Below are 57,309 nucleotides of genomic sequence, written 5' to 3'. Positions count from 1 at the left end.
GAAGCCCCGCCACTTCCCGCCCGCGACCTCGGAGTTGAAGCGCTCGGCCAACGCGAGGTCCCGGGCCAGTCCGGCCTCGGCGGCCTCGGCGCGGCCGTTCGTCGCAGCGCGTCCCTGCCGCGCGTACAGCAGGTTCTGGAACTCCGCCTCCCGTAACCCGTACAGGTTCGCGGTGGCCGCCACCTCGTAGCCGACCAGCTCGAACCAGGCGTCCCGCAGGGCCGCCGGCAGTCGCCGCCCTACCCGGTCGGCCCGCTTCGCCAGCGCCCGCCACTGCTCCGTGACGCGTTCCAGCTCGCGGTGCCCGAAGAAGAACGGCGTCGCCCGGTCGTCGTAGACGATGGCCCGCTCGTCCTTCGCGGGGTCCTTCGTCCCGTCGAGGGTGATCCGGCGGTTCAGCAGCTCCGGCTTACGGCGGGCCTGGAGCTGCCCGTACGTGCCCAGCACCTCGGCGATCTCCGCGGCCGCCTGAGCCCCGAAATTCTGCCGCGCGAAACCCCGCTCCCACTCCTCCAGGTCCTTCACGCCCCAACGCTCTGGATTCCAGGCGTAGTTCAGGAAGAACTCGGTCGGCAGCTCGTTCCCCTTCAGGTCGCCGACGTTCACCACCCACAGACCGTGGTTGCCGTACGCGTCCGCCTGGTGCAGCTGCTCCCACAGGTTCGCGAGGTTCGCCGTGTCGACCCACTTGTAGTTCCGTCCGACACCGACGTAGTCGAAGTGGTAGTACAGCCCGTAGCCCCCGGGCCGTACGGGCTCCTCCGGGTCCGGATGCTTGCGGATGTTCCCCCAGTTGTCGTCCGTGAGGACGACGGTGACGTCCTCCGGTGCCCGCAGGCCCCGGTCCCAGTACCGCTGGACCTCCTTGTAGAGGGTCCACACCTGCGGGGTCTCCTCCACCGGGCGGCCGGTCACCTCCGCGATGATCCGCCGCTGGGCGTCGATGATCTCCCGCATCAGCTCGATGCCGTCACCGTCCGGCAGGCTCGTGTCGCCGTTGCCCCGCATCCCCAGCGTGACGACGCCCTCGAAGTCCTCGTCGACCATGCGCCGGATGCCGTCCCGCCAGTAGGCCCGGACGGCCTCGGCGTTCCGGCGGTACGACCACTCCCCGGTGCCCCCGTAGGGGTCCCGGCCGGGGGTCACCACATTCCCCGCGCTGTCGCGCACCGCGGGCACCGCGTGGCGGTTCCACTCCTCGATCCCCCGCATCATGGGCGCCTCATGCGACGTGCCCATGACAATCCCGTATTCCTTCGCCCGCGCGTGGTTCTCCGGGTCGTCCTCGGCGAAGGCCCGCCCCCACACCGCCGGCCAGACGTAGTTGCCCTTCAGGCGCAGCAGCACCTCGAAGACCTTCGCCCAGAAGTCCGCGGTGAAGCCCCCGGGGTGCCCCGGCGCCTTGCCCGGCCCGAAGTACGCCGGCGCCCACGTCCCCAGCGCCGGGTTCTCGTCGTTGATGAAGACACCGCGATACTTCACCGCCGGGGTGCCCTGCCCGAACCGGCCCGGCCGCACGTACACCGCGTCCCGGTGGACCGGCGGCACGTCGTCCCACCAGTACCAGGGCGAGACACCGAGGCCGTACGACACGTCGTACGCCCCGAAGATCGTGCCCCGCGGATCGCTGCCGGCGATGACGAAGGCCCGCCGCACCCCGGGCATGGGCCGCTCGACGACTGTCTGCAGAGAGGTCTCCCACCTCCCCCGCACCCCGTCGACGTCCAGCTTCCCGGCCTCGATCAGAGCATCGATCAGCGGACTCCGCCCGATGGTCCCCACCAGCACGACCTCGGCCGCCGTCTCCTCCCCCGGCCGCACCCCGGTCACCCGCTCGATGTCGTCCCGCAGGTCCCCCGCGACCCGTACGACTCCGGGGTGATCCTCGGGGCTGACCACCACCGGCGCCCCGACCAGCGCGAACGCCCCCGGCACGGGCGTGAAGGAGAGGTACGCGCCGGGATCGGTGACCTTCGGCCCGCCCCCTGCGGGCCCACTCCCCACGGGTGCCTCCTCCGCCCGTGCGACCCCCGGCAGAGCGGGCACCACGGCGAGCCCTGCACCCGCTCCCAGAACCGTTCTCCGACTGACGTCCGCGGACATGCCACACCCCTCGACCGGTCGTCCCGAAGGCTGAATTTGCTCAGCGCCATGACAAATGGTGGAGGGAGTGAAGCGAGGGGACAACGGGTCGTACGCGCCGAATAGTTTCGAAGTGCCGAAGCCCCGGGGCGGCCCGCACGGTCGACACCGTGCGGGCCACTCGGCCTACTTCACTTCAAGGACTCCTCAAGCCACTTCGCCCCTTCGTAGGGCACTTCCCTACAGGGCTTCGCCTTGCCCTTGACCACGTACATGACCCCGGCCGGGCTGACCGAGTCCTTGATCGGCTCCGGGTCCTCGAAGACCAGGGTGTCGCCAGGATGCAGGGTGTACGTCCACAGAGCGGTCGGATCCGTGACCTTCTCCGGACCCGGCGTCTCGCCGCGCGGCTTCGCGCAGACGTAGCCGCTCCTGGGCCTGTCGAAACTCGTCAGAACGCCCAGGTCGTGCAGTTGCTCCGCCAGCTCGCCCCGGTACTCCCAGGCCGCAAGGTCCTCACCGGTCACAGTGATGGTGCCGTCGTCGTTCCGCTCCACCGCGTACGCCTTCGACCCACCCGTCGACGACGGCAGCCCCACCACCACCCCCGCCGCCGCGGCGCACGCCGCGAGGGCGACCAGCGCCCGCCGGGTCGTGATCGTGCGGCGGATCACGGGCTCCGGCTCGGGCACGTCCTCGGCCCGCAGCGCGATCTCCCGCCGGAGCTCGTCCAGCAGCCGGTCCTCGAAGGTCTTCGTCGTCTTCGTGGTCATGCCTTTCCCCCTGCGTAGCTGAGCCCTGCCGGATGGTCACTTCCCGTGGTCACCGACCGCAGCGCCCGGCGGGCCCGGTGCAGCCGTACGCGTGCCGTGACCTTGCGTATCCCCAGTGCCGTGGCGGCCTCGCTGACGCTCAGCTGGTCGACGGCGACCAGCTCGACGACCGCGCGCTCCCCCTCGGGGAGCCCCCGCAGCGCGGCCAGTGCCCGACGCCCCGCCGCCTCGGCGTCGAGCTTGTCCTCCAGCCGCCCGATGTCGTCGGCCTCCAGCAGCCGCCGGCCGGCGATCCGGCTGCCGAGCACGTTCTGCCGCGCGCTGCGCCGTGCCTCCGCCGCCACCACGTTGCGCGCGATGCCGTAGAGCCAGGCCGTCTCGCTCCCGAGTTCGGGGCGGTACGCGCGGGCGGAGTCGATCACCGCGAGGAAGGTCTCGGCGGTGAGATCGGCGACGGTGTGCGGATCGGTGACCCGCCGGGCCATGAAACGGGTCACGGCGTCGACATGACGGCGATAGAAGACCTCGAAGGCCGCCGGATCGTACATGCCTCCCGGCGGACCGCCGGGGCCTCTGCTGTCCGGTGCCAAGGTGCGTACCTCCCGTGGTCGGTCGTGCTGTCACCAGTACTTGGACCGGAGCGGGAAAGGCGTTACAGGAAGGGACCGAGGGCCTCACCGGGAAGCCCGTCGGGGGAAACAGAAGAGGCCCGTACGACCGAAGTCGTACGGGCCTCTCCGGAGAACTACCGAGTCCTCGGACCCCACGGGGTCCTCAGACCTACCGGGTCAGTTCAGGATCACTTCGTGATCTTGATGACCTGGCCGGCGCCCACGGTCCGGCCACCCTCACGGATGGCGAACTTCAGGCCCTCTTCCATGGCGATGGGCTGAATGAGCTCAACCTTCATCTCCGTGTTGTCGCCGGGCATGACCATCTCGGTGCCCTCGGGGAGGGTCACGACGCCGGTCACGTCCGTCGTACGGAAGTAGAACTGCGGACGGTAGTTGTTGAAGAACGGCGTGTGGCGGCCACCCTCGTCCTTGGACAGGATGTAGGCCTGGGCCTCGAACTCGGTGTGCGGCGTGACCGAACCGGGCTTGATGATGACCTGGCCGCGCTCGACGTCCTCGCGCTTGATGCCACGGAGGAGCAGACCGACGTTCTCACCGGCCTGGCCCTCGTCGAGCAGCTTGCGGAACATCTCGATGCCGGTGACCGTGGTGGTGGTCTTCTCCTGCTTGATACCGACGATGTCGACGGTCTCGTTGACCTTGAGGACACCACGCTCGATACGGCCGGTGACGACGGTGCCACGACCGGTGATCGTGAAGACGTCCTCGATCGGCATCAGGAACGGCTTGTCGACGTCACGCTCGGGCTGCGGGATGTTCTCGTCCACGGCCTTCATCAGCTCGAGGACGGAGTTGCCCCACTCCTTGTCGCCCTCGAGCGCCTTGAGCGCCGAGACCTTGACGACCGGCAGGTCGTCGCCCGGGAACTCGTACTCGGAGAGCAGCTCACGGACCTCGAGCTCGACGAGCTCCAGGATCTCCTCGTCGTCCACCATGTCGGCCTTGTTCAGGGCGACGACGATGTACGGAACGCCGACCTGGCGGGCCAGGAGCACGTGCTCCTTGGTCTGCGGCATCGGGCCGTCGGTGGCGGCGACGACGAGGATGGCGCCGTCCATCTGCGCCGCACCCGTGATCATGTTCTTGATGTAGTCCGCGTGACCGGGGCAGTCGACGTGGGCGTAGTGACGGGTCTCCGTCTGGTACTCGACGTGCGCGATGGAGATGGTGATACCGCGCTGGCGCTCCTCGGGAGCCTTGTCGATCTGGTCGAACGCCGAGGCCTCGTTCAGGTCCGGGAACGCGTCGTGCAGCACCTTGGTAATGGCGGCCGTGAGGGTCGTCTTACCGTGGTCGATGTGACCGATGGTGCCGATGTTGACGTGCGGCTTAGTCCGCTCGAACTTCGCCTTCGCCACTGGGGTCCTCCTGGGAGTGGTTCTGGTACGCCTTACTTCATCGGCGCCAGGTGATCTTTGCTGGAAAGTCCGGGTCCTTGGGCAAACACCCGTGTTCGCGGGTGTTTGCCCCCTGAGGCTCCGGAGTCAAGCCTAAAGCGTGTGGACGCGGTGCGTGGAACGCGGTGCGTTACTCGCCCTTGGCCTTCGCGATGATCTCCTCGGCGACGTTCCGCGGAACCTCGGCGTAGGAGTCGAACTGCATCGAGTAGCTTGCGCGACCCGAGGTCTTGCTGCGGAGGTCTCCGACGTAGCCGAACATCTCCGAGAGGGGCACGAGGCCCTTCACGACGCGGGCACCGGCCCGCTCCTCCATGGCCTGGATCTGACCACGGCGGGAGTTGATGTCGCCGATGACCTCACCCATGTAGTCCTCGGGCGTGGTGACCTCGACGGCCATCATCGGCTCGAGGAGCACGGGGGACGCCTTGCGCGCGGCCTCCTTGAAGGCCTGCGAACCGGCGATCTTGAAGGCGAGCTCGGAGGAGTCGACCTCGTGGTAGCCACCGTCGAGAAGCGTGACGCGGACGCCCGTCATCTCGTAGCCCGCGAGGATGCCGAACTGCATGGCCTCCTGCGCACCGGCGTCCACCGAAGGGATGTACTCCTTCGGGATGCGGCCACCGGTGACCTTGTTCACGAACTCGTAGCTGGCGTCGCCGCCCTCGATCGGCTCGATCGCGATCTGCACCTTGGCGAACTGGCCGGTACCACCAGTCTGCTTCTTGTGCGTGTAGTCGACGCGCTCGACGGCCTTGCGGATCGTCTCGCGGTAGGCGACCTGCGGCTTGCCGACGTTGGCCTCGACCTTGAACTCACGGCGCATACGGTCGACCAGCACCTCGAGGTGCAGCTCGCCCATACCACCGATGATGGTCTGGCCCGTCTCCTCGTCCGAGTGGACCTGGAAGGAGGGGTCCTCCTCCGCGAGACGCTGGATGGCGACACCCAGCTTCTCCTGGTCACCCTTGGACTTGGGCTCGATGGCGACCTGGATGACCGGCGCCGGGAAGTCCATGGACTCCAGGATGACCGGCTGCTTGTCGTCGCTCAGCGTCTCACCGGTGGTGGTCTGCTTGAGGCCCATGACGGCGACGATGTCGCCGGCGCCCACCGACTCGATCTCCTCACGCTTGTTCGCGTGCATACGGTAGATCTTGCCGATGCGCTCCTTCTTGCCCTTGACGGAGTTCAGCACGGCGGTGCCGGACTCCAGGCGACCGGAGTAGATCCGGACGAAGGTGAGCTTGCCGAGGTGCGGGTCGCTCATGATCTTGAACGCCAGCGCCGACAGCGGCTCGTCGTCGGACGGCTTGCGCTTGACGACGACCTCGGGGTCCTTGACGTCGTGGCCCTCGATGGCCTCGACGTCGAGCGGGGTCGGCAGGTAGCGCACGACCGCGTCGAGCAGGGGCTGGACGCCCTTGTTCTTGAACGCGGTGCCACAGAACACCGGGGTGACCGTGACGCCCTTGGACTTGCCGGAGGCGATGGTGATGCGGCGGATCGCGGCGTACAGCTGCTCCTCGGTGGGCTCCTGGCCCTCCAGGAACAGCTCCATGATCTCGTCGTCGTTCTCCGCGACGGCCTCGACCAGCTTGCCGCGGTACTCCTCGGCAGCCTCGGTGTGCGTGGCCGGGATGTCGACGACGTCGTACATCTCGCCCTTGGCGGCCTCGGCGGACCACACGAGCGCCTTCATGCGGACCAGGTCCACAACGCCCTTGAAGTCCATCTCGGCACCGATCGGAAGCTGCATGACCAGCGGCACCGCGCCGAGGCGGTCCTTGATCATGTCGACGCAGCGGTGGAACTCCGCGCCGGTCCGGTCGAGCTTGTTGACGAAGCAGATGCGGGGCACGCCGTAGCGGTCGGCCTGACGCCACACGGTCTCGGACTGCGGCTCGACACCGGCGACACCGTCGAACACCGTGACGGCACCGTCGAGCACGCGGAGCGAACGCTCCACCTCGACCGTGAAGTCGACGTGCCCGGGGGTGTCGATGATGTTGATCGTGTAGTCGTTGTCCTCGAGCGGCCAGTGACAGGTGGTGGCAGCAGAGGTGATCGTGATGCCACGCTCCTGCTCCTGCTCCATCCAGTCCATGGTGGCAGCGCCGTCGTGGACCTCACCGATCTTGTAGCTGACGCCGGTGTAGAAGAGGATCCGCTCGGTGGTGGTCGTCTTGCCCGCGTCGATGTGGGCCATGATCCCGATGTTGCGGACCCTGGCCAGGTCAAGTGAAGTGGTAGCCATAAGGCTTCGGTCTTCTCTCGGTCTCGATGGGGGGAGCGACTACCAGCGGTAGTGCGCGAAGGCCTTGTTGGACTCGGCCATCTTGTGGGTGTCCTCGCGCTTCTTCACAGCGGCACCGAGGCCGTTGGACGCGTCGAGAAGCTCGTTGAGCAGACGCTCGGTCATGGTCTTCTCGCGACGGGCGCGGGAGTAACCGACCAGCCAGCGCAGCGCGAGCGTGTTGGCACGACCGGGCTTGACCTCGATCGGAACCTGGTACGTCGCACCACCGACACGGCGGGACTTGACCTCGAGGGTCGGCTTGATGTTCTCCAGGGCGCGCTTCAGCGTGATGACCGGGTCGTTGCTGGTCTTCTCGCGCAGGCCCTCCATGGCGCCGTACACGATGCGCTCGGCGGTGGAGCGCTTGCCGTTCAGCAGCACCTTGTTGATCAGCGACGTGACAAGAGGAGAACCGTAGACCGGGTCGATGATGACCGGGCGCTTCGGGGCGGGGCCCTTACGAGGCATTCTTACTTCTCCTTCTTGGCGCCGTAGCGGCTGCGGGCCTGCTTGCGGTTCTTGACACCCTGGGTGTCGAGCGAACCGCGGATGATCTTGTAGCGAACACCGGGCAGGTCCTTCACACGGCCGCCGCGCACGAGCACGATGGAGTGCTCCTGCAGGTTGTGTCCCTCACCCGGAATGTAAGCGGTGACCTCGATCCCGCTGGTCAGACGCACACGCGCGACCTTACGCAGGGCCGAGTTCGGCTTCTTCGGGGTGGTCGTGAACACACGCGTGCAGACACCACGACGCTGGGGCGAACCCTCGAGCGCGGGCGTCTTGTTCTTCTCGACCTTGTCCTGCCGGCCCTTACGGACCAGCTGCTGGATCGTAGGCACTACTTCTCCGGTTTCTGTGTGCCGAATGGTGAAGCTAACCTGGAACATTCGCCGACCCACGCGGTCGGGTGTGTCGAAACTGCAGACTCCCGCCGCAAGGCAGAAAGGGCGCAGAGTACGGCGGCCGCTTACGGCTCCCCCTGTGCGGTTGAAGGCACGCACGAGAGCCAGGGCACACCCCAGGCACAAGGTCTGAGCGTACCTACCTCATTCGCTACGGTCAAAACAAATGGGCGGGCGGTGGTTTGAGGAGGGGGGCGCCCGCACGGCGGAACCGGCGACCGGCGCAGTCCCGCGCCCCTCCCGAACTCCTGGACGCGGCCCCGGATCAGGGGTTCGCGGACGTCTCCAGAATGGCGATGAGGAGGAGGAAGAGGCCCCAGCCGGCCACGGAGAGCCAGCCGAGGATGATCCCGGCCAGCGCGAAGCCGTCGCCCCCCTCGCCCGTACGCCTGATCTCGGCGCGGGCGGTGTGGCCGAGAATGACCGCGGGAATGCCGGTGAGCCCCATCGTCATGGTGGTGAGCACCCCGCACACCATGGAGCCCACGGCCTTGCCGTTGGTCATCGGGGGCGGCAGGGGCGCCGGCATGAACGTCCGGGGCACCGGAGCGCCCATGACGGTCGGCTGCATCCCTGAGGGCCCCTGGGGCAGGTCGGCGACCAGAAGGGACAGCTCCCCCACTGTGCGCGCCCTGTAGGCCCTCTCGATACGCCTCTCGTACTCGTCCTGCGGAAGGCGGCCCTCGCTGAACCCGGCCTTCAGTACATCCACGGCACGCTCACGGTCGGCGTGTGCGGCGAGCATCGACGGAGCATTGCCCTGCGGCTGCTGCCACGGAATCGGCTGCCATGACGGGTTCGACACGAGAAACACTCCCCCGGACTGGTTGTTCCTCCATGATGCTCCAACGCCCGCCCCCGAGCACGGGTTCCCCGCCCCGGTTCTGTTGCGGTTCTGCCACACCGAACACCCGTACCCACGCCGAAGGGCGGCCACCCGAAGGTGACCGCCCCTCAACTCAAGCAACTACCACCGCTCGCCTACTGGTTGTACGGACCGTAGTCGTAGTCCTCCAGCGGAACGGCCTGGCCGGAGCCCGTGCCGAACGGCGAGTAGTCGATGTCGTCGTAGCCGACGGCCGAGTACATCGCGGCCTTGGCCTCCTCGGTCGGCTCGACCCGGATGTTGCGGTAGCGGGACAGACCCGTACCGGCCGGGATGAGCTTACCGATGATGACGTTCTCCTTGAGGCCGATGAGGCTGTCGGACTTGGCGTTGATCGCCGCGTCCGTCAGGACTCGGGTCGTCTCCTGGAAGGAGGCGGCCGACAGCCAGGATTCCGTCGCCAGCGAGGCCTTGGTGATACCCATCAGCTGCGGACGACCGGAGGCCGGGTGACCGCCCTCCTGGACCACACGACGGTTCTCGGTCTCGAACTTCGAGCGCTCGACCAGCTCACCGGGCAGCAGCTCGGCGTCGCCGGACTCGATGATCGTCACGCGGCGCAGCATCTGCCGGATGATGATCTCGATGTGCTTGTCGTGGATCGACACACCCTGCGAGTTGTAGACCTTCTGGACCTCGCCGACCAGGTGGACCTGGACGGCACGCTGACCCAGGATGCGCAGCACGTCGTGCGGGTTGGTGGCACCCACGGTGAGCTTCTGGCCCACCTCGACGTGCTCGCCCTCGCTCACCAGCAGACGGGCGCGCTTCGAGATCGGGAACGCCGTCTCGTCGCTGCCGTCGTCCGGCGTGATGACGATCTTCTTGGTCTTCTCGGTCTCCTCGATGCGGACGCGACCGGCCGCCTCGGAGATCGGCGCGACACCCTTGGGCGTACGGGCCTCGAACAGCTCGACGACACGCGGCAGACCCTGCGTGATGTCGTCACCGGCCACACCACCGGTGTGGAAGGTACGCATCGTCAGCTGGGTACCGGGCTCACCGATGGACTGGGCGGCGATGATGCCGACCGCCTCACCGATGTCGACCAGCTTGCCGGTGGCCAGGGAGCGGCCGTAGCACATGGCGCACGTGCCGACCTTGGACTCACAGGTCAGGATCGAGCGGGTCTTGACCTCCTCGACACCGTGGCGCACGAGCTGGTCGATGAGCACGTCGCCCAGGTCCACGTTGGCCGGCGCGATCACCTTGCCGTCGATGACGACATCCTCGGCGAGCATGCGGGCGTAGACGCTGGTCTCGACGTCCTCGGCCTTGCGCAGGATGCCGGCCTCGTCCTTCGAGGCGATCCGCAGCTTCAGACCGCGCTCGGTGCCGCAGTCCTCCTCGCGGATGATGACGTCCTGCGAGACGTCCACCAGACGACGGGTCAGGTAACCCGAGTCGGCGGTACGCAGGGCGGTGTCCGCCAGACCCTTACGGGCACCGTGCGTGGAGATGAAGTACTCGAGGACGGACAGGCCCTCGCGGAAGGACGCCTTGATGGGACGCGGGATGGTCTCGTTCTTGGCGTTCGACACCAGACCACGCATACCGGCGATCTGACGCATCTGCATCATGTTTCCGCGGGCACCCGAGTCGACCATCATGAAGATGGGGTTCGTCTTCGGGAAGTTCGCGTTCATCGCCTCGGCGACCTCGTTGGTCGCCTTGGTCCAGATCGCGATGAGCTCCTGCGTGCGCTCTTCCTTGGTGATCAGACCGCGCTCGTACTGCTTCTGGACCTTCTCGTCCTGCGCCTCGTACCCGCGGACGATCTCCTTCTTCGCCTCGGGAACGACGACGTCGGAGATGGCCACGGTGACACCGGAACGGGTCGCCCAGAAGAAGCCGGCCGCCTTCAGGTTGTCGAGCGTCGCCGCCACGATGACCTTGGGGTAGCGCTCGGCCAGGTCGTTGACGATCTCGGAGAGCTGCTTCTTGCCCACCGAGTAGTCGACGAACGGGTAGTCCTCGGGCAGCAGCTCGTTGAAGAGGGCACGGCCGAGCGTGGTCTTCAGACGGAAGCTGTCACCCTGCTGCCACTCCGGCTCGCCCTCCTCGCGCTCCGGCGGGGTCCAGCCGCGCGGCGGGATGGTGCCCACCGGGAAGCGGATGTCCACCGCGGACTGCAGCGCCAGCTCGCCGGCGTCGAACGCCATGATCGCCTCGGCCGTGGAGGCGAACGAACGCCCCTCGCCCTTGGTGTCACGCAGCTCGCCGTCGGTGGTGAGGAAGAACAGACCGAGGACCATGTCCTGGGTCGGCATCGTCACCGGACGGCCGTCGGCGGGCTTGAGGATGTTGTTCGAGGACAGCATCAGGATGCGGGCCTCGGCCTGCGCCTCCGCGGACAGCGGCAGGTGCACGGCCATCTGGTCACCGTCGAAGTCCGCGTTGAACGCGGTGCAGACGAGCGGGTGGATCTGGATGGCCTTGCCCTCGACCAGCTGCGGCTCGAAGGCCTGGATGCCGAGGCGGTGCAGGGTGGGCGCACGGTTCAGCAGCACCGGGTGCTCGGCGATGACCTCTTCGAGGACGTCGTACACGACGGTGCGGCCGCGCTCCACCATGCGCTTGGCGCTCTTGATGTTCTGCGCGTGGTTGAGGTCCACGAGCCGCTTCATCACGAACGGCTTGAACAGCTCCAGCGCCATCGCCTTCGGCAGACCGCACTGGTGCAGCTTCAGCTGCGGACCGACGACGATCACGGAACGCGCGGAGTAGTCCACACGCTTGCCGAGCAGGTTCTGACGGAAACGGCCCTGCTTGCCCTTCAGCATGTCGCTGAGGGACTTCAGGGGGCGGTTGCCGGGACCGGTGACCGGGCGACCACGACGGCCGTTGTCGAACAGCGCGTCGACGGCCTCCTGGAGCATGCGCTTCTCGTTGTTCACGATGATCTCGGGCGCGCCGAGGTCGAGAAGCCGCTTCAGTCGGTTGTTCCGGTTGATCACACGGCGGTACAGGTCGTTCAGGTCGGAGGTCGCGAAGCGGCCACCGTCCAGCTGCACCATCGGGCGGAGGTCCGGCGGGATGACCGGCACGCAGTCGAGCACCATGCCCTTGGGGCTGTTGCTGGTCTGCAGGAACGCGGAGACGACCTTGAGGCGCTTGAGCGCACGGGTCTTCTTCTGGCCCTTGCCGGTGCGGATGATCTCGCGGAGGCGCTCGGCCTCCTCGTCCAGGTCGAAGGACTCCAGGCGCTTCTGCAGCGCCGCGGCACCCATCGAGCCGTCGAAGTACGTGCCGAAGCGGTCACGCAGCTCGCGGTAGAGGAGCTCGTCGCCCTCCAGGTCCTGGACCTTGAGGTTCTTGAACCGGGTCCACACCTCGTCGAGACGGTCGATCTCGCGCTGCGTACGGTCGCGCAGCTGCTTCATCTCACGCTCGGCGCCCTCGCGCACCTTGCGGCGCACGTCGGCCTTGGCGCCCTCGGCCTCCAGCTCGGCCAGGTCGGTCTCGAGCTTCTTGGCGCGGGCCTCCAGGTCGGCGTCCCGGCGGTTCTCGACCTGCTGACGCTCGACGGAGACGTGGGCCTCCAGCGAGGGCAGGTCGCGGGTGCGGCGCTCCTCGTCGACGTACGTGATCATGTACGCCGCGAAGTAGATGACCTTCTCCAGGTCCTTCGGGGCGAGGTCGAGCAGGTAGCCCAGCCGCGACGGAACGCCCTTGAAGTACCAGATGTGGGTGACGGGAGCGGCCAGCTCGATGTGGCCCATCCGCTCACGGCGCACCTTGGCGCGAGTGACCTCGACACCACAGCGCTCACAGATGATGCCCTTGAAGCGGACACGCTTGTACTTGCCGCAGTAGCACTCCCAGTCCCGGGTCGGACCGAAGATCTTCTCGCAGAAGAGTCCGTCCTTTTCGGGCTTGAGCGTGCGGTAGTTGATCGTCTCGGGCTTCTTGACCTCGCCGTGGCTCCACTGACGGATGTCGTCAGCGGTGGCCAGACCGATCCGGAGCTCGTCGAAGAAGTTGACGTCGAGCACTATGCGTCAATCCCTCTCAGGGTTGTAAGTCATGGGGTCTGATACGGGGGTCCTGGGGCCGGCGGCCTTCATGCTTCTCGCGGTGAAGGCCGCCGAACTCCCGTCAGACCTCTTCGACGCTGCTCGGCTCGCGCCGGGACAGGTCGATGCCAAGCTCCTCCGCAGCGCGGAAGACGTCCTCGTCGGTGTCGCGCATCTCGATGGACATGCCGTCCGAGGACAGCACCTCCACGTTGAGGCACAGGGACTGCATCTCCTTGATGAGCACCTTGAAGGACTCGGGGATGCCGGGCTCGGGGATGTTCTCGCCCTTGACGATGGCCTCGTAGACCTTCACGCGGCCGGTCACGTCGTCGGACTTGATGGTCAGCAGCTCCTGGAGGGCGTACGCGGCGCCGTAAGCCTCCAGCGCCCACACCTCCATCTCACCGAAGCGCTGGCCACCGAACTGAGCCTTACCACCCAGCGGCTGCTGGGTGATCATCGAGTACGGGCCGGTCGACCGGGCGTGCAGCTTGTCGTCGACCAGGTGGTGGAGCTTGAGGATGTACATGTACCCGATGGAGATCGGGTCCGGGAACGGCTCACCGGAGCGGCCGTCGAACAGCCTCGCCTTACCGGTCGGCTGCACCATGCGCTCGCCGTCGCGGTTCGGGATGGTGTGCTGGAGCAGACCGGCCAGCTCGTCCTCGCGGGCACCGTCGAAGACCGGGGTCGCGACGTTGGTGCCGGGGGCGACCGAGTCGGCGCCGATGACCTGCAGTCGCTTCGCCCAGTCGTCGGCGAGACCGGAGACGTCCCAGCCGCGGCTGGCGAGCCAGCCGAGGTGGATCTCCAGGACCTGTCCCGGGTTCATTCGGGACGGCACACCGAGCGGGTTGAGGATGATGTCGACCGGGGTGCCGTCCTCCAGGAACGGCATGTCCTCGATCGGCAGGATCTTCGAGATGACGCCCTTGTTGCCGTGACGGCCGGCGAGCTTGTCACCGTCGGTGATCTTCCGCTTCTGCGCCACGTACACACGCACCAGCTGGTTGACACCGGGGGGAAGCTCGTCGCCCTCCTCGCGGTCGAAGACGCGGACGCCGATGACCTTGCCGATCTCGCCGTGCGGCACCTTCAGCGAGGTGTCACGGACCTCACGGGCCTTCTCACCGAAGATCGCGCGGAGCAGCCGCTCCTCGGGGGTCAGCTCGGTCTCACCCTTGGGCGTGACCTTGCCGACGAGGATGTCACCGGCGACGACCTCGGCACCGATCCGGATGATGCCGCGCTCGTCGAGGTCGGCGAGGACCTCCTCGGAGACGTTCGGGATGTCCCGGGTGATCTCCTCGGGGCCGAGCTTGGTGTCACGGGCGTCGACCTCGTGCTCCTCGATGTGGATCGAGGAGAGGACGTCGTCCTGCACGAGGCGCTGCGACAGGATGATCGCGTCCTCGTAGTTGTGACCCTCCCACGGCATGAAGGCCACGAGCAGGTTCTTGCCCAACGCCATCTCGCCGTTCTCGGTGGCCGGACCGTCGGCCAGGACCTGGCCCTCGATGATCCGGTCGCCCTCGTTGACGATGACCTTCTGGTTGACCGAGGTGCCCTGGTTGGAGCGGGCGAACTTGGCCAGGCGGTACGTGATGTACGTGCCGTCGTCGTTGGTGGTGGTGATGTAGTCGGCGGAGACCTCCTGGACCACACCCGCCTTCTCGGCCTTGACCACGTCGCCGGCGTCGACGGCGGAGCGGTACTCCATGCCGGTGCCGACGAGCGGGGACTCGCTCTTGATGAGCGGCACGGCCTGGCGCATCATGTTCGCGCCCATGAGGGCACGGTTGGCGTCGTCGTGCTCCAGGAAGGGGATCATGGCGGTCGCGACCGACACCATCTGGCGCGGCGAGACGTCCATGTAGTCGACGTCGTCACCGGGGACGTAGTCGACCTCGCCGCCACGACGGCGGACCAGGACGCGGTTCTCGGTGAAGCGCATGTCGTCGTCGAGCGTGGCGTTGGCCTGCGCGATGACGAACCGGTCCTCTTCGTCGGCCGTCAGGTAGTCGACCTCGTCGGTGACGACACCGTCGGTGACCCGGCGGTACGGCGTCTCCACGAAACCGAACGCGTTGACGCGGCCGTAGGAGGCGAGCGAACCGATCAGACCGATGTTCGGGCCTTCGGGCGTCTCGATGGGGCACATGCGCCCGTAGTGGGACGGGTGCACGTCACGGACCTCGAAGCCGGCCCGCTCACGGGACAGACCACCGGGACCCAGTGCCGAGAGACGACGCTTGTGCGTCAGACCCGACAGCGGGTTGTTCTGGTCCATGAACTGCGACAGCTGGCTGGTGCCGAAGAACTCCTTGATGGAGGCGACGACCGGCCGGATGTTGATCAGGGTCTGGGGCGTGATCGCCTCGACGTCCTGGGTCGTCATGCGCTCGCGGACGACACGCTCCATACGCGCCAGGCCCGTACGGACCTGGTTCTGGATGAGCTCGCCGACGCTGCGCAGACGACGGTTGCCGAAGTGGTCGATGTCGTCGGTCTCGACGACGATCGTCTGGCCGTTGTCGGCGGCCGTCTCGGTCTCGCCCGCGTGCAGCTTCACCAGGTACTTGATCGTCGAGATGACGTCCTCGACGGTCAGGACGCCCGCGTCGAGCGGAGCCTCCGCACCCAGCTTCTTGTTGACCTTGTAGCGGCCGACCTTCGCGAGGTCGTAGCGCTTGGGGTTGAAGTACAGGTTCTCAAGAAGCGTCTGCGCGGCCTCACGCGTGGGGGGCTCGCCCGGACGCAGCTTGCGGTAGATGTCGAGCAGCGCGTCGTCCTGACCCTGGGTGTGGTCCTTCTCCAGGGTGGCGCGCATGGACTCGTACTCGCCGAACTCCTCCAGGATCTGCTCGGTGGTCCAGCCGAGTGCCTTGAGGAGGACGGTCACGGACTGCTTGCGCTTGCGGTCGATACGCACACCGACCATGTCGCGCTTGTCGATCTCCATCTCCAGCCAGGCACCCCGGGACGGGATGATCTTGGCGGAGAAGATGTCCTTGTCGGACGTCTTGTCGATGGAGGAGTCGAAGTAGACACCCGGCGAACGGACCAGCTGCGACACGACGACACGCTCGGTGCCGTTGATGACGAAGGTGCCCTTGTGGGTCATGAGCGGGAAGTCGCCCATGAAGACCGTCTGGGACTTGATCTCGCCGGTCTCGTTGTTGGTGAACTCGGCGGTGACGAAGAGCGGGGCCGCGTACGTGAAGTCGCGGTCCTTGCACTCGTCGATGCTGTTCTTCGGCGGCTCGAAACGGTGGTCGCGGAACGTCAGCGACATCGACCCGGAGAAGTCCTCGATCGGGGAGATCTCCTCGAAGATCTCCTCCAGACCGGACTTGGTGGGGACGTCCTGTCCGTTCTCCAGAGCCTCCTCGACCCGACTCTGCCAGGCGGTGTTGCCGAGCAGCCAGTCAAAGCTCTCGGTCTGCAGCGCGAGCAGGTTGGGAACCTCGAGAGGCTCCTTGATCTTTGCAAAAGAGATGCGCAGCGGGGCAGTGCTGGCGGCGGGGTTCGTATTCGCGGTCGAGGCGTTGCGCGAGGCGGCCAAGAGGGGGTCCTTCCGAGGGCTCGGACTCACTACGCGCGTACCGGCCCCTCTTATGCGCAAAGAGAGCAGGCTGTTCCTGATCTGACCAGAAGGCCAGGTCGGGAATGGTCTGTTCGTCGATGCTCAAGCGAGGGCATGCCCCTGGTGACGGGCAGGGGACAGCTAACAGGCAGCGCAAAGGGTCAGTGTAGCCACTTGGCACACTGATGTCCAGTGCGGGTATTTTGAGACCCTCGTTGTTCTCGACACCTACGCAAGCCCACGCCCTCAACGCACGTTGATACTGCCCTCTTCGCCGTCGATCCATGCCTCGGAGTTCGGATCGGTGTGACGACGCGTCCTGAGAATTGCGCGCTGCGTGCAGTTCGTCAAGGCCCCTCATGCCCGATCCGGGTGCCGCGATCGTCACTCGCGGCTCGTCACCTGGGGTGGCGGAGGCACGACGAAGATCACCATACTCGTCGCCACCGACAGTGCAAGGCAGCCGTCCGACGACGTCCCGGAACGCCGAAAGGCGACCACCCAGTTGGGTGATCGCCCTTCGGTACGTTCGCGTTACAGCCTCGAACAAGTTTTCTATGCTTGTCTCGAAACCGTCGCGCACGGATCCTCGCGGATCCAGGAGAACCGGCGAACCGGTACGTCCTTACTTGACCTCGACGGAGGCGCCGGCGGCCTTGAGGGACTCGGCAGCCTTCTCGGCGGCCTCCTTGGCGACCTTCTCGAGAACGGGCTTCGGGGCGCCGTCCACGAGGTCCTTGGCCTCCTTCAGGCCCAGCGAGGTCAGCTCACGCACGACCTTGATGACCTGGATCTTCTTCTCGCCGGCGCCGGTGAGGACGACGTCGAACTCGTCCTGCTCCTCAGCGGCCTCGGCCGGGGCGCCGGGGACGGCGGGGCCGGCAACGGCGACGGCCGCGGCGGCGGTGACGTCGAACTTCTCCTCGAACGCCTTCACGAACTCGGAGAGCTGGATGAGGGTCATGCCCTCGAACTCGGCGAGCAGTTCGTCCTGGGTGAGAGCCACGATGGCTTCCTTCCACTTATTCGGCTGGTGCCGGGATGTACATGTCTGGCGGGCGTACGACGGCCCGCTACGACCGTTTTCCGAGGCGGACTGCCTCAGGCGGCGGTCATTTCGCGAGCCGAGTTACTCGGCACCGCCCTGCTCTTCTTGCTTGGCACGGAGCGCGTCCACGGTGCGGACGAGCTTCGAGGGAAGCGCCTGGAAGAGCTGCGCAGCCTGGGACTGCTTGCCCTTGAAGGCACCCGCCAGCTTGGAGAGCAGAACCTCGCGGGACTCGAGGTCCGCGAGCTTCTTGATCTCGTCGGCGGACAGCGCCTTGCCGTCAAGGACACCGCCCTTGATGACGAGGTTCGGGTTGTCCTTGGCGAAGTCACGAAGACCCTTCGCCGACGTCACCGGGTCACCGGTGATGAAGGCGACCGCCGTCGGACCGTTGAACAGGTCGTCGAGCGTCGAGATCCCGGCCTCGTTGGCCGCAATCTTGGTCAGCGTGTTCTTCACCACGGCGTACTGGGCGTCTTCACCGAGCGAACGACGCAGCGTCTTGAGCTGCGCCACGGTGAGACCCCGGTACTCGGTCAGCACGGCGGCGTTCGAGCTACGGAACTGCTCCGTGAGCTCGGCCACCGCGGCAGCCTTGTCGGGCCTTGCCATAGAGCGTCGGCCTCCTTCCGGGTGATGAGGACCGCTCAGAAGGGGCTGGCGAAAACGAAACGCCCCGGCGCAGGCGCACGGGGCGTGGCTCTACCGGACGAATCCCGTACGGGACGGAACCGGACCAGGAGCAACTTCCACAGTCACCTGCGCGGGTCGTCCGCGGTTCAGCGGATCCTTCGGCCACCGTGTCCTCTCACGAGCACACGGCAACGACCAGCGGTCTTTGGCTTCTCCGGAAGAGTACGGGACCGTGTCCCGGTCGGGCAAATCCGCTCCCGGAGGCCGCCACTCAGCCCTCTGTGGCCCCGTCCACCCGCTCGGCGAGATCGACCGTGTCCTCGGCCGCCGGGGGCTCGACGGTCACCGGCCGGTCGACGTCCAGGAGGGTGACGGTCAGGTCGAGCGGGCCTCCGTCGACCATGCGCCCGTCCTGCAGCGCGTAGGTCTCGCCCCTGAGCCGGTACCGCTTGGCCCGGCCGTCGTCGTCGACCCAGAGGTCCACGGTGAGCGTCTCCTCGATGCCCAGCATCATGAACTGGTCCAGACTGCTCGTCCGCAGCTCCCGGGTCGCCTTGTCCCGGGCGGCCGTCCGGGCGGCCCGCAGGCTCTTGGTGGTGACCGTGCCCCGGTAGTGCGTGGTCCCGCTGCCCTCGACCGTCTCGGCGCCGACCTCGCCGACCTTCTTCGCGCCGGTGAGGAGCGTGGACTGCGCGAGCGGGCTCGCCTCCAGCGGACCGGGCAGGACGCGGTACGTGTTGTTCTCCGCCGCGCCCCGTCCCCACACGGCCGGCCCGGCGCTGAGCCACTTCTTGTCCGCCGGGGCGCCGATGGCGGCCGTGTCCCCCTCGGCGTAGATGACCCCGTCGGTGAACCGCACCTCCAGGGCCTTGTCCTCGGTCGGGCCCCACCCGGTCAGGTCCATGCGCATCGCGGTCGGCCGCGTGGTCATCGCCGCCTCGGCCCGTATCTTCCCGTGCTCCGGCAGGATCCCCGTCACCCGGTAGCGCAGCGACGCGATGTCCGTCGTCCGCTCCGCGGCCCGGGCCACGGCCTCTGCGGGCGTTCCCGGCTTCGTCTCGGCCTCCGCGGTCGTCCTCGGCTTCGTATCGGCCCCCGCCCCCGCCTCCGTGCTGCCGCAGGCGGTGGCACCGCCGAGCAGCGCGGCCGCGACGGCGATACCGGCGCCGCCCCTGTGACGACGTACGGAGCCGTGTCCGGCCAACCTCATCTGTCCCCCTGGACCCTCACGCCCCACTCGTGTGGGAACGGCAGGGACGCTAGCGCCGACGGGCGGCGGCTGTCGTGCGCTTTACGGCTCCCGCGCGGACGGGCGGACGGGCGGACGACGGACGGGCGAACGACACGAGCCCCGCAGCCTCGAAAGGCTGCGGGGCTCGTTCTCGGGTGTGCGACCGCGACGCGGCTGCCGGTGAGCGTCAGGCTCAGACGGCGGCCGGGTCCTCCTCGACGAGGAGGTTGCGGGTGCGGTTCGAGTCGACCTGGATGCCGGGGCCGATCGTGGTGCTGATCGCGGCCTTCTTGATGTAGCGGCCCTTGGCGGCCGACGGCTTCAGACGGAGGATCTCCTCCAGAGCCGCGGCGTAGTTCTCCACCAGCTTGGTGTCGTCGAACGACGTCTTGCCGATGATGAAGTGCAGGTTCGAGTGCTTGTCGACGCGGAACTCGATCTTGCCGCCCTTGATGTCGTTGACGGCCTTCACGACGTCCGGGGTCACGGTGCCGGTCTTGGGGTTCGGCATGAGACCACGGGGACCGAGCACGCGGCCGAGGCGGCCGACCTTGCCCATGAGGTCCGGGGTGGCGACGACGGCGTCGAAGTCCAGACGGCCCTTCGCCACCTCGTCGATCAGTTCGTCGGAGCCGACGATGTCGGCGCCGGCGGCGGTCGCGGCCTCGGCACGGTCACCGGTCGCGAAGACCAGGACCCGGGCGGTCTTACCGGTGCCGTGCGGGAGGTTCACGGTGCCACGGACCATCTGGTCGGCCTTGCGCGGGTCGACACCCAGACGGAAGGCGACCTCGACGGTGCCGTCGAACTTGGACGTGGAGGTCTCCTTGGCGAGACGGACGGCCTCGAGCGGGGCGTAGAGCTTGTCCCGGTCGACCTTGGCGTCCGCAGCGCGGAGAGCCTTGCTGCGCTTGCTCACAACTGCTCCTGTGTGTGCTTGAAAGGAGTCGTGGTACGGGCCGAGCAGGCCCTGCCACGCGCGACTGCTCTGACGGCTGCCGCGTGATGCTACGAAGGTGGGACTCAGCCCTCGACCGTGATGCCCATGGAACGGGCGGTGCCGGCGATGATCTTCGACGCGGCGTCCAGGTCGTTGGCGTTCAGGTCGGGGAGCTTGGTCGTGGCGATCTCACGGACCTGCGCCTCGGTGATCTTGGCGACCTTGGTCTTGTGCGGCTCGCCGGAGCCCTTCTCCACGCCCGCGGCCTTGAGGATCATCTTCGCGGCCGGCGGCGTCTTGGTGACGAAGGTGAAGGAGCGGTCCTCGTAGACCGTGATCTCCACCGGGATCACCCAGCCACGCTGCGACTCGGTCGCGGCGTTGTAGGCCTTGCAGAACTCCATGATGTTGACGCCGTGCTGACCGAGCGCGGGGCCGACCGGCGGGGCCGGGTTCGCCGCACCGGCGTTGATCTGGAGCTTGATGAGCCCCGTGACCTTCTTCTTCTTGGGAGGCATTGCTCTCCGGGTCCTTTCGATTCGAGTGCGCCCCCATCCAGGTCGCGTCCCGGATGAAGGCATACCGCACAACGATAACGGGTATGGATGCGCGGCCAAAAACCGAGCAGGTCAGACAAGCTTTTTGACAGCCCGTCTGACCTGGTCGGAAGCGGTGGTCCAGGAAGGAGCCGGTGAGCGGCTAGTTCTTCTGGATCTGGTCGAACGACAGCTCGACCGGCGTCTCGCGGCCGAAGATCTCCACGAGACCCTTGACCTTCTTCGAGTCCGCGTTGATCTCGTTGATGGTCGCCTGCAGCGTGGCGAACGGGCCGTCCGTGACGGTGACCGAGTCGCCGACCTCGAAGTCCAGCACCTGGACCTCGACCTTGCGGGCGGGCGCCGGCTTGCCCTCGGCCTCGGCGGCCTCGCGGGCCGCCTTCTCCTCGGCCTCCGGCGCGAGCATCTTGACGATCTCGTCCAGGGTCAGCGGGTACGGGTCGTAGGCGTTGCCCACGAAGCCGGTGACACCGGGGGTGTTGCGGACGACGCCCCAGGACTCGTTCGTCAGGTCCATGCGGACGAGGACGTAGCCGGGCAGCTTGTTCTGGCGGATCGTCTTGCGCTCGCCGTTCTTGATCTGCGCGACCTCTTCCTGCGGCACCTCGGCCTGGAAGATGAAGTCCTCGACGTTCAGCGAGACGGCACGCTGTTCGAGGTTGGTCTTCACGCGGTTCTCGTAACCGGCGTAGGTGTGGATGACGTACCACTCACCCGGCAGGGTCCGCAGTTCCTCACGCAGGGCCTCGACGGGGTCGACCGGCTCGGTCTCCTCCTCCTCGACGGCCTCTTCGGCGTCGTCGTCCTCGGAGTCCTCGCTGCCGGCGTCCTCGACGTCGGAGTCGTCCTCGACGTGCTCGGCGTCCTCCTCGGCCGACTCCCCCGCCTCGGCCTCGGCAGCCTCGAACTCGTCGACGCCGTCCTCGGAGTCTGCTCCCTCGACGATGTCGAGTTCGTCATCCACGGACTCGGCACCTTCACCGCGAGGCTCCATGGCGTCCTTCAGGTTCGGGTCAGACACGTGGCTGCTTCTTCCTGGATCATGGGGGTGGAACATGCGAAAAGGGGCGCCACGTACACGGCGCCCTTCGCTTTCGGCTCAGCCGCCGAAGACGTACTTGGCGGCCTTGTCTAGGCCGAAGTCAATCACAGTGACAAGGCCGATCATGATGACGACGAAGACGATGACCACAGAGGTGTACGTCGTCAGCTGGGCACGGGTCGGCCAGACGACCTTCCGCAGCTCCGCGATGATCTGGCGGTAGAAGATCGCGAGGCGCTTCAGCGGGCCCTTCTTGGCGCGCTTGCCGCCCTTGCGGGTCTTCTTCTTGTCCTCGGGCACCTCGTCCTGGGCATCAGGCGTGTCGATGGAGCCCACGGCGTCCGTCATTCATCCTCACCTGATTCCGGTCCGGGTCGTGGCCGTGCCGCGCCCGGTCTGAGCCGCACGGCGGAACATTGCTGTACGTACATGCGCACACATCCTGGCGTGAGGAGTGTGTAGCAGGGCCGGAGGGACTTGAACCCCCAACCGCTGGTTTTGGAGACCAGTGCTCTACCAATTGAGCTACGACCCTTTGTGGTTCTCCCCCAACGTACCGCATCCGAGCGAGTGCACGGTGTGCACCTGACGGGCGCGGCCGGTGAAGACCAACGAGGACAGAGCATACGTGGTCCGAGGGCTGTCGTCGAACAGAAAGCGTCCGTAGGGACGTTGCCCGCCGAAGATCGACCGTTTCCGGCCGCGGATACGGACGGTTGTTCCGTCGCTGTTCAGTCTGTGAAACCCGCGTGTGCGGCGCGTTTCCGGTCTGGAACGATGGGGCCCATGAGCGCTGCAACCCCTCCCACCGAGCGCCGGGTCTCCGCGCGCATCGGCGCGATCTCCGAGTCCGCCACCCTCGCCGTGGACGCCAAGGCCAAGGCCCTCAAGGCCGCCGGGCGTCCGGTGATCGGCTTCGGCGCCGGCGAGCCCGACTTCCCGACCCCCGACTACATCGTCGAGGCGGCCGTCGAGGCCTGCAAGAACCCGAAGTACCACCGGTACACGCCGGCCGGCGGTCTGCCCGAGCTGAAGGCCGCGATCGCCGCGAAGACCCTGCGCGACTCCGGTTACGAGGTCGACGCGTCGCAGGTCCTGGTGACCAACGGCGGCAAGCAGGCCATCTACGAGGCCTTCGCCGCGATCCTCGACCCGGGCGACGAGGTCATCGTCCCCGCGCCGTACTGGACGACGTACCCGGAGTCGATCCGTCTCGCCGGCGGTGTCCCGGTCGAGGTGGTCGCCGACGAGACCACGGGCTACCGGGTCTCCGTCGAGCAGCTGGAGGCGGCCCGCACCGAGAACACGAAGGTCCTCCTCTTCGTGTCCCCCTCCAACCCGACCGGCGCGGTCTACACCCGCGCGCAGGTCGAGGAGATCGGCCGCTGGGCCGCCGAGAAGGGCCTGTGGGTCCTGACCGACGAGATCTACGAGCACCTGGTCTACGGCGACGCCGAGTTCCACTCGCTGCCGGTGGTCGTGCCCGAGCTGGCCGACCGGACCATCGTGGTCAACGGTGTCGCGAAGACGTACGCGATGACGGGCTGGCGCGTGGGCTGGGTCATCGGCCCGAAGGACGTCGTGAAGGCCGCGACCAACCTGCAGTCGCACGCCACGTCGAACGTATCCAACGTGGCCCAGGTGGCCGCGCTGGCCGCCGTCTCCGGCGACCTGGCGGCCGTCGAGGAGATGAAGCTGGCCTTCGACCGCCGCCGCCGGACGATCGTGCGGATGCTCAACGAGATCGACGGGGTGTTCTGCCCGGAGCCCGAGGGCGCGTTCTACGCCTACCCCTCGGTGAAGGACCTGGTCGGCAAGGAGATCCGGGGCAAGCGCCCGCAGGACACGGTCGAGCTGGCCGCGCTGATCCTGGAGGAGGCCGAGGTCGCGGTCGTCCCGGGCGAGGCCTTCGGCACGCCCGGCTATCTGCGCCTGTCGTACGCCCTGGGTGACGAGGATCTCGTCGAGGGTGTCTCCCGTGTCCAGAAGCTGCTGGCGGAGGCCCGGGACTGAGGTCCGTCGCAGGGGGCCGTCCACCGTTTCCGGTGGGCGGCCCCCTGTCGTTTGTGCGAGCAAGGCCACGTTCGAGGATTCCGCTACCCGGACGGCGGGGGCGTGCGGCAGGATCGGGCGATGGAGCGTGTACGTGATCTCTCTGAACTGCCCAAGGCCCATCTGCATCTGCACTTCACCGGGTCGATGCGGCCCACGACCGTGCTGGAACTGGCCGACAAGTACGGGGTACGGCTGCCCGAGGCGCTCGCCGAGGCGCTGACCGGCGGGGAGCCTCCGAAGCTGCGGGCGACGGACGAGCGGGGGTGGTTCCGGTTCCAGCGGCTGTACGACGCGGCGCGCTCGTGCGTCAGGGGACCCGAGGACATCCAGCGGCTGGTGCGGGAGGCCGCGGAGGAGGATGTGCGGGACGGCTCGGGCTGGCTGGAGATCCAGGTGGACCCGACGTCGTACGCGCCCCGGCTGGGCGGGCTGATCCCGGCGCTGGAGGTCATCCTGGACGCGGTGGACACGACCGTGCGGGAGACCGGGCTCGGGATGCGGGTGGTGGTGGCCGCGAACCGGATGAAACACCCGCTGGACGCGCGCACGCTGGCCCGGCTGGCGGTGCGGTACGCGGACCGGGGCGTGGTCGGCTTCGGGCTCTCCAACGACGAACGCCGGGGCATGGCACGGGACTTCGACCGGGCCTTCGCGATCGCGCGCGAGGGGGGTCTGCTGTCGGCGCCGCACGGCGGTGAGCTGACCGGCCCGTCGTCGGTGCGGGACTGCCTGGACGATCTGCACGCCTCGCGGATCGGGCACGGGGTGCGCGCGGCGGAGGACCCGCGGTTGCTGAAGCGGCTCGCGGACCGGGGCGTGACGTGCGAGGTCTGCCCCGCCTCGAACGTGGCGCTCGGCGTCTACGAGAAGCCCCAGGACATCCCCCTGCGCACTCTGTTCGAGGCCGGAGTGCCGATGGCGCTCGGCGCGGACGACCCGCTGCTGTTCGGCTCGCGCCTCGCGGCCCAGTACGAGATCGCCCGGCACCACCACGGCTTCACGGACGCGGAACTGGCGGAGCTGGCCCGGCAGTCGATCCGGGCGTCGGCGGCACCGGAGGCCGAGCGGGCGAAGCTGCTGGCCGGGGTGGACGACTGGCTGGCCGGCCCTGCGGGTCAGGAGACCTAGAGGCTGACGCCGACCGTCACCGGCTCGTTGACCAGGGTGATGCCGAAGGCGTCCCGGACTCCGCCGACGACCTCGCGGGCCAGCGCGAGCAGGTCCTCGGTGGTGGCCGCGCCCCGGTTGGTGAGGGCCAGGGTGTGCTTGGTGGAGATCCGGGCGGGGCCGGTGCCGTACCCCTTGGTGAAGCCGGCCCTGTCGATCAGCCAGGCCGCGGAGGTCTTGGTGTGGCCGTCGCCGGCGGCGTACGCGGGCGGGGTGACGTCGTCCCCGAGCCGTTCCCGCACGCGCGCGTGGAAGGCCGTGAACTCCGCGTCGGTGAGGATCGGGTTGGTGAAGAACGACCCGGCGGACCAGGTGTCGTGGTCCTCGGGGTCGAGGACCATGCCCTTCCCGGCGCGCAGCTTCAGCACGGTCTCGCGGGCCCGCGCCAGGGGAACCCGATCACCGGGCTCGACGCCGAGCGTGCGGGCCGTCTCGGCGTACTTGACCGGTCCCGACAGGCCGCCGGCGTCCTCCAGTTCGAACCGGACCCGCAGGACGACGTACCGCTCGGGCTCGTCCTTGAAGCGGCTGTGGCGGTAGGAGAAGGCGCACTCGGTGTTCGGGACGGTGACGGTCTCGCGGGTGCGGCGGTCGTAGGCGACGACCTCGGTGATGGTGGAGGCGACCTCCTGGCCGTACGCCCCGACGTTCTGGATCGGGGTGGCGCCGGCCGAGCCCGGGATGCCGGCCAGGCACTCGACGCCGGCGAGCCCGGCCTCGACGGTCCGGGCGACCGCGTCGGTCCACACCTCGCCGGCGGCCAGTTCCAGCCGTGTCCCGTCGAGCGCGAAGCCCTCGGTGGCGATGACCAGCGCGGTTCCGGCGAAGCCCTGGTCGCCGATCACCAGGTTGGAGCCGCCGCCGATGAGCAGCAGCGGTGTCCCGGTGTCGTCGGCCTCGCGGACGGCGGCGATCACCTCGTCGTCGGTGGTCGCGGTGATCAGCCGGCGCGCGGGCCCGCCCAGGCGGAAGGTGGTCAGCGGGGCGAGGGGGGCGTCGTGGAGTTCCTGCACGGGCTCAAGAGTACGAGACCCCCGCACCCGGGAGGGGCGGGGGACCGTGGGGTGCGGCCGTGCCGCGTGGCCCGTCAGGCCAGGCGTACGACCGCCCGGGACATGCCCAGGACCTTCTGGCCGCCGCTCATGGCCGTCAGGTCGACGCGGACGGTGTTGTCGTCGAGCTTGGCGCCGATCTTGGCGCTGACCTCGATGGTGGCGCCCTCGTCGTCGTCGGGGACGACCACGGGCTTGGTGAAGCGGACGCCGTACTCGACGACCGCGCCCGGGTCGCCGGTCCAGTCGGTGACGACGCGGATCGCCTCGGCCATGGTGAACATGCCGTGCGCGATGACGTCCGGGAGGCCCACCTCCTTGGCGAACCGCTCGTTCCAGTGGATCGGGTTGAAGTCGCCGGAGGCACCCGCGTACCGGACGAGGGTGGCGCGGGTCACGCCGAAGGTCTGGGCGGGCAGCTCCGTGCCGACCTCGACGTCGTCGTAGGAGATCTTCGCGGTCATCGGGTTCTCACGCCTCCTCGGCCGCGCGGGCCACGAGCTTGGTCCAGGCGGTCACGACGTGCTCGCCGGACTCGTCGTGGACCTCGCCGCGGATGTCCAGGATGTCGTTGCCCGCCAGGGACTTGATCGCCTCGATGGTCGAGGTGACCGTGAGGCGGTCACCGGCACGCACCGGGCGCTTGTGGGCGAACTTCTGGTCGCCGTGCACGACCCGGCTGTAGTCGAGGCCCAGCTGGGGGTCCTGGACGACCTGGCCGGCCGCCTGGAAGGTGATCGAGAACACGAAGGTCGGCGGGGCGATCACATCTGCGTACCCGAGGGCCTTGGCGGCCTCCGGGTCGGTGTAGACGGGGTTGGTGTCCCCCACGGCCTCCGCGAACTCGCGGATCTTCTCCCGGCCGACCTCGTAGGGGTCGGTGGGCGGGTAGGAACGCCCCACGAAGGACTGGTCGAGCGCCATCGGCTCGGCACCTCCTGGTTGCTCGGCGGATACGGCGGTACTGACCGGTACGGGTCGTGCAACGACGCGAGGCCGCCCCCGATCTCTCGGGGACGGCCTCGCGTACGAGCCTGATTTATCGCGTTTCGCGGTGCGCGGTGTGCGCGTTGCAACGCGGGCAGTGCTTCTTCATCTCCAGTCGGTCCGGGTTGTTACGCCGGTTCTTCTTGGTGATGTAGTTCCGCTCCTTGCACTCCACGCAGGCCAGCGTGATCTTCGGGCGGACGTCGGTGGCAGCCACGTGAGTGCTCCTTGACGAACGGATGGGACAGGGTTTAACGCATAGAAGAGTAGCCGATCGAAGGACCGACCCCGCAATCGGCTACTGTCAGTAGCGGTGACCGGACTTGAACCGGTGACACAGCGATTATGAGCCGCTTGCTCTACCGACTGAGCTACACCGCTGTGATGCGATCAGTTCCCGTCTCGCGACGGGAACCATTCACACCAGAGCCCCAATACGGAATCGAACCGTAGACCTTCTCCTTACCATGGAGACGCTCTGCCGACTGAGCTATTGGGGCGAGCGATGAAGACATTACACGCCCTACCGCCGATCGCCCAAATCCGTTTACCGGCCCGCGTCCATGGGCCGTGCACCGGTCGGAACGCCGGTCGGGCGGGGATCTTCCGGGGGCCGTCCGGCGGTCGTCCGGCGGTCGTCCGGGGCCGGCGGCCGCGCCGGTTCCCAAGCCGTTCACCCCGGTCGCACGGGCCCCACGCGCCCCATCGGCACCGGTCTTCCCCGACGCTCCCCGGCCCTCCTCCGGCAGGTGAGCCACACCGGTACGACTATTGCGCTCCTCCGCGACGGGGAGGTGCGGCCCGCCTAGGCTCGACTCACTCTGCGTGATCTTGTGTCCCCCGGGGAGTGCGATGCCCGACAGCCAGCCGCAGCCGTCCCCCTCCTCCTCCGGCCCGCCGTCCGGCCCGGACGAGGCAGGCGCCCTGCTGCTGTGCGGGGCGCGGCTGACCGACGGCCGTGTGGTGGACGTACGGCTGGGCGGCGGGCGGATCGAGGCGGTCGGCACGGCGGGCAGCCTGGGCGCGGGGCCCGCCGCGTCCGGTACCCCCGCCACCCGGGTGGACCTCGGCGGCCATCTGCTCCTGCCGGCCCCCGTGGAGCCGCACGCCCACGGCGACACGGCCCTGTCGGCCGACTTCGAAGGGCCGGTCCCCCACGAGGGCCAGGACGTCCAGCGCCGGGCCACGGAAGCCGCGCTGCTGCAGCTCGGGCACGGCGCCACGGCGGTCCGCTCGCACGTGCACGTGGGTGATGTCCAGGGGCTGGAGGCGCTGGCGGCGGTGCTCCGGGCGCGGCAGACACTGCGCGGGCTCGCGGAGCTGACGACGGTGGCGATGCCCCGGGTGCTGACCGGGGTGGCCGGCGCCGACGGACTCGCGATCCTGCGGGACGCGGTGAAGATGGGCGCCTCGGTGGTCGGCGGCTGCCCGGACCTGGACCCCGATCCCACCGGGTACGTGGAGGCGGTCCTGGAGATCGCCTCCGAGCACGGCTGCCCGGTCGACCTGCACACCGACGGCGACGACCCGGCCCGCCTCGCCCGGCTCGCCGCCATGGCGGGCGGTCTGCGGCCCGGCGTCACCCTGGGCCCGTGCGGCGGGCTCGCCCGGCTCCCCGCGCAGGCCGCCGCCCGCGCCGCCGACCAGCTCGCGGCGGCCGGCGTGACCGTCGTGTGCCTCCCGCAGGGCGGCTGCGGCACCGTGGACGGCCGGGACACCGCCCCCGTACGGCTCCTGCGGGCGGCCGGGGTGCGGATCGCGGCGGGCAGCGGGGCGCTGCGGGACGTGTCGAACCCCGTGGGGCGCGGAGACCCCCTGGAGGCCGCGTTCCTGCTCGCCTCCCGGTACGGGCTGCGGCCCGAGGAGGCGTACGACGCCGTCAGCGGGGCGGCGCGCGCCGGGCTCGGTCTGCCGGAGGTGCGCGTCGAGGCCGGTTTCCCCGCCGAACTGCTCGCCGTGCGGGGCACCCGGCTCGCGGGAGTGCTGTCGCTCGGGTACAGCCGCGTCGTGGTGCACCGGGGACGCGTGGTGGCGCGGACCAGCGCGGTACGGGAGTACTGCGGCTCGGCGGCGGGCGCGGCGGGGGCGGCGGCGGTGGATCTGCCCCGGCAGGGGCGGGGTGACGGACGCGCGGGCCTGTAGGGGCGCGTACCCCGGCGTGCGGCCCGCGCGCGTGGAGGTTCTCCTGCTCCCTTGCGCGCGTGCCGGCGGGGGTGGGTGCCGGCGACGGTGGGTGCCGGTTCGGGGGCGGGTGCCCGCCGGTGTGATCAGACGCCGAACAGACCGCTGCCGATCGGGTCGCTGAACTCGTCGACCGGGATCTCGGCCGCGCCCTCGGGGGCGCTGATGTCACCGGCCTTGCCGAAGGTGAGGACCAGGGGGGCCTTGGCGCCCTTGGGGTCGTCGGCGAGGGCGGCGAGGTCGGTCTCGATCCGGGTCAGGTCACCGTTCTTGAGGGTGAAGTCGACCGCGACGTTCTTGTCGGGGGCGTCCTTCATGTCCTTGGCCGTGGGGAGTTCGGCTCCCGGCGGCAGCTCGCTCTCCAGCGGCTGGAGCTTGTCGACGATGCCGGTGAGCAGGTCGCGGAAGTTGGCCTTGGCGGTGACGACCTCGGTGCCGTCCTTGCCGTCCTTGGTCTTGAAACCGACCTCGCGGGCGACGACACCGCGGACGGCGTCGAGGATCTTCTTCTGGGTCTTGGCGTCGATGTCGCCGGAGCCGCCCGGGCCGTTCCCCTCGTCCCCCGCGGCGTCCTGCAGCTCGGCGGTGTTCACCTTCACCCAGTCGCCCTCCAGCGCCGGCCGCAAGTGCTTCTCGCTCTCGGGGAGTTCGTCGGCCGTCGGGAACGGGATGCCCATCGCGTCACCGATCGCCTCCATGTCGGCGCGGTAGTACGTGTAGTCGCCGACGACCCGGTACTCGACGAGCATGCCGTCGTCGCCCGAGATCTTCATGCCCATTCCGGCGATGTCCTTCTCACCGGACTCGGCCAGCGGCTTCTTCGACTTCACCGACACGTCGACGCGCAGCCCGGTGAAGAACTCGGCCATCTCCGGCGGTACTTCCCCGCTGTCCTCGCCCATCAGCGCGGTGAGGTCGTCCGGGTCGGCGTCGAGTCGCATCCCGAAGGCCAGCGACTTCTGCTCGCCCAGCCGTTCGACGGCGCCGTCGACCTTCTGACCCGCGGTGAGGTTCTCGACGGTTCCGCACGCGGCCACCGTGACGAGCGCGGCCGCGGCGCAGCCGGCACCGGTGAAGGCGCGGCGTACGACGTTCTTGTTGCGCGTGGCTGTACGCATGGCGGTGATGTTTCCCCCCGTGGTTCCGGTGTCCGCCGGCACGGCGAACACCGGTGAGACGCCCGGGACGGCCGGATGGTTGTGCGGCGGACGCGTCCGTTCGGGCGTACGGTCGGAGGCATGCGCATTGTCATCGCCGGAGGTCATGGTCAGATCGCGCTGCGGCTGGAGCGACTGCTCGCCGCACGTGGGCACGAGGTGGCGGGGATCATCCGCCGCGCCGAGCAGTCGGACGATCTGCGCGCGGCCGGTGCCGAACCGGTGCTGTGCGATCTGGAGTCGGCGTCGGTGGAGGAGGTCGCCGCGCATCTGCGGGGCGCGGACGCCGCCGTGTTCGCGGCGGGCGCCGGGCCGGGCAGCGGGGCGGGCCGCAAGGACACGGTCGACCGCGCGGCCGCGGTCCTGTTCGCCGACGCCTCGGTGCTCGCGGGCGTACGCCGTCATCTCGTCGTCTCGTCGATGGGCGCGGACCCGGCGCACGAGGGTGACGAGATCTTCGACGTCTACCAGCGGGCCAAGGGCGAGGCCGACGCGTACGTACGCGGTCTGGACGCGCTGGACTGGACGATCCTGCGCCCCGGCATGCTGACCGACGACGCCGGCACCGGTCTCGTCCGTCTGGAGGCGTCCACGGGCCGCGGCCCGATCCCGCGCGACGACGTGGCCGCCACCCTCGCCGAACTCCTGGAGACCCCGGCGACCGCCGGTCTGACCCTGGAACTCATCAGCGGCTCGGCGCCCGTGTCGGTGGCCGTGAAGTCGGTGGCGGGCAACTGAGGCACCGGCAGGGGGTGCCCGAGGTTCAGAACAGCGGCAGCTGACCGGGGAATTCGGGCACGACGTACCCGTCGAGCGCGGGCTGGGCCGCTCCGATGAGGGCCTGCCTGCGTGACCCGGGGCACGACACCAGCTCCCCGCTCGCCCCGGGCGGATCGTGCCGCGCGAACCGCCCTGCCACGACGGCGATCTCACGACGGCACTCGGGGCAGTTCCTGCGACGCGATGACATGCGGTCAGTGTGCCCGGCCGTACTGACACTCCCCGCCGCCCCCACACGAAGAAGCCCCTCCGGACTGCTTGCACAGTCCGGAGGGGCTTCCCTCCACGTGGCGGCGCCAGGATTCGAACCTGGGTAGGCTAAGCCGACGGATTTACAGTCCGTTCCCATTGGCCACTCGGGCACACCGCCTGGGATGATGCCCTTCGAACCGCTTTTCGGCGGTGCTCTGTGGCAACGACGTAAACGATACCTGATGCCCGGGGGTGCTCCGCCACCTGATTGATCAGTACTCGCGGCGGCCGGGGTGGCTAGGCTTGTCGCCCCCCGACACCTCGATTTCAAGGAGCCACAGGACATGGCCGACTCCAGTTTCGACATCGTCTCGAAGGTCGAGCGGCAGGAGGTCGACAACGCCCTCAACCAGGCCGCCAAGGAGATCTCGCAGCGCTACGACTTCAAGGGCGTCGGCGCCTCGATCTCGTGGTCCGGCGAGAAGATCCTGATGGAGGCGAACTCCGAGGACCGGGTCAAGGCCATCCTCGACGTCTTCCAGTCCAAGCTGATCAAGCGCGGGATCTCTCTGAAGTCGCTGGACGCGGGTGAGCCCCAGCTGTCCGGCAAGGAGTACAAGCTCTTCGCGTCGATCGAGGAGGGCATCTCCCAGGAGAACGCCAAGAAGGTGGCGAAGATCATTCGCGACGAGGGCCCCAAGGGCGTCAAGGCCCAGGTCCAGGGCGACGAGCTGCGCGTCAGCTCCAAGAGCCGGGACGACCTGCAGGCCGTGATCAGCCTCCTCAAGGGCCAGGACTTCGACTTCGCGGTGCAGTTCGTCAACTACCGGTGATCGTCCGCACGCGAACCCGGGCCGGACCCGGGTTCGCGTGCGACGGGCGTGCTCAGCGGCGCGAGTGGCCGAACAGGATGCGGTAGGCGATCAGCAGGACCAGGGAGCCGCCGATCGCGGCCGCCCAGGTGGCGCCGTCGTAGAAGTCCTCGGAGATCGGGCGGTCCAGCCAGCGGGCGGAGATCCAGCCGCCGATGAACGCGCCCGCGACACCGATGAGGGTCGTGCCGATGAAGCCGCCCGGGTCCCGGCCCGGCAGCAGGAGTTTGGCGATGGCGCCGGCCAACAGCCCCAGAACGATCCAGCCGATGATGCTCATGCCGTGAACCTGCCCTTTCGTGCCGCGCAACTGCTCCAGCCGTGCTGTGTTTCCCCCCACACAGGGACGGGGCACCGTCTCGTCCCGTCCTGTTGTCCGGGAGGACGCCTGCGCGACATCCGGCGGTTGCGGTGGTCAGTAGGGTGCGGCGCATGACACAGGCCGGATCGGGCGCCGAGCTGCGCCGCACGCTCGGGGTGGGGGACGCGGTGGTCGTCGGCCTCGGGTCGATGGTCGGCGCGGGGATCTTCGCCGCGCTGGGGCCCGCCGCGCGCGCGGCCGGGTCGGGGCTGCTGTTCGGGCTCGCGGCCGCGGCCGTGGTGGCGTACTGCAACGCGATGTCGTCGGCGCGGCTGGCGGCCCAGTACCCGGCGTCGGGCGGCACGTACGTGTACGGGCGTGAGCGGCTCGGTGCCTTCTGGGGATATCTCGCCGGCTGGGCGTTCGTCGTCGGCAAGACGGCCTCGTGCGCGGCGATGGCGCTCACCGTGGGGGCGTACGTGTGGCCGGGGCAGGCGCATGCCGTGGCGGTGGCGGCGGTGGTCGCGCTGACGGCCGTGAACTACGGCGGCGTGCAGAAGTCCGCGTGGCTGACGCGGGTGATCGTGGCGGTGGTGCTGGCTGTCCTCGCCGCCGTGGTGGTCGTGTGCCTGGGGTCCGGGGATGCGGACGCCGGGCGGCTGGGCGACGGCGCCTCGGGGGGCGTGGGCGGCGTGCTGCAGGCGGCCGGGCTGTTGTTCTTCGCGTTCGCCGGGTACGCGCGGATCGCGACCCTGGGCGAGGAGGTGCGGGATCCGGCGCGCACCATCCCGCGCGCGATCCCGCTCGCGCTGGGCATCGCGCTGGTCGTGTACGCGGCCGTCGCCGTCGCGGTTCTCGCGGTGCTGGGCCCCGGTGGGCTGGGACGCGCCGCGGCGCCGCTGGCCGACGCGGTGCGGGCGGCCGGGGCACCGGGGCTGGTGCCCGTGGTGCGGGTGGGGGCCGCCGTGGCCGCGCTCGGGTCGCTGCTGGCGCTCATCCTGGGCGTCTCCCGCACCACCCTCGCCATGGCCCGTGACCGGCATCTGCCGGGCGCCCTGGCCGCCGTGCACCCCCGCTTCCAGGTGCCCCACCGGGCGGAACTGGCCGTGGGTGCCGTGGTCGCCGTGCTGGCCGCCACGGTCGATGTCCGGGGCGCGATCGGCTTCTCCTCCTTCGGCGTCCTCGCGTACTACGCCATCGCCAACGCGTCCGCCTGGACGCTGGGTTCGGCGCCCCTCGCGCGCGTGGTGCCGGTGATCGGGCTGGCGGGGTGCGCCGTCCTGGCGTTCGCCCTGCCCGCGGCCTCGGTGGGCGCGGGCGCGGCCGTGCTGGGCGCAGGGGCGGCGGTGTACGGCGTACGGCGGTGGTGGGCGGGACGGAGCGGGTAGCGGAGCCGGTGCGCGAGGGCTACCAGCGCTGCTGGGCGAAGGGCTGGTCGGAGCGGACGATCTCGCGGCCCAGGGGCATCAGGGAGACCGGCACGAGCTTGAAGTTGGCGATGCCGAACGGGATGCCGATGATCGTGACGCAGAGCACGAGGCCGGTGAAGATGTGCGTCAGCGCCAGCCACCAGCCCGCCAGGACCAGCCACAGGATGTTGCCGAGGCAGGACGGCGCGCCCGCGTCACGGCGCTCGACGGCGCTGTACCCGAAGGGCCACAGGGCGTAGACACCGATGCGGAACGAGGCGATGCCGAACGGGATGCCGATGATCGTGATGCACAGGAGCAAGCCTGCGAACAGGTAGCCGAGGAAGAGCCAGAAGCCGCTGAGGATCAGCCAGATGATGTTCAGAATGGTCTTCACTGGGGGCGACCTGCCATCTTCTCGAGTCGGGCGATGCGTTCCGCCATCGGCGGATGTGTCGAGAACATCTTGGAGAATCCCTGGCCCGGCCGGAAGGGGTTAGCGATCATCATGTGGCTCGCCGTCTCGATCCGGGGCTCCGGGGGCAGCGGCAGCTGTTTGGTCCCTGTTTCCAGTTTGCGAAGGGCACTGGCCAGGGCAAGTGGATCACCGGTGAGGTGGGCGCCGGTGGCGTCCGCCTCGTACTCCCGGGAACGGCTGATGGCGAGCTGGATGAGGGACGCGGCGAGCGGGCCGAGCAGCATGATCAGCAGCATGCCGAGGAGGCCGGGGCCGTCGTCGTCGTCCGAGCGGCCGATGGGGATCAGCCAGGCGAAGTTCACCAGGAACATGATCACGGAGGCGAGGGCTCCGGCGACCGACGAGATGAGGATGTCCCGGTTGTGGACGTGACTCAGCTCGTGGCCGATGACGCCGCGCAGCTCGCGCTCGTCGAGCAGGCGCAGGATCCCGTCGGTGCAGCAGACGGCCGCGTTGCGCGGGTTGCGCCCGGTCGCGAAGGCGTTCGGGGCGTCCGTCGGGGAGATGTACAGGCGTGGCATGGGCTGCCGGGCCTGCATCGAGAGCTCGCGCACGATGCGGTACAGCGCCGGGGCCTCGAACTCGCTGACCGGGCGGGCACGCATCGCGCGTAGAGCCAGTTTGTCGCTGTTCCAGTACGCGTACGCGTTCGTACCGAGGGCGACGACGACCGCGATGACGAGGCCCATACGGCCGAACAGGCTTCCGATGACGATGATGAGTGCGGACAGTCCCCCGAGGAGTACGGCGGTCCTGAGCCCGTTGTGCCGGCGGTGCACGGTACGCCCTCCAAGTCGTGCGGCAGGGGAACCCCTTGCTTGCTGTTCGCTGTCGACTCCACCTCTCAGTGGACCTTCCCGTACTGGTCAACGCCAGGCGGAAGGCACTAGTTCCCTTGTGCGCGCGGCCCTGCCGGTGGGCCGTCCGGGTGGGGCGGGTCCGTCAGAAGAGACCGATGCCGGCGAAGCGCAGGACGAGCTGGGGTGCGCCGGACAGGGCGATGCCGACGATCCCGGTCAGGGCGAGGGCGGCGGTCAGGGGCGCCGGGACGCGGTGCGGGCCGGACGCGCCCGTGCCTTCGGCCACGGTCGCGCCCTCGGTGTCGTCCGCGCGGGCGCGGAACAGCAGCGCCGTCCACCGGAGGTAGTAGAAGAGGGCGATCACCACGTTGACGGCCATCACGACCGCGAGCCAGCCGAGGCCCGCGTCGACGGCCGCCGAGAAGACGGTGACTTTCGCGAACAGGCCGATGACGCCCGGCGGCAGTCCCGCGAGGCAGAGCAGGAAGAAGGCCAGGAGCAGGGCGGACAGGGGGTGGGAGGCGTGGAGGCCGCGGTAGTCGTCGAGACGGTTCAGGGTCTTCGTCCGGCCGACCAGGGCGGCCACGGCGAAGGCGCCCAGGTTCACCACCGCGTACATCAGGGCGTACGCGACCGTGGAGCCGATGGCCCGCTGGGCGTCGTCGGTGTCGTCGGCGTACGCGGCCGCCGCGATCGGGACGAGGAGGTAGCCGGCCTGGCCGACGGAGGACCAGGCGAGCAGCCGGACCGCGCTGTACGCGCGCGTGGAGCGCTGGCCGAGCGCGCCCAGGTTGCCGACGGTCATGGTGAGGGCGGCCAGGGCGACGAGGGCGGGGCCCCAGACGTCGGCGTACGACGGGAGGGCGACGACGGTGATGAGGATCAGCCCGGAGAAGCCGACCGCCTTGCCGACGACCGACAGGTAGGCGGCCACGGGCAGGGGGGCGCCGACGTAGGTGTCGGGGACCCAGAAGTGGAAGGGGACGGCGGCGGTCTTGAAGGCGAAGCCGATGAGGGTGAGGACGACGCCGGCCTGGGTGAGGGTGTGCAGCTGGGCGTCGACGTTCTGGATGCGGTCGGCGATCTCGGTGAGGTGGAGGGTGCCGGTCGTGGCGTAGACGAAGCTGATGCCGAGCAGGCTGACGGCGGTGGCGGTGACGGACGACAGGAAGAACTTCAGGGCGGCCTCGGAGGACCGCCTGTCGCCGAGCCGGATGCCGACGAGGGCGAAGGCGGGCAGGGAGGCGACCTCCAGCGCGACGACGAGGGTCGCGAGGTCCCGGGAGGCGGGCAGCAGCGCCGCGCCCGCGGCGGACGACAGCAGCAGGAACCAGAACTCGCCGGCGGGGAGGGTCTTCTTCTCGTCGTTCAGGGCCGTCATCGACAGCAGGGCGGTGAGGAGGGCGCCGCCGAGGACGAGGAACTGGACGACGAGGGTGAAGCGGTCCGCGGCGTAGCTGCAGACGTCCGGGGAGCCGGTCAGGCAGAAGGTGGCGCGGTCGCCGTCCAGGAGGGGCAGCAGGGCCAGCAGGGCGGCGCCGAGGCCCGCGACGGAGGTCCAGCCGAGCAGGGCCTTCCTGCGGTCGTCGGTGAAGAGGTCGGCGACGAGCACGGCGAGGCCGACGACCGCGGCGATCGTGGGCGGCGCGATCGCGACCCAGTCGACGGACTGCACGACGGACTCGGCCAGGGTCTGGGCGTGTGCCTGGGCGGGGAGCGGCTGCTGGGCCGAGGGGCTCAACGGGTGCCTCCTGCGAGGAGCTGCTGCACGGCCGGATCGGTCAGACCGAGGAGGGCCGCGGGCCAGAGGCCGGCGAGGACGGTGAGGGCGACGAGCGGGGTCCAGGCCGCGAACTCGTACGGCTGTACGTCCGCGAGCCGCGGCCCGTCCTGCGGATCCGGCGGGACGGCGCCCATGCAGACGCGGCGGACCACGATCAGCAGGTACGCGGCGGTGAGGAGCGTGCCGAACGCGGCGATCGTCATGAAGGTGAGGAAGGCCGGGCGGCTGAGGCCCTCGGCGGGGTCGAACGCGCCGAACAGGGCCAGCATCTCGCCCCAGAACCCGGCGAGTCCCGGCAGCCCGAGGGAGGCGACGGCGGCGAAGGCGAGCAGGCCGCCGAGGCGTGGGGCCCGGCCGTAGAGGGCGGCGCCGGTCTCCCGCGCGAGGGTGTCGAGGTCGGTGGTGCCGGTGCGGTCCTTGAGGGCGCCGACCAGGAAGAACAGCAGGCCGGTGATGAGGCCGTGGGCGATGTTGGCGAAGAGGGCGCCGTTCACGCCGGTCGGGGTCATGGTGGCGATGCCGAGGAGCACGAAGCCCATGTGGCCGACGGAGGAGTACGCGATGAGGCGCTTGAGGTCGCCCTTCGCGCCCTGCTTGGCGAGGGCGAGGCAGGCGAGGGAGCCGTAGATGATGCCGACGACCGCGAAGGCGGCGAGGTAGGGCGCGAAGGTGCGGAACCCCTCGGGTGTGATCGGCAGCAGGATGCGGACGAACCCGTAGGTGCCCATCTTCAGCAGAACGCCGGCCAGGAGGACCGAGCCGACCGTGGGGGCGGCGGTGTGTGCGTCCGGCAGCCAGCTGTGCAGCGGCCACATCGGGGTCTTGACGGCGAGCCCGATCCCGATGGAAAGAGCGGCGACGACCTGCACGGTTGTGGTCAGTTCGGGGTGATTGTCAGTGGTGAGTGCCACCATGTCGAAAGTGCCCGCCCTGATCCCGATCAGGAGCAGGCCCAGCAGCATGACCACGGAACCGAGCAGGGTGTAGAGGATGAACTTCCAGGCGGCTCGTGTGCGTTGCTCACCACCCCAGCGGGCGATGAGGAAGTACATCGGGATGAGCACCATCTCGAACGCGAGGAAGAACAGCAGCAGATCGAGGACGGCGAAGGTGGCGAGGGTGCCGGACTCCAGGACGAGCACCAGGGCGACGAACGCCTTCGGGGACGGGCCCGCGGGCGGCTTGAAGTAGGAGTAGAGCGCGCAGAGGAAGGTCAGCAGCGCGGTCAGGACCACCAGGGGGAGGGAGATGCCGTCGATGCCGAGGTGGATGCGTACGTCGAGTGCCGGGATCCAGCTGATGTCCGTGCTGGCCTGCATCCTCGATGGCTGGTCGTGGTCGAAGCCCAGCGCGAGGACGATCGCGGCGATGAGGACCGCGCCGGTCACGGTGATCCCGTGGCGCAGCACGGCCTGCTCGGGTGACTTCCCCTTCAGCCCGGGCGGGGCCGGGAGGAGAGCGGCGGCGGCGCCGATGAGCGGGCCGACGACGATCAACGCCAGAAGGACCTGCATCACGGACTCGTTGATATCGATCACGCCTGCTCACGCTCCCGTGGCGACGACGAGGGCGGCGACCACCAGGACGACGGTGCCGGCGAGCAGCGCGCTCACATAGGTCTGGACGTTGCCGGTCTGGGCCCGGCGGACGGCCGCGCCCAGCAGGCGGGACAGGGTGCCCGCGCCGTTGACGTAGGTGTCGACGACCTCGCGGTCGAGGAACCGGACGAGACGCGCGCCGGCCTCGACCGGGCGGACGAAGAGGGCCGCGTAGACGGCGTCCAGGTGGAAGCCGGCGGCGGCGTGGCGGTGCAGCGGGCCGAGCAGACGGCGGCTCGGGTCCGCCGGGTCGGGTGCCGAGGCCACGTCTCCGTAGGCGGGGGTGTGGCCGGCGATGGCCTCCGCCTCGACCGTGCCGGCGTCCGCCCGAGGATGGGCGGCGACGGCGCCCAGGGGGACGCGGGCGGCCTCGGCCCGGGTGGACCGCCAGGCCGCGTAGGTCACCAGGGCTCCGATCAGCGCGGCGCCCGTGCCGACGACGGACGTGGTCAGGGTGGGGGCCAGGCCGTCGCCGTCGAACCAGTCGGGGAGCCTGCCGTACGCCAACCCGCCGAGGGCGAGGGACGGAACGGCCAGCACCCACAGCACGACGGTCATCGTGCGGGGCTCACGGCCGTGGTCGGGGGCCTCCGTGCCCTTGCCGTGGAAGGCGAGCAGCCACAGCCGGGTGGCGTACGCGGCGGTGAGCAGGGCCGTGGCGACTCCGGCGACGAGGACGGTCCAGCCGGCGGCGCCGGGGACGGGCTCGGCGGCTCCGAGGACGGACTCCTTGGAGAAGAAGCCGCTGAAGGGCGGGATCGCGGAGAGCGCGAGCAGCGCCACGGTCATCGTCCAGAAGGCGTCGGGGACGCGGGCGCGCAGCTGGCCCATGCGGGACATGGCGGCCAGCGAGTTGGTGCCTGCGGCGTGGATGATCACGCCGGCGGCGAGGAACAGCAGCGCCTTGAAAGCGCCGTGGGAGATGAGGTGGAAGACGGCGGCGCCCCGGTCGCCGACGGCGAGGGCGCCGGTCATGTAGCCGAGCTGGCCGATCGTCGAGTAGGCGAGGACGCGCTTGATGTCGTCCTGGGCGAGCGCGGCGAGGGCCGAGCCGGTCATGGTCACCGCGGCCATGACGGCGAGGACGACCAGGGCCGCCGAGGAGGCCTCGAACACCGGGAGGAGGCGGGCGACGAAGTAGACACCGGCGGCGACCATCGTCGCGGCGTGGATCAGCGCGGAGACGGGGGTCGGGCCCGCCATGGCGTCGGGGAGCCAGGTGTGGAGCGGGAACTGCGCCGACTTGCCCGCGACACCGGCCAGGAGCAGCAGGGCGACCGGTGTGGGGTGGTCGAGGCCGCCTTCGGCGACGGTCGCCAGGATCCGGGTGATGCGGAACGACCCGGCGTCGGTGGCGAGGGCGAACAGACCGATGAGGAAGGGGACGTCGCCGAGCTTGGTGACCAGGAATGCCTTGAGGGAGGCGGCGCGGGCCTCCGGGGTCTCCCAGTAGTGACCGACCAGGAAGTAGGAGCAGATGCCCATGATCTCCCAGCCGACCAGGAGCACCATCAGGTCGCCCGAGTAGACGACGAGGAGCATCGCGGAGGTGAAGAGGGAGACGAGGGCGGCGTAGGAGGGGTAGCGCGGGTCGTCGCGGAGGTACCCCGTCGAGTAGATCTGCACACAGGTGGCGACGAGGCCGACCAGGACGGCGACGAGCGCGGCGAAGCCGTCGATGTGCAGGGCGAGGTCGATCGGGACCGAGCCGGTCGGGGTGAGCCGGGTGGCGGCGTCGATCGCGGCGTCACCGCCCTGGCGCAGGGCGACCAGCACGGCGAGGGCGAAGGCCGTGAGGGTCGGGAGGACGGCGAGGGGGCGGACGAAGCCGGGTGCGGTGCGGCCGAGGAGCAGGCCGGCGGCGGCGCCGAGGAACGGGAGGAGGGGGACGAGGACGGCGAGGGTGGTCGTGCTCACGTGGTGGCCTCAGCCTTCTCGCTCCGCTCGGGTCGCCCGGGTTCTCCGGCTTCGGCGGGGCCGTCGCTCCCGTGGCCCTCGGCGGTGTCGCGGAGCCTGTCGATGTCGGCGGTGCCGCGGTTGCGGTGGACGGCGAGCACGATCGCCAGGCCGATGCCGATCTCGGCGGCGGCGATGGTGATCGTGAACAGGGTCAGGGCCTGGCCGGAGTGCAGGGTCTCCTCGGCGGTCCTGCTCAGCCAGACGTCGAAGGCGACGAGGTTGAGGTTGACGGCGTTGAGCATCAGCTCGACCGACATCAGGACGAGGATCGCGTTGCGGCGGGCGAGGACGCCGTAGAGGCCGGTGCAGAAGAGGAGGGCCGAGAGGACGACGGGGTAGGCGAGGTGCATCAGCGGGCTCCTCCCTTGTCGTGGGCGGTGCCGTCGCCGGTGCGGGTGCCGCTGCGGGGGCGAGGGGTGGTGGCCGGGGCCGGGGTGTCCTGCTTCGCCTTGCGGGAGAGGACGATCGCGCCGACCAGGGCGGCGAGGAGGAGGACGGAGAGGGCCTCGAAGGGGAGGACCCAGTTCTGGAAGAGGCTCTCGCCGGTGGCCTCGGTGGAGCCGGCGGCCGGGCCGTCGAGGTCGATCCAGGTGGTGCGGAAGGCGTCGACGACGACCCACACGAGGGCGGCGGCCGAGGCGACGGCCACGGTGAGGGCGGCCCAGCGGTTGCCGGAGTCGGCGTCCGGGGAGCGGCCGATGGGGGCCTTGGTGAGCATCAGACCGAAGAGAAGGAGGACGACGACGGAACCGACGTAGATGAGCACCTGCACCCAGGCGATGAACTCGGCGGTGAGCAGGAGGTACTCGACGGCGAGCCCGCCGAGCGCCACCACCAGCCACAGGGCTGCGTGCACGAGCTGCCGGGTGGTGACGGTGACGATCGCGGCGCCGAAGGTGACCAGGCCCACGAGGAGGAAGGCGATCTCGACGCCGGTCGGGGAGAGGAAGCCGCGGGTCTCGACGGCGGCCAGGGCGGAGGCGGCCAGGGCAGGGTCCGTCGTGGTGACGGCGACGGCGAGGCTCACGCGTCTCCCTCCGGTGGCTCGGTCCGGGCGGTTTGTTCTGTCTCGGCGGCCTGGGCGGCCTGTTCCGTCTCGGCGGCCTGGGCGGTCGCCAGTTTCTCGGCGGCCTTGCGGGCGGCGGCCAGTTCCTTGGGTTCCTCGGCCGAGGGGTCCAGGGGTGGCGGGGAGGGGACGGTCCACATCCACTCGCGGAGCTTGTCGCGCTCGTGGGTGAGCTCGTGGATGTCGGTCTCGGCGTACTCGAACTCCGGGGACCAGAAGAGGGCGTCGAAGGGGCAGACCTCGATGCAGATACCGCAGTACATGCAGAGGGAGAAGTCGATGGCGAAGCGGTCGAGGACGTTGCGGCTGCGTTCGCGGCCGCCGGGGGCGGCGGGCGGGACCGTCTCCTTGTGGGAGTCGATGTAGATGCACCAGTCCGGGCACTCGCGGGCGCACAGCATGCAGACCGTGCAGTTCTCCTCGAAGAGACCGATGACGCCACGGGTACGGGGCGGGAGTTCGGGCTGGACCTCCGGGTACTGCGCGGTGACCGTCTTCCTCGTCATCGTGCGGAGGGTGACGGCCAGGCCCTTGGCGAGGCCGGAACCAGGAATGGGGGGCATGGCTACTGGATCACCACCTTGACGACGCCGGTGAGGGCGATCTGGGCGAGGGAGAGGGGGACGAGAAGGGTCCAGGAGAGCTTCTGGAGCTGGTCCTCGCGCAGCCGGGGGTAGGTCACGCGGAGCCAGATGACCACGAAGGCGAGGAGGGCGGTCTTCAGGAGGGTCCAGACCCAGCCGAGCCCGTCGGCGCCCCAGGGGCCGTGCCAGCCGCCGAGGAAGAGGACGGTGGTCAGACCGCACAGGACGACGATGCCCGCGTACTCGGCGAGGAGGAACAGCGCGAAGCGGAGGCCGGTGTACTCGGTGTAGGCGCCGAAGATGATCTCCGAGTCGGCGACGGGCATGTCGAAGGGCGGGCGCTGGAGTTCGGCGAGGCCGGCGACGAAGAAGACGATCGCGCCGACGATCTGCCAGGGGAGCCACCACCACTCGAAGGCGTCCACGATGCCGACGAGGGAGACCGTGCCGGCCGCCATCGCCACGGAGGCGGCGGTGAGCAGCATCGGGAGTTCGTAGGCGAGGAGCTGGGCCGCGGTGCGCAGGCCGCCGAGGAGGGAGAACTTGTTGGCGGAGGCCCACCCGGCCATGAGCGAGCCGAGGACGCCGACGCCCATCACGGCGAGGACGAAGAAGACACCGGCGTCGATGACCGCGCCGACGGCGCCCTCGCCCGGACCGATCGGGATGGCGAGGAGGACGAGCAGATACGGCAGGAGGGCCACGGCCGGGGCGAGCTGGAAGACGCGGCGGTCGGCTCCGGCCGGGACGATGTCTTCCTTCTGGGCGAACTTCACGCCGTCCGCGACGAGTTGGGCCCAGCCGTGGAAGCCGCCGGCGTACATGGGGCCGAGGCGGCCCTGCATGTGGGCCATCACCTTGTGTTCGGTCTGGCCGATGATCAGCGGGAAGGTGAGGAAGACGACGAAGACGATGAGGAGTCGCAGGGCGACGTCCAGAGCGTCGTTCACTGCGAGCCTCCCGTGGGCGGTTCGGGGTCAGGGGTGTCGCGGGGGGTGCCGTCGGTGGGGGTGCCGTCGGTGGGGGTGCCGGTGCCGTTGTCCGGGGGCTCCTCGTGGGTGGCGGTACGGGGCGGCTCGGGCTCGTCCTGCGGCTGGGGCTCGGGGTCCTGCGCGGGGTCGTTCTGCGGCTCGGACTCGGGCTGCGGCTCGGGTTCGCGCCTGGCCTCGGGCTGCGGATCGGGCTCGGGCTGCCGTTCGGGGGCGTCGAAGGCCGGGCGGGCGTGGTGCCACGGGGCGTCCGTGCTGCGGGGCGCGGGGCGGGTGGGGCGTGACTGCGGCGAGGGCTCGGCCTGGCCGGGAGCTGCGTCCGGGGTCGCTTCGCGCCGGCTCGCCGAGCCTCCCGACGCGCTGCGGGCGCGGCGCGGCCCGGCGGGAGAAGTCCGCTCGGCGGGAGCAGCCTCGGACCCGGGAGCGGCCTCGGAGCCGGGAGCGGCCTCGGAGCCGGGCGGGGTCTCGGAGCCGGAAGGGGGCTGCGGGGCGGAGGCGGACCGGCCCTCAGCCGTGGGGCTGTCCACCGCGGTGGGCCGTTCACCGGTGGCGGACCGGGCCTCGGGAGCGCCGGGTCCGGCCGGGGAGGGCTGGGCGCGCTGCGTGGCGGACCCCTCGCTCGCGCCGCGCGTACGGCGCGGGGGCGTGGGGCTGCCGCTCGCGTCCGGCACCGGGCCGGCAGCCCTCTGACCGGCCGAGCCCTCGGCCGCCGAGCGGGTGCGGCGCGGGGTGACCGGCGTACCCGACGCGTCCGGAGCCGGAGCGGCGGTCGTCTGGCCCGCCGAGCCCTCGGCCGCGGTACGGGTCCGGCGGGGTGGGCGGTCGGCGGGTGCGCGGGTGGCGCCCCGGGCGGGGCGGGCCGGGGCCGGGGGGAGCTGGCCCTTGAGGGGACCCCATTCGTTGGGGTCGGGCACGCCGGGGGGAAGCATCTGGCGGCGCTTGGGGCCGCCGTGCTCGGACTCCCCTGGCTCCTTCGCCCCGGGCCAGGCCTTGGCCACACGGGCGGCGAGGACGAAGTCCTTGCGGAGGGGGTGCCCCTCGAAGTTCTCGGGGAGGAGGAGGTGGTCCAGGGCGGGGTGGCCCTCGAAGCGGACGCCGAACATCTCGTGGGTCTCGCGTTCGTGCCAGGCCGCGCCGGCGTAGACGCCGACGGCGGTCGGCAGGACCGGGGAGGCGTGGGGGACCGTCGTGCGCAGGAGCAGGCGGCGGACCGGGGCCAGCGCCACCACGTGCGCCGCCACCCGGAAGCCCGTGCCCGGTTCGTCGACCGCGCTCAGCCAGTCGAAGTAGGTGCAGCCCAGGGTGGAGCGGGCCGTGCGCAGCGCGTCGGTCCAGGATACGGACGGGACGTCCACGGTGAGGACGCTGTACGACTCCTCGGCGGTGGCCTCGGGGCCGAAGAGTTCCTCGGCGGGGGCGGGCAGCCAGCCGGTCACTTGTCCCCCACTTCGGTGGTGCCGCCGGTGGCCGTTCCGGCGCCGGGCGCGAGGACGGGCGGCTTCACCAGGCCGCTCTGCAGGGCCCCCGTCGACGGGCCGGCCGCCGTACCGGGGCCGCCGGTGCCGTACCGCTCCCCCAGGGACTCCCGGGCGATCTTCTCCTGGAGTTTCAGGATGCCCTGGAGCAGGGCCTCGGGGCGGGGCGGGCAGCCGGGGACGTAGACGTCGACGGGGATGATCTGGTCGACGCCCTTGGTGACGGAGTAGGAGTCCCAGTAGGGGCCGCCGCAGTTGCTGCAGGCGCCGAAGGAGATGACGTACTTCGGTTCCGGCATCTGTTCGTACAGGCGCTTCACCGCCGGGGCCATCTTGTCCGTGACCGTGCCCGAGACCACCATCAGGTCGGCCTGGCGCGGGCCCGGTGCGAACGGGATCACGCCGAGGCGGATGAAGTCGTGGCGGGCCATGGACGCGGCGATGAACTCGATCGCGCAGCAGGCGAGGCCGAAGTTGAAGACCCAGAGGGAGTAGCGGCGGCCCCAGTTGAGGATCACCTTCATCGGCTCCGGGGCGAGACGGGCGAGGGCGCCCAGCCGCTTCGGCTCCGGGAGGAGGACGGGCCCCGAGGCGCCCGGCGGCGGCTCCGCCGGACTCGTCTCCGGCCCGTTCGTCCGCGGCCCGTTCGTCCCTGGCGCGTTCGTTTCTGGGGCGTTCGTTTCTGGCGCGTTCGTTTCTGGGGTCACGTCCATGCCAGGACGCCCTTCTTGTATGCGTAGAGCAGGCCCACGGCGAGGAAGCCGAGGAAGACGAACATCTCGACCAGGGTCGTCGCGCCGTAGCCGGGGTCCGCGAAGACCGTGGCCCAGGGGAAGAGGAAGATCGAGTCGATGGCGAAGATGACGTAGAGGAAGGCGTAGACGTAGTAGCGGACCTGGGTGTGGGCCCAGCCCTCGCCGACGGGGTCGACGCCGCACTCGTACGTCAGGAGTTTCTCGCGGGTGGGGACCTCGGGGCGCAGCAGGCGTCCCGCGCCGAAGGCGACGGCGACGAAGAGCACGCCCACGGCGGCGAGCAGCCCGACCACCGAGTAGGACTGGAAGTAGTCCGCCGCGACGGCGACGGTCGGCTGCGCCGCTACGGCGACGGTCGGTTCCGGCACGTCCGTCCCTCGCTCCCTGGCCAGGCGATTCGTACGGACGCGTTGCGGACGCCGTACGTGCTTCGCTGTTCGACGATCTGTACGCACGGGAGTCTAGGCCCTGCTAAAGAGAGCGTAAGCAGCCCGTCACGGGTCGGTGCTCCCGAGTACCGGACCGCCGGGGCGGGGCGAGGCGTGGGGAGAGAGGGCGGGATGGGGCAGCACGGGGTGGGGTGGGGTTTTCCCCAGGGCGGCCGGGGCGGTCCGCCTCATGGCGCGGAGCCGGGGCGGGCGGGCAGGGTGGAGGACATGACCGCATCCCCAACCTCCGGCTCCGGGCGGGCGTACAGTCGTCCGCTGCCCTCCAGTCAGACGCCGTCGGAGCCGCTGCCGCCGGCGCGGTTCGCCTTCGGGGGGCAGACGTGGCGGGAGATCGCGCACCTGCTGGCGAACCTGCCCTGCGCGCTGCTCGGGTTCGTGTACGTGACGACGGTGCTGTTCACCAGTGCCTTCCTGACGTTGACGGTGATCGGTTTTCCGCTGCTCGCCGCCGCGCTGATGGGGGCCAGGCAGCTGGGACGGCTGGAGCGGATGCGGGCGCGGGCGCTGCTGCGGGTGGGGGTGGACGAGCCGAGTCCGCTGCCGTTCCGGGGGAGCGGGCGGCGGGCGGACGAGGGGTTCTTCGCGCAGGTGTGGATGAGCGTGAAGGATCCCGTCGGCTGGCGTTCGATGCTGTACGAGCTGATCCGGATGCCGTGGGCCGTGACGACGTTCGTCATCACCCTCACGGGGCTGTTCGTGGCGTGGCCGGTGCTGCCGTACATCGTGCGGGGGCTGACGAACGTGGACCGGGTGATGGTGCGGTCGCTGCTGTCGCCGTCCGACGAACTGGAGCGGCGGATCGCGGAGCTGGAGTCCGACCGGGGGGTCGTCGTCGACACGGCCGCGGCCGACATGCGGCGGATCGAGCGGGACCTGCACGACGGGGCGCAGGCCCGGCTGGTGAATCTGGCGATGGGGCTCGGGCTGGCCAAGGAGAAGCTGCTGGAGGATCCCGACGCGGCCGCCTCGATGGTGGAGGAGGCGCACGGGGAGGTGAAGCTGGCCCTGCAGGAGCTGCGGGACCTCGCGCGGGGCATCCATCCCGCCGTGCTGACGGACCGCGGGCTCGACGCGGCGCTCTCGTCGGTCGCCTCGCGGTGCACCGCGCCGGTGAAGGTGAGCGTCGATCTGGCGTCGCGGCCGGCCGCCGCGATCGAGGGGATCGCGTACTTCACGGTGTCCGAGCTGCTGCAGAACATCAGCAAGCACAGCGGGGCGAAGGCCGCCTCGGTGGATGTCTGGCGATCGGACGACCGGCTGCTGATCCAGGTGTGGGACGACGGGCGCGGGGGCGCACGGCTCGACGGGGGCAGTGGGATCGCCGGGCTGGCGGAACGACTCGACGCGGTCGACGGGGTGTTCGTGATCGAGTCGCCGGTGGGCGGGCCCACGACGGTGACCGCGGAGTTGCCCTGGCGGGGGCGGTAGGCCGGACCGCGGGAGGGTGAGGGGCGCCTACGACTCGTCGTGGGCGCCCCTTCGTCGTGGGCGGGCTGGTGGGCGGGGCAGGGAGGGTGGGTGGGGAAAACCCCCGCATCGAGACGCCGACCCGCTCCATGGTTCCGGCGGGCGGGGGCGAGGAGGGTGGGGGTACGACATCGGGAGTGCGGGACAGCGAAGGCGGGCGACGGTGATGGCCACGGAGTACGGCGACGGGTACGGGAGTTGGGGCGAGGAGCGGCGGCACCGGCTGCCGGCCGGGCTGCGGGCGCCGATCGAGGCGCGCAGCTGGCGGGAGTTCGGGTACGTGCTGCTGGGCCTGCCGATCGGGATCCTGCTGTTCACGTACGCCGTGACGATGGTGTCGGTCGGCGCGGGGCTGCTCATCACGTTCCTCGGGGTCCCGGTGCTGGCGGCGGGGCTGGCCGGGTGCCGGGGGTTCGGCGCGCTGGAGCGTGCGCGGGCGCGGGCCCTGCTCGGGGCGGAGGTGTCCGCGCCGGAGCCGCTGCGCCCGAAGGGGCGCGGGGCGATGGCGTGGATGGGCGCCGTGCTGCGCAGCGGGTCGTCGTGGCGGCAGCTGCTGTACGCGGTGATCCAGTTCCCGTGGTCGGTGTTCTCGTTCGTCGTGGCGGTCACCTTCTGGACGTACGGGTGGGCGATGCTGACGTACCCCCTGTGGTTCTGGGTGTTCCCGGTGTGGGCCGGGCAGGACGGGCTGCAGCTGTACGGGGACGAGACGCACTCCGTGTACCTCGACAACCCGTTCGAGGTGACCATGACCGCGCTGGTCGGGCTGGTCTTCACGATGGCCTCGCCGTGGATCGTGCGGGGTCTGACGACGGTCGACCGGGTGATGGTGGGCGCGCTGCTCGGCCCGTCTCGGCTGGGGGCGCGGGTCGTGGAGCTGGAGTCGGACCGGGGCGTCGTGGTCGACACGGCCGCCGCCGACCTGCGGCGGATCGAGCGGGATCTGCACGACGGGGCGCAGGCCCGGCTGGTGGCGCTGGCCATGGATCTGGGGCTGGCGAAGGAGAAGCTGGCGGAGGACCCTCGGGCGGCGGCCGTGATGGTGGACTCGGCGCACGGTGAGGTGAAGACGGCGCTCCAGGAGCTGCGGGACCTCGCGCGGGGCATCCATCCCGCCGTGCTGACGGACCGCGGGCTCGACGCGGCGCTCTCGTCGGTCGCCTCACGGTGCACGGTGCCGGTGGTGGTGGACGTGGACCTGCCGGCGCGGCCGGTGCCGGCGATCGAGGGCATCGCGTACTTCACCGTCTCCGAGCTGCTGCAGAACGTCAGCAAGCACGCGGGGGCCTCGCGGGCGACGGTGGACGTGTGGAAGGTCGAGAACCGGCTGATGCTCCAGGTCGCCGACGACGGCATGGGTGGCGCCGACACCGGACACGGTTCCGGCCTCGCGGGACTGGCCGAACGGATCGGAGCGGTCGACGGCATCCTGGTCGTCGACTCCCCGGCCGGCGGCCCGACCCGGGTGACGGCGGAGCTGCCCTGGCGGACGGTCTGACGGGGGCCTGCGGCGGGCGCGGGTGAAGGGGCGGCTCGTCGGGCAACGGGAGTCGATGACGATCGGCTGAAGGGGGCCGGAGGCCACGGTGGCCAAGGAGCCGGGGAGCCACGGGGGCCAGAGGCCGGGGGGCCACGGTGACCGGGGCGCCGGGGCACTGGGGCACTGGGGCACTGGGGCGCTGGGGGGCCACGGTGACCGGGGAGCCGGAGCGGCCTGGAGGGCCGCAGTGGCCTGGAGGGCCCCAGTGGCCCGGGGGCTGGGGCGGCCCGAGTGGCCAGGATGGCCGGGGGCGCGATCTGCAAGGACAGACGGTTGCGGCGGCGGTCCCGGCCGCGGCCCCGCGCGAGGCGAGGCGGGCTCGGCCGGCGCGTCCAGGGGAACCGCCCTGGACGCGCTTCCGTGCTTCCTCCCTGTCCCCTTACCGGCCCCGCCCTCTCCCCGTCCCCTTGCCTGACCCTCCTGCTCTCCCCGTCCCCTTGCCTGACCCTCCTGCCCTCCTCATCCCCTCCCCCGGCCCTCTCCCGTCCGCCGCTCCAACCCCGGCCCCGCCCCCGTCCAGGCGGGCCGGACACCTGACCCTCTCCCGTCCGCCGCGCGCCCCGCTCCTCATCCCAGGCGGGCCGGGCACCCGGCACGCGGGGCGGCGGTGGCATTCGGCCAGTTGTCCGCCGTTCCTGACCTGAATCCCTCCTCTGCGCGGGGTCCGGGGGTCCCGTTGCTGAAATGCTGGGGGCTGTCGTACGGGGCGGGCCCGGAGCATGGGCCGGTCGGGGGGCGGGTGTCGTGGGGGGACGAGGCGTGGAGGACAGGGTGCGGGTGGTCATCGCCGAGGATTCGGTGTTGTTGCGCGAGGGGCTGACGCGGCTGCTGACCGACCGGGGGCACGACGTCGTGGCGGGGGTCGGGGACGGGAACGCCCTGATCAAGACGATCACGGAGTTCGCGGCGCAGGGGGACCTCCCGGACGTGGTCGTGGCGGACGTACGGATGCCTCCGACGCACACCGACGAGGGCGTACGGGCCGCCGTACAGCTGCGGAAGCAGTATCCGGAGCTGGGGGTCCTCGTCCTGTCCCAGTACGTGGAGGAGCGCTACGCCACCGAACTGCTCGCGGGCTCCAGTCGCGGCGTCGGGTATCTGCTGAAGGACCGGGTGGCCGAGGTCCGGGAGTTCGTGGACGCGGTGGTGCGGGTGGCGCGGGGCGGTACGGCGCTGGACCCGGAGGTGGTCGCGCAGCTGCTCGGGCGGAGCCGGAAGCAGCACGTTCTCGCGGGGCTCACGCCCAGGGAGCGGGAGGTGCTGGGGCTGATGGCGGAGGGGCGGACCAACTCGGCGGTCGCCCGGCAGCTGGTCGTGAGTGACGGAGCCGTCGAGAAGCACGTCAGCAACATCTTCCTGAAGCTCGGGCTGTCCCAGAGCGACGGGGACCATCGGCGCGTGCTGGCGGTACTCACCTACCTCAATTCATGATCCTCTGACACTGTGTCAGGTAGAGGCAGGGCGGTCACGCGGGGTGGTCGCCCGGGCCCGTGACGCTCACCCACTCCGCCACCCATCCCGTCGACCCTCGCCCCGCCCTCGCCGCATCGCCGTTCACCGCCCGGAGCGAGAACCGCCCGCCGGGCGGTGCGCGTCTCCGGAGGAAGTGACACGGGCGGGTAAATCATGACAAACACGGGCGCAGATCAGCGGCAAAACAACGTCCATCAGGCGAAAGAGCAAGGGAAGGTCATCCTTGCCGACGTAGGGTTGGACTTGGGAGGGCCGGCGGGACGGCCGTTCCCGGACAGCCGCCCCGAGGGAGGTCCAGTTCAGTGACCAGCCAGGTCAGCAGCCCAGCGGAGCAGGCCGACGAGGCCGCCCCGGGAGAACTGAGAGAACAGCGCAAACCGGCCGGTACGAAGGACGTCCGCCGACTCGATCGGGTGATCATCCGGTTCGCCGGGGATTCCGGCGACGGGATGCAGCTCACCGGCGACCGCTTCACCTCCGAGACCGCGTCCTTCGGGAACGACCTCTCCACCCTGCCGAACTTCCCGGCCGAGATCCGCGCCCCCGCCGGCACCCTCCCGGGCGTGTCGAGCTTCCAGCTGCACTTCGCCGACCACGACATCCTCACCCCGGGTGACGCGCCCAATGTGCTCGTCGCCATGAATCCGGCCGCCCTGAAGGCGAACCTCGGTGACGTGCCACGCGGCGCGGAGATCATCGTCAACACGGACGAGTTCACCAAGCGGGCGATGCAGAAGGTCGGTTACGCGACCAGCCCGCTGGAGGACGGGTCGCTGGACGGATACAGCGTCCATCCGGTGCCGCTGACCACCCTCACCGTCGAGGCTCTCAAGGAGTTCGACCTCAGCCGCAAGGAGGCCGAGCGCAGCAAGAACATGTTCGCGCTCGGCCTGCTGTCCTGGATGTACCACCGGCCGACCGAGGGCACCGAGAGGTTCCTGGCGGCCAAGTTCGCCAAGAAGCCCGAGATCGCGGCCGCCAACCTCGCCGCCTTCCGCGCCGGCTGGAACTTCGGCGAGACCACCGAGGACTTCGCGGTCAGCTACGAGGTCGCGCCGGCCGCCACCGCCTTCCCCGTCGGCACCTACCGGAACATCTCCGGGAACCTGGCACTGTCGTACGGACTGATCGCGGCCTCCCGGCAGGCGGATCTGCCGCTCTACCTGGGCTCCTACCCGATCACGCCGGCCTCGGACATCCTGCACGAGTTGAGCCGGCACAAGAACTTCGGTGTGCGGACCTTCCAGGCGGAGGACGAGATCGCGGGCATCGGGGCCGCGCTGGGGGCCGCGTTCGGGGGTTCCCTGGCGGTCACGACGACCTCCGGTCCCGGGGTGGCGCTGAAGTCGGAGACCATCGGGCTCGCCGTCTCGCTCGAACTGCCGCTGCTCGTCATCGACATCCAGCGCGGCGGGCCGTCCACCGGTCTGCCGACCAAGACCGAGCAGGCTGATCTGCTGCAGGCGATGTACGGCAGGAACGGGGAGGCGCCGGTACCGGTCGTCGCGCCGCGCACGCCGGCCGACTGTTTCGACGCGGCCATCGAGGCGGCGCGGATCGCGCTGGCGTACCGCACGCCCGTCTTCCTGCTGTCGGACGGTTACCTGGCCAACGGCAGCGAGCCCTGGCGCATCCCGGAGACGGACGAACTGCCGGATCTGACCGTGCAGTTCACCCAGGGCCCCAATCACACCCTCGACGACGGCACCGAGGTCTTCTGGCCCTACAAGCGCGACCCGGAGACCCTCGCCCGCCCCTGGGCGATCCCGGGCACGCCGGGCCTCGAACACCGCATCGGCGGCATCGAGAAGCAGGACGGCACGGGCAACATCTCGTACGACCCGGCCAACCACGACTTCATGGTGCGGACCCGGCAGGCGAAGATCGACGGCATCGACGTGCCCGATGTCGAGGTCGACGACCCGCACGAGGCCCGGACCCTGGTCCTGGGCTGGGGCTCGACGTACGGGCCGATCACGGCGGCGGTACGGCGGCTGCGGACGGCCGGGGAGTCCATCGCCCAGGCCCATCTGCGGCATCTCAACCCCTTCCCGCGGAATCTGGGTGCGGTGCTGAGGCGTTACGACAAGGTGGTGATCCCCGAGATGAACCTCGGCCAGCTCGCCACCCTCGTCCGGGCGAAGTACCTGGTCGACGCCCACTCGTACAACCAGGTGAACGGTATGCCGTTCAAGGCGGAGCAGCTCGCCACGGCTCTCAAGGAGGCCATCGATGGCTGAGAGGTCCACGGAAGGCGCGGGTACGGGCGGCACGATCGAGGCGCTCTCCCTCGTGCCCAAGGCCACGGCCCGGCAGTCCATGAAGGACTTCAAGTCCGACCAGGAAGTGCGCTGGTGCCCCGGCTGCGGTGACTACGCGATCCTCGCCGCCGTGCAGGGCTTCATGCCCGAACTGGGTCTGGCGAAGGAGAACATCGTCTTCGTCTCGGGCATCGGCTGCTCGTCCCGCTTCCCGTACTACATGGACACGTACGGGATGCATTCGATCCACGGGCGGGCGCCGGCCATCGCGACCGGGCTCGCCACCTCGCGGCGTGACCTGTCGGTATGGGTGGTGACCGGTGACGGCGACGCGCTGTCCATCGGCGGGAACCACCTCATCCACGCCCTGCGCCGCAATGTGAACCTGAAGATCCTGCTGTTCAACAACCGCATCTACGGCCTGACCAAGGGGCAGTACTCCCCCACCTCCGAGGTCGGGAAGGTCACCAAGTCGACGCCGATGGGGTCGCTGGACGCGCCCTTCAACCCGGTGTCGCTGGCGATCGGGGCGGAGGCGTCGTTCGTGGCGCGGACGGTCGACTCCGACCGCAAGCACCTGACGGAGGTGCTGCGGCAGGCCGCGGCGCACCCCGGTACGGCCCTGGTGGAGATCTACCAGAACTGCAACATCTTCAACGACAACGCCTTCGAGGTCCTCAAGGACCGGCAGCAGGCGGAGGAGGCCGTGATCCGGCTGGAGCACGGCGAGCAGATCCGGTTCGGGGCGGACCGCGCGCGGGGGGTCGTCCGGGACGAGGCGACCGGTGATCTGCGGGTCGTCACCGTGACGCCCGAGAACGAGTCGCGGGTCCTGGTCCACGACGCGCACGCGGCGTCCCCGACGACCGCGTTCGCGCTGTCGCGGCTCGCCGATCCGGACACCCTCCACCACACCCCGATCGGGGTCCTGCGGTCCGTCCGACGCCCCGTCTACGACACGCAGATGGCCGACCAACTCGACTCCGCCATCGAGCAGTTCGGCAAGGGCGACCTGTCGGCGCTGCTGGCGGGCGGGGACACGTGGACGGTCGTGGGCTGATGGTGAACGGCTGCGCGTGCATGTCTCGCGCCTGACGGCTGCGAGCGGGGAAGCGTGGGGCCCGGGTCTGGTTCAGGCCCGGGCCTCGTCGTACGCCCGCCGGGCCTCGTCGTACGTGCGGCGGGCCGCCTGCACCTCGTCCATGCGGTCCCGGGTCCAGCTCGCCAGGGCGCGGACCTGTTCGGCCGCCTCGCGGCCGAGGTCGGTGAGGGAGTAGTCGACGCGGGGCGGGATGACGGGCTTGGCGTCGCGATGGACGAGGCCGTCGCGCTCCAGGGTCTGGAGGGTCTGGGTCAGCATCTTCTCGCTGACCCGGCCGATGGCCCGGCGCAGTTCGCTGAAGCGGTAGGGCCGCTCCAGGAGTGCGATCAGGACGAGGACGCCCCAGCGGCTGGTGACGTGCTCCAGGACTAGGCGGTGGGGGCACATCCCCTCGCCGCCGTTCGGGTCGTTCGTGATCGCGGGCTGCGTCGACACCACACGTGCGTTACTTACGGCCATGCCAGTACCTTACTTCAAAGTGTGTACTTTCGAAGAGTTAGCGCACCCCCTAGGGTTAGTGGCGCACCCGCCCCCCTGGAGGAGTTCCACCATGAGCATCGTCGTCACCGGAGCGACCGGACACCTCGGCAAGTTCGTCGTCGAGGGACTGCTGGAGAAGGTCCCGGCCGAGCAGATCACGGCCGTCGTCCGCAGCGAGGAGAAGGCCGCCGGGTTCGCGGCGCGCGGCGTGAAGATCGCCGTGGCCGACTACAACGCCCCCGAGACCTTCGACGGCGTCTTCGCCGCCGGTGACAAGGTGCTGCTGATCTCGGGCAGCGAGGTCGACAAGGACCGTGCCGCGCAGCACCGGGGCGCGATCGACGCCGCGAAGGCGGCCGGGGTCGCGCTCCTCGCCTACACCAGCGCGCCCGGCAGCCTGACGGCCGCCCTCGCGAACGACCACCGGGCCACCGAGGAGGTGCTGCTCGCCTCCGGTCTGCCGTACACCCTGCTGCGCAACGGCTGGTACAACGAGAACTACACCGAGCAGCTCGCGCCGGTGCTGCAGTACAACGCCGTCACGCACGCCGCCGGTGAGGGCCGGGTCTCCTCCGCGGCCCGCGCGGACTACGCCGCCGCCGCGGTCGCCGTACTGACCGGCGAGGGTCACGAGAACCAGACGTACGAGCTGGGCGGTGACGTCGCCTGGAGCTTCGCCGAGTACGCGGCCGAGCTGAGCGCGCAGACCGGCAAGGAGATAGCGAACAACCCGGTCCCCGGCGACGCCCTGGTCGGCATCCTCACCGGCGCCGGGCTCCCCGAGGGCTTCGCCGCCGTCCTCGCGGGCGTGGACGCGTCCATCGAGAAGGGCGAGCTGGCCATCTCCTCCGGCGACCTCTCCCGCCTCATCGGCCGATCCACCACCCCGATCTCGGAGTCGATCGCGGCGGCCCTGAAGGGCTGACCGTCCGTCGCGCCCCGGACACCCTTCGGGTTCGCCCCCGACTGTCATGACCGTATGCCGATACGGGCATGACAGTCGGGGGCGCCCGGCGTTACCTTCTTGAGGGCCGGGATCGCGGTGGTGCGGCCGGTGAGAAGGAGGGGCCGTGGCGGCGCAGTCGAGGGGCGAACACCGGATAGGACTGCTGAACGGCTTCGCCGCGTACGGGATGTGGGGGATCGTCCCGCTTTTCTGGCCGCTGCTGAAGCCCTCCGGCGCGGTGGAGATACTCGCCCACCGCATGGTCTGGTCCCTCGCCGTCATCGGTGTCGCCCTGCTGGTGCTGCGGCGCTGGTCCTGGGCCGGCGAGCTGCTGCGGCAGCCGCGCAAGCTCGCCCTCGTCGCGGTCGCGGCGTCGGTGATCACCGTCAACTGGGGCGTGTACATCTGGGCGGTGAACGCCCACCAGGTGGTCGAGGCATCCCTCGGGTACTTCATCAACCCGCTCGTCACCATCGCCATCGGCGTGCTGCTGCTGAAGGAACGGCTGCGGCCCGTGCAGTGGACGGCGGTCGGCGTCGGCTTCGCGGCCGTCCTCGTGCTCGCCGTCGGGTACGGACGGCCGCCGTGGATCTCCCTCTGCCTCGCCTTCTCCTTCGCCACGTACGGGCTGGTGAAGAAGAAGGTCAACCTGGGCGGCGTCGAGTCGCTCGCCGCGGAGACCGCGATCCAGTTCCTGCCCGCGCTGGCTTATCTGCTGTGGCTGGGCTCACGCGGGGACGCCACCTTCGGCGCGCACGGGACGGGGCACGCCCTGCTCCTGGCCGCGACCGGACTGGTGACCGCGCTGCCGCTGGTCTGCTTCGGGGCGGCCGCGATCCGGGTGCCGCTGTCCACGCTGGGACTGCTGCAGTATCTGGCGCCGGTGTTCCAGTTCCTGCTGGGGGTCGTCTACTTCCGCGAGGCGATGCCGCCCGAGCGGTGGGCCGGGTTCGCGCTGGTGTGGCTGGCGCTGTCACTGCTGACCTGGGACGCACTGCGGACCGCGCGTGCGGCGCGGCGACGACTGGAGGAGTTGACGGCCGTCACCGAGGTGGCCGAGGCGCGAACCCAGCTGGCCAAATAGCACCCTTGACGGAGAGTCAGTCCCGCCCGCACCATCCAGGCACCTCATTCACCGGATTCGCCATGGACACATCAACAGTGCGTCCAGGGCGATCCATGGAATCCGGAGCCCCCACCATGAAGCTCTCCGTTCCAGCCGCACGACGTGCCACCCTCGCCGCCGCCGTCGCGGTGGCCACGCTGTTCACCAGCGGGTCCATAGCCGGGGCGGCGCCCGCCCCCGAGGCGGCACTCGCCGCACCCGACCTCCCCCTGGCCAACGTCAAGGCCCACCTCACCCAGTTCCAGTCCATCGCCACGGCCAACGGCGGCAACAGAGCCCACGGCCGCGCCGGCTACACGGCGTCACTGAACTACGTGAAGGGCAAGCTCGACGCGGCGGGCTTCGTGACCACCACACAGTCCTTCACGTCCGGCGGCCGTACCGGCTACAACCTGATCGCGGACTGGCCCGGCGGCGACATGAACCAGGTTGTCATGGCCGGTTCACATCTGGACAGCGTCACCTCGGGTGCCGGCATCAACGACAACGGTTCGGGCTCCGCCGCCGTGCTGGAGACCGCGCTGGCCGTGGCCCGCGCGAACTACCAGCCCACCAAGCACCTGCGGTTCGCCTGGTGGGGCGCGGAGGAGCTGGGTCTCGTCGGCTCCCGCTACTACGTCAACAACCTGTCCTCGGCGAACCGGGCCCGCATCAGCGGCTACCTCAACTTCGACATGATCGGCTCGCCGAACCCCGGCTACTTCGTCTACGACGACGACCGCGTCATCGAGCAGACCTTCAAGGACTACTTCACCGGGATCGGCGTCCCGACCGAGATCGAGACCGAGGGCG

51 protein-coding genes and 4 tRNA genes (2 of these 55 cut by a window edge) are annotated in these 57,309 nt (G+C 70.0%); 14 read left to right on the top strand and 41 right to left on the bottom strand.

The window, feature by feature from the left end; all coding sequences use genetic code 11:
- From ACFU5F_RS01070 to ACFU5F_RS00985, 18 genes are all read right to left on the bottom strand, one after another.
- Positions 1–2,103: the 5' portion of a glycosyl hydrolase 115 family protein gene (locus ACFU5F_RS01070; RefSeq protein WP_383880160.1), read on the bottom strand. It extends 1,050 nt beyond the left edge of the window; only the first 2,103 of its 3,153 coding nucleotides appear in the window; it begins with the start codon at positions 2,101–2,103; the stop codon falls past the left edge of the window.
- A gap of 170 nt (positions 2,104–2,273) precedes the next feature.
- The gene (locus ACFU5F_RS01065) at positions 2,274–2,855 is read right to left on the bottom strand and encodes a hypothetical protein (RefSeq protein ID WP_383880158.1); all 582 of its coding nucleotides are present in this window, start codon (positions 2,853–2,855) and stop codon (positions 2,274–2,276) included.
- Positions 2,852–3,403 carry an RNA polymerase sigma factor gene (locus tag ACFU5F_RS01060; RefSeq protein WP_383880155.1) on the bottom strand — a complete coding sequence of 184 codons (552 nt, stop codon included), beginning with the start codon at positions 3,401–3,403 and terminating at the stop codon, positions 2,852–2,854. Before ACFU5F_RS01060 ends, ACFU5F_RS01065 begins: the two co-directional genes overlap by 4 nt.
- A 251-nt stretch (positions 3,404–3,654) precedes the next feature.
- Positions 3,655–4,848 (bottom strand): elongation factor Tu, encoded by a 1,194-nt coding sequence (gene tuf / locus ACFU5F_RS01055; RefSeq protein ID WP_013001430.1) that lies wholly within the window; start codon positions 4,846–4,848, stop codon positions 3,655–3,657.
- A 169-nt stretch (positions 4,849–5,017) separates the two neighbouring features.
- Positions 5,018–7,144, bottom strand: a complete 2,127-nt coding sequence (fusA, locus tag ACFU5F_RS01050; RefSeq protein WP_383880152.1) for an elongation factor G — start codon at positions 7,142–7,144, stop codon at positions 5,018–5,020.
- 39 nt (positions 7,145–7,183) lie between these two features.
- Complete coding sequence (gene rpsG / locus ACFU5F_RS01045; protein WP_005481264.1) at positions 7,184–7,654, bottom strand: 30S ribosomal protein S7; 471 nt, start codon at positions 7,652–7,654, stop codon at positions 7,184–7,186.
- 2 nt (positions 7,655–7,656) lie between these two features.
- Positions 7,657–8,028 carry a 30S ribosomal protein S12 gene (gene rpsL / locus ACFU5F_RS01040; RefSeq protein ID WP_003948652.1) on the bottom strand — a complete coding sequence of 124 codons (372 nt, stop codon included), beginning with the start codon at positions 8,026–8,028 and terminating at the stop codon, positions 7,657–7,659.
- A gap of 328 nt (positions 8,029–8,356) precedes the next feature.
- Positions 8,357–8,836, bottom strand: coding sequence for a DUF1707 and DUF4190 domain-containing protein (locus tag ACFU5F_RS01035; RefSeq protein ID WP_383880427.1), 480 nt, complete (start codon positions 8,834–8,836; stop codon positions 8,357–8,359).
- A gap of 236 nt (positions 8,837–9,072) precedes the next feature.
- Positions 9,073–12,972 (bottom strand): DNA-directed RNA polymerase subunit beta', encoded by a 3,900-nt coding sequence (locus ACFU5F_RS01030; protein ID WP_383880150.1) that lies wholly within the window; start codon positions 12,970–12,972, stop codon positions 9,073–9,075.
- 103 nt (positions 12,973–13,075) lie between these two features.
- Complete coding sequence (rpoB, locus tag ACFU5F_RS01025) at positions 13,076–16,561, bottom strand: DNA-directed RNA polymerase subunit beta (RefSeq protein ID WP_045559441.1); 3,486 nt, start codon at positions 16,559–16,561, stop codon at positions 13,076–13,078.
- 646 nt (positions 16,562–17,207) lie between these two features.
- On the bottom strand, positions 17,208–17,591 hold the full coding sequence (gene rplL / locus ACFU5F_RS01020; RefSeq protein ID WP_107118189.1) for a 50S ribosomal protein L7/L12: 384 nt from the start codon (positions 17,589–17,591) through the stop codon (positions 17,208–17,210).
- Positions 17,592–17,711: 120 nt separating this feature from the next.
- Positions 17,712–18,242, bottom strand: a complete 531-nt coding sequence (gene rplJ, locus ACFU5F_RS01015) for a 50S ribosomal protein L10 (RefSeq protein ID WP_020113849.1) — start codon at positions 18,240–18,242, stop codon at positions 17,712–17,714.
- A 292-nt stretch (positions 18,243–18,534) separates the two neighbouring features.
- Positions 18,535–19,473 (bottom strand): hypothetical protein, encoded by a 939-nt coding sequence (locus ACFU5F_RS01010; RefSeq protein WP_383880148.1) that lies wholly within the window; start codon positions 19,471–19,473, stop codon positions 18,535–18,537.
- A 214-nt stretch (positions 19,474–19,687) separates the two neighbouring features.
- Positions 19,688–20,413: a 50S ribosomal protein L1 gene (gene rplA / locus ACFU5F_RS01005; protein ID WP_383880146.1), complete on the bottom strand. Its 726-nt coding sequence runs from the start codon at positions 20,411–20,413 to the stop codon at positions 19,688–19,690.
- A gap of 104 nt (positions 20,414–20,517) precedes the next feature.
- Positions 20,518–20,952, bottom strand: coding sequence for a 50S ribosomal protein L11 (gene rplK / locus ACFU5F_RS01000; RefSeq protein WP_005481290.1), 435 nt, complete (start codon positions 20,950–20,952; stop codon positions 20,518–20,520).
- Positions 20,953–21,133: 181 nt separating this feature from the next.
- Positions 21,134–22,012, bottom strand: a complete 879-nt coding sequence (gene nusG, locus ACFU5F_RS00995) for a transcription termination/antitermination protein NusG (protein ID WP_383880145.1) — start codon at positions 22,010–22,012, stop codon at positions 21,134–21,136.
- 78 nt (positions 22,013–22,090) lie between these two features.
- The gene (gene secE / locus ACFU5F_RS00990) at positions 22,091–22,381 is read right to left on the bottom strand and encodes a preprotein translocase subunit SecE (RefSeq protein WP_383880144.1); all 291 of its coding nucleotides are present in this window, start codon (positions 22,379–22,381) and stop codon (positions 22,091–22,093) included.
- 114 nt (positions 22,382–22,495) lie between these two features.
- Positions 22,496–22,568 (bottom strand) — tRNA-Trp (locus ACFU5F_RS00985).
- A 251-nt stretch (positions 22,569–22,819) separates the two neighbouring features.
- Here ACFU5F_RS00985 and ACFU5F_RS00980 point away from each other — a divergent pair.
- On the top strand, positions 22,820–24,046 hold the full coding sequence (locus tag ACFU5F_RS00980; RefSeq protein ID WP_383880143.1) for a pyridoxal phosphate-dependent aminotransferase: 1,227 nt from the start codon (positions 22,820–22,822) through the stop codon (positions 24,044–24,046).
- A 120-nt stretch (positions 24,047–24,166) separates the two neighbouring features.
- Positions 24,167–25,216 (top strand): adenosine deaminase, encoded by a 1,050-nt coding sequence (locus tag ACFU5F_RS00975; protein WP_383880142.1) that lies wholly within the window; start codon positions 24,167–24,169, stop codon positions 25,214–25,216.
- Here the strand turns inward: ACFU5F_RS00975 and ACFU5F_RS00970 are convergent.
- The 6 genes from ACFU5F_RS00970 to ACFU5F_RS00945 form a co-directional block, all read right to left on the bottom strand.
- On the bottom strand, positions 25,213–26,268 hold the full coding sequence (locus ACFU5F_RS00970) for a UDP-N-acetylmuramate dehydrogenase (protein WP_383880141.1): 1,056 nt from the start codon (positions 26,266–26,268) through the stop codon (positions 25,213–25,215). The genes ACFU5F_RS00975 and ACFU5F_RS00970 overlap by 4 nt on opposite strands.
- A gap of 74 nt (positions 26,269–26,342) precedes the next feature.
- A complete protein-coding gene (locus ACFU5F_RS00965; protein ID WP_383880139.1) occupies positions 26,343–26,771 on the bottom strand; it encodes a MaoC family dehydratase in 429 nt (142 codons plus the stop codon).
- 7 nt (positions 26,772–26,778) lie between these two features.
- Positions 26,779–27,231, bottom strand: coding sequence for a MaoC family dehydratase N-terminal domain-containing protein (locus ACFU5F_RS00960; protein WP_383880137.1), 453 nt, complete (start codon positions 27,229–27,231; stop codon positions 26,779–26,781).
- Positions 27,232–27,346: 115 nt separating this feature from the next.
- Positions 27,347–27,511, bottom strand: a complete 165-nt coding sequence (rpmG, locus tag ACFU5F_RS00955; RefSeq protein WP_003948671.1) for a 50S ribosomal protein L33 — start codon at positions 27,509–27,511, stop codon at positions 27,347–27,349.
- Between the two features lie 91 nt (positions 27,512–27,602).
- Positions 27,603–27,675 (bottom strand) — tRNA-Met (locus ACFU5F_RS00950).
- Between the two features lie 46 nt (positions 27,676–27,721).
- Positions 27,722–27,794, bottom strand: a tRNA-Thr gene (locus ACFU5F_RS00945).
- 352 nt (positions 27,795–28,146) lie between these two features.
- Here ACFU5F_RS00945 and ACFU5F_RS00940 point away from each other — a divergent pair.
- Positions 28,147–29,436, top strand: a complete 1,290-nt coding sequence (locus ACFU5F_RS00940; RefSeq protein ID WP_383880135.1) for an amidohydrolase family protein — start codon at positions 28,147–28,149, stop codon at positions 29,434–29,436.
- Positions 29,437–29,561: 125 nt separating this feature from the next.
- On the opposite strand, the gene ACFU5F_RS00935 is transcribed toward ACFU5F_RS00940, so the two are convergent.
- Entirely contained in the window at positions 29,562–30,593 is a 1,032-nt protein-coding gene (locus tag ACFU5F_RS00935) for a hypothetical protein (protein WP_383880133.1), read from the bottom strand.
- 120 nt (positions 30,594–30,713) lie between these two features.
- Here ACFU5F_RS00935 and ACFU5F_RS00930 point away from each other — a divergent pair, with 120 nt between their 5' ends.
- A complete protein-coding gene (locus ACFU5F_RS00930) occupies positions 30,714–31,370 on the top strand; it encodes an SDR family oxidoreductase (RefSeq protein ID WP_383880131.1) in 657 nt (218 codons plus the stop codon).
- Between the two features lie 25 nt (positions 31,371–31,395).
- Here the strand turns inward: ACFU5F_RS00930 and ACFU5F_RS00925 are convergent, their stop codons facing one another.
- Together ACFU5F_RS00925 and ACFU5F_RS00920 are read right to left on the bottom strand one after the other, a co-directional pair.
- Positions 31,396–31,602, bottom strand: coding sequence for a hypothetical protein (locus ACFU5F_RS00925; protein ID WP_383880129.1), 207 nt, complete (start codon positions 31,600–31,602; stop codon positions 31,396–31,398).
- 98 nt (positions 31,603–31,700) lie between these two features.
- Positions 31,701–31,782, bottom strand: a tRNA-Tyr gene (locus tag ACFU5F_RS00920).
- 166 nt (positions 31,783–31,948) lie between these two features.
- Here ACFU5F_RS00920 and ACFU5F_RS00915 point away from each other — a divergent pair.
- Complete coding sequence (locus ACFU5F_RS00915) at positions 31,949–32,437, top strand: YajQ family cyclic di-GMP-binding protein (RefSeq protein WP_318812825.1); 489 nt, start codon at positions 31,949–31,951, stop codon at positions 32,435–32,437.
- Positions 32,438–32,489: 52 nt separating this feature from the next.
- Here the strand turns inward: ACFU5F_RS00915 and ACFU5F_RS00910 are convergent, their stop codons facing one another.
- On the bottom strand, positions 32,490–32,756 hold the full coding sequence (locus ACFU5F_RS00910) for a GlsB/YeaQ/YmgE family stress response membrane protein (RefSeq protein ID WP_059079086.1): 267 nt from the start codon (positions 32,754–32,756) through the stop codon (positions 32,490–32,492).
- A gap of 152 nt (positions 32,757–32,908) precedes the next feature.
- Here ACFU5F_RS00910 and ACFU5F_RS00905 point away from each other — a divergent pair, with 152 nt between their 5' ends.
- A complete protein-coding gene (locus tag ACFU5F_RS00905; protein ID WP_383880127.1) occupies positions 32,909–34,165 on the top strand; it encodes an APC family permease in 1,257 nt (418 codons plus the stop codon).
- A 19-nt stretch (positions 34,166–34,184) separates the two neighbouring features.
- Here ACFU5F_RS00905 and ACFU5F_RS00900 read toward each other — a convergent pair whose 3' ends face one another.
- The 12 genes from ACFU5F_RS00900 to ACFU5F_RS00845 all read right to left on the bottom strand — a co-directional run bounded on the left by ACFU5F_RS00900 (position 34,185) and on the right by ACFU5F_RS00845 (position 46,041).
- Positions 34,185–34,583 carry a YccF domain-containing protein gene (locus ACFU5F_RS00900; protein ID WP_383880126.1) on the bottom strand — a complete coding sequence of 133 codons (399 nt, stop codon included), beginning with the start codon at positions 34,581–34,583 and terminating at the stop codon, positions 34,185–34,187.
- Complete coding sequence (gene htpX / locus ACFU5F_RS00895; RefSeq protein ID WP_383880125.1) at positions 34,580–35,443, bottom strand: zinc metalloprotease HtpX; 864 nt, start codon at positions 35,441–35,443, stop codon at positions 34,580–34,582. The genes ACFU5F_RS00900 and htpX overlap by 4 nt, the downstream gene beginning before the upstream one ends.
- 163 nt (positions 35,444–35,606) lie before the next feature.
- Positions 35,607–37,205: an NADH-quinone oxidoreductase subunit N gene (locus ACFU5F_RS00890; protein WP_383880123.1), complete on the bottom strand. Its 1,599-nt coding sequence runs from the start codon at positions 37,203–37,205 to the stop codon at positions 35,607–35,609.
- Positions 37,202–38,785 carry a NuoM family protein gene (locus ACFU5F_RS00885; RefSeq protein ID WP_383880121.1) on the bottom strand — a complete coding sequence of 528 codons (1,584 nt, stop codon included), beginning with the start codon at positions 38,783–38,785 and terminating at the stop codon, positions 37,202–37,204. Before ACFU5F_RS00885 ends, ACFU5F_RS00890 begins: the two co-directional genes overlap by 4 nt.
- A gap of 6 nt (positions 38,786–38,791) precedes the next feature.
- Positions 38,792–40,762 (bottom strand): NADH-quinone oxidoreductase subunit L, encoded by a 1,971-nt coding sequence (locus ACFU5F_RS00880; RefSeq protein ID WP_383880119.1) that lies wholly within the window; start codon positions 40,760–40,762, stop codon positions 38,792–38,794.
- Positions 40,759–41,154: an NADH-quinone oxidoreductase subunit NuoK gene (gene nuoK, locus ACFU5F_RS00875; protein ID WP_383880118.1), complete on the bottom strand. Its 396-nt coding sequence runs from the start codon at positions 41,152–41,154 to the stop codon at positions 40,759–40,761. The genes ACFU5F_RS00880 and nuoK overlap by 4 nt, the downstream gene beginning before the upstream one ends.
- Positions 41,154–41,831 carry an NADH-quinone oxidoreductase subunit J gene (locus ACFU5F_RS00870; RefSeq protein WP_383880116.1) on the bottom strand — a complete coding sequence of 226 codons (678 nt, stop codon included), beginning with the start codon at positions 41,829–41,831 and terminating at the stop codon, positions 41,154–41,156. Before ACFU5F_RS00870 ends, nuoK begins: the two co-directional genes overlap by 1 nt.
- A complete protein-coding gene (locus ACFU5F_RS00865) occupies positions 41,828–42,433 on the bottom strand; it encodes a NuoI/complex I 23 kDa subunit family protein (RefSeq protein ID WP_383880114.1) in 606 nt (201 codons plus the stop codon). The genes ACFU5F_RS00870 and ACFU5F_RS00865 overlap by 4 nt, the downstream gene beginning before the upstream one ends.
- 2 nt (positions 42,434–42,435) lie before the next feature.
- Positions 42,436–43,404 (bottom strand): NADH-quinone oxidoreductase subunit H, encoded by a 969-nt coding sequence (locus ACFU5F_RS00860; protein WP_383880112.1) that lies wholly within the window; start codon positions 43,402–43,404, stop codon positions 42,436–42,438.
- Positions 43,401–44,879: an NADH-quinone oxidoreductase subunit C gene (locus ACFU5F_RS00855; protein ID WP_383880110.1), complete on the bottom strand. Its 1,479-nt coding sequence runs from the start codon at positions 44,877–44,879 to the stop codon at positions 43,401–43,403. The genes ACFU5F_RS00860 and ACFU5F_RS00855 overlap by 4 nt, the downstream gene beginning before the upstream one ends.
- A complete protein-coding gene (gene nuoB, locus ACFU5F_RS00850; protein WP_383880109.1) occupies positions 44,876–45,631 on the bottom strand; it encodes an NADH-quinone oxidoreductase subunit NuoB in 756 nt (251 codons plus the stop codon). Before nuoB ends, ACFU5F_RS00855 begins: the two co-directional genes overlap by 4 nt.
- The gene (locus ACFU5F_RS00845) at positions 45,622–46,041 is read right to left on the bottom strand and encodes an NADH-quinone oxidoreductase subunit A (protein ID WP_046920355.1); all 420 of its coding nucleotides are present in this window, start codon (positions 46,039–46,041) and stop codon (positions 45,622–45,624) included. The genes nuoB and ACFU5F_RS00845 overlap by 10 nt, the downstream gene beginning before the upstream one ends.
- A gap of 288 nt (positions 46,042–46,329) precedes the next feature.
- On the opposite strand from ACFU5F_RS00845, the gene ACFU5F_RS00840 reads away from it, so the two are divergent.
- From ACFU5F_RS00840 to ACFU5F_RS00820, 5 genes are all read left to right on the top strand, one after another.
- Positions 46,330–47,550, top strand: a complete 1,221-nt coding sequence (locus ACFU5F_RS00840) for a sensor histidine kinase (RefSeq protein ID WP_383880107.1) — start codon at positions 46,330–46,332, stop codon at positions 47,548–47,550.
- Between the two features lie 205 nt (positions 47,551–47,755).
- Positions 47,756–49,087, top strand: coding sequence for a sensor histidine kinase (locus tag ACFU5F_RS00835; protein WP_383880106.1), 1,332 nt, complete (start codon positions 47,756–47,758; stop codon positions 49,085–49,087).
- Between the two features lie 813 nt (positions 49,088–49,900).
- On the top strand, positions 49,901–50,560 hold the full coding sequence (locus ACFU5F_RS00830; protein WP_383880425.1) for a response regulator: 660 nt from the start codon (positions 49,901–49,903) through the stop codon (positions 50,558–50,560).
- Between the two features lie 344 nt (positions 50,561–50,904).
- On the top strand, positions 50,905–52,842 hold the full coding sequence (locus tag ACFU5F_RS00825; RefSeq protein WP_383880104.1) for a 2-oxoacid:acceptor oxidoreductase subunit alpha: 1,938 nt from the start codon (positions 50,905–50,907) through the stop codon (positions 52,840–52,842).
- The gene (locus tag ACFU5F_RS00820; RefSeq protein ID WP_383880103.1) at positions 52,835–53,923 is read left to right on the top strand and encodes a 2-oxoacid:ferredoxin oxidoreductase subunit beta; all 1,089 of its coding nucleotides are present in this window, start codon (positions 52,835–52,837) and stop codon (positions 53,921–53,923) included. Before ACFU5F_RS00825 ends, ACFU5F_RS00820 begins: the two co-directional genes overlap by 8 nt.
- Positions 53,924–53,995: 72 nt before the next feature.
- On the opposite strand, the gene ACFU5F_RS00815 is transcribed toward ACFU5F_RS00820, so the two are convergent.
- The gene (locus tag ACFU5F_RS00815) at positions 53,996–54,424 is read right to left on the bottom strand and encodes a winged helix-turn-helix transcriptional regulator (RefSeq protein ID WP_383880102.1); all 429 of its coding nucleotides are present in this window, start codon (positions 54,422–54,424) and stop codon (positions 53,996–53,998) included.
- A 91-nt stretch (positions 54,425–54,515) separates the two neighbouring features.
- On the opposite strand from ACFU5F_RS00815, the gene ACFU5F_RS00810 reads away from it, so the two are divergent.
- The 3 genes from ACFU5F_RS00810 to ACFU5F_RS00800 form a co-directional block, all read left to right on the top strand.
- Positions 54,516–55,370, top strand: a complete 855-nt coding sequence (locus tag ACFU5F_RS00810) for an SDR family oxidoreductase (RefSeq protein WP_383880100.1) — start codon at positions 54,516–54,518, stop codon at positions 55,368–55,370.
- A gap of 145 nt (positions 55,371–55,515) precedes the next feature.
- A complete protein-coding gene (gene rarD, locus ACFU5F_RS00805; protein ID WP_383880098.1) occupies positions 55,516–56,475 on the top strand; it encodes an EamA family transporter RarD in 960 nt (319 codons plus the stop codon).
- Positions 56,476–56,591: 116 nt separating this feature from the next.
- On the top strand, positions 56,592–57,309 hold the 5' portion of the coding sequence (locus tag ACFU5F_RS00800) for a M28 family metallopeptidase (protein WP_383880097.1). It continues 236 nt past the right edge of the window; only the first 718 of its 954 coding nucleotides appear in the window; it begins with the start codon at positions 56,592–56,594; the stop codon falls past the right edge of the window.

Source organism: Streptomyces sp. NPDC057438, from assembly GCF_042802995.1.
GTDB lineage: Bacteria > Actinomycetota > Actinomycetes > Streptomycetales > Streptomycetaceae > Streptomyces.
Note: the sequence above shows the minus strand (reverse complement) of the source record. Positions and strands in the feature narration are given on the sequence as shown.

Bases quoted from the DNA above. Each gene is read 5' to 3' on its own strand.
- ACFU5F_RS01065 (WP_383880158.1), bottom strand. From the start codon at position 2,855: ATGACCACGAAGACGACGAAGACCTTCGAGGACCGGCTGCTGGACGAG.
- ACFU5F_RS01060 (WP_383880155.1), bottom strand. From the start codon at position 3,403: ATGTACGATCCGGCGGCCTTCGAGGTCTTCTATCGCCGTCATGTCGAC.
- fusA (WP_383880152.1), bottom strand. From the start codon at position 7,144: ATGGCTACCACTTCACTTGACCTGGCCAGGGTCCGCAACATCGGGATC.
- rpsG (WP_005481264.1), bottom strand. From the start codon at position 7,654: ATGCCTCGTAAGGGCCCCGCCCCGAAGCGCCCGGTCATCATCGACCCG.
- ACFU5F_RS01035 (WP_383880427.1), bottom strand. From the start codon at position 8,836: ATGCTCGCCGCACACGCCGACCGTGAGCGTGCCGTGGATGTACTGAAG.
- rplJ (WP_020113849.1), bottom strand. From the start codon at position 18,242: ATGGCAAGGCCCGACAAGGCTGCCGCGGTGGCCGAGCTCACGGAGCAG.
- ACFU5F_RS01010 (WP_383880148.1), bottom strand. From the start codon at position 19,473: ATGAGGTTGGCCGGACACGGCTCCGTACGTCGTCACAGGGGCGGCGCC.
- rplK (WP_005481290.1), bottom strand. From the start codon at position 20,952: ATGCCTCCCAAGAAGAAGAAGGTCACGGGGCTCATCAAGCTCCAGATC.
- secE (WP_383880144.1), bottom strand. From the start codon at position 22,381: ATGACGGACGCCGTGGGCTCCATCGACACGCCTGATGCCCAGGACGAG.
- ACFU5F_RS00980 (WP_383880143.1), top strand. From the start codon at position 22,820: ATGAGCGCTGCAACCCCTCCCACCGAGCGCCGGGTCTCCGCGCGCATC.
- ACFU5F_RS00975 (WP_383880142.1), top strand. From the start codon at position 24,167: ATGGAGCGTGTACGTGATCTCTCTGAACTGCCCAAGGCCCATCTGCAT.
- ACFU5F_RS00965 (WP_383880139.1), bottom strand. From the start codon at position 26,771: ATGACCGCGAAGATCTCCTACGACGACGTCGAGGTCGGCACGGAGCTG.
- ACFU5F_RS00960 (WP_383880137.1), bottom strand. From the start codon at position 27,231: ATGGCGCTCGACCAGTCCTTCGTGGGGCGTTCCTACCCGCCCACCGAC.
- ACFU5F_RS00940 (WP_383880135.1), top strand. From the start codon at position 28,147: ATGCCCGACAGCCAGCCGCAGCCGTCCCCCTCCTCCTCCGGCCCGCCG.
- ACFU5F_RS00935 (WP_383880133.1), bottom strand. From the start codon at position 30,593: ATGCGTACAGCCACGCGCAACAAGAACGTCGTACGCCGCGCCTTCACC.
- ACFU5F_RS00930 (WP_383880131.1), top strand. From the start codon at position 30,714: ATGCGCATTGTCATCGCCGGAGGTCATGGTCAGATCGCGCTGCGGCTG.
- ACFU5F_RS00925 (WP_383880129.1), bottom strand. From the start codon at position 31,602: ATGTCATCGCGTCGCAGGAACTGCCCCGAGTGCCGTCGTGAGATCGCC.
- ACFU5F_RS00915 (WP_318812825.1), top strand. From the start codon at position 31,949: ATGGCCGACTCCAGTTTCGACATCGTCTCGAAGGTCGAGCGGCAGGAG.
- ACFU5F_RS00910 (WP_059079086.1), bottom strand. From the start codon at position 32,756: ATGAGCATCATCGGCTGGATCGTTCTGGGGCTGTTGGCCGGCGCCATC.
- ACFU5F_RS00905 (WP_383880127.1), top strand. From the start codon at position 32,909: ATGACACAGGCCGGATCGGGCGCCGAGCTGCGCCGCACGCTCGGGGTG.
- nuoK (WP_383880118.1), bottom strand. From the start codon at position 41,154: ATGCACCTCGCCTACCCCGTCGTCCTCTCGGCCCTCCTCTTCTGCACC.
- ACFU5F_RS00865 (WP_383880114.1), bottom strand. From the start codon at position 42,433: ATGCCCCCCATTCCTGGTTCCGGCCTCGCCAAGGGCCTGGCCGTCACC.
- nuoB (WP_383880109.1), bottom strand. From the start codon at position 45,631: ATGGACGTGACCCCAGAAACGAACGCGCCAGAAACGAACGCCCCAGAA.
- ACFU5F_RS00840 (WP_383880107.1), top strand. From the start codon at position 46,330: ATGACCGCATCCCCAACCTCCGGCTCCGGGCGGGCGTACAGTCGTCCG.
- ACFU5F_RS00835 (WP_383880106.1), top strand. From the start codon at position 47,756: ATGGCCACGGAGTACGGCGACGGGTACGGGAGTTGGGGCGAGGAGCGG.
- ACFU5F_RS00820 (WP_383880103.1), top strand. From the start codon at position 52,835: ATGGCTGAGAGGTCCACGGAAGGCGCGGGTACGGGCGGCACGATCGAG.
- ACFU5F_RS00815 (WP_383880102.1), bottom strand. From the start codon at position 54,424: ATGGCCGTAAGTAACGCACGTGTGGTGTCGACGCAGCCCGCGATCACG.
- ACFU5F_RS00810 (WP_383880100.1), top strand. From the start codon at position 54,516: ATGAGCATCGTCGTCACCGGAGCGACCGGACACCTCGGCAAGTTCGTC.